Below are 42,387 nucleotides of genomic sequence, written 5' to 3' on the forward strand. Positions count from 1 at the left end.
ACCGATCCGCTCGAGCACCTTCTCCAGACCCACGGCCCAGTCCTCGACCTCGGCCACGGTCACATCTTCGACCATCCCGAGACAGTCGTGACCTCGAAGCCCTCAACCCAGTAGACACACCGCAGCCGACAAGACAGGTGCGGCTGTAGTACTAGTTGCCCCGGGCTGGGAGGATCGGACACGAGAACGCACGGGGTGGGGCCGCCGACCGGCGGCCCTGCCCCCGCTCGCGAGACGACGGAAGGCTCCGAAGCCCAGTGGCTCAGTACATCTACACGATGGTCCGTGCGCGCAAGGCACACGGCGACAAGGTGATCCTGGACGACGTCACCCTGTCGTTCCTGCCCGGCGCCAAGATCGGCGTGGTCGGTCCCAACGGCGCCGGCAAGTCGACCGTGCTGCAGATCATGGCCGGCATGCAGCAGCCCTCCAACGGAGACGCGGCCCTGGCGCCCGAGGCGACGGTCGGCATCCTGCTCCAGGAGCCGCCGCTGAACGAGGCGCTCGACGTGCGGGGCAACGTCGAGGAGGCGGTCAAGCCCCTCCGGGACGCGCTGCGCCGCTTCGAGGAGGTCAGCGCGGCGATGGGGGAGCCCGACGCCGACTTCGACGCCCTCCTCGCCGAGCAGGGCGAGCTCATGGAGACGATCGAGAACCACGACGGCTGGGAGCTCGACGCCCGCATCGAGCAGGCCATGGACGCGCTGCGCTGCCCGCCCGGCGACGCCGACGTCACCGTGCTCTCCGGTGGTGAGCGCCGCCGCGTCGCGCTGTGCAAGCTGCTGCTCGAGGCGCCGGACCTGCTGCTCCTCGACGAGCCCACCAACCACCTCGACGCCGAGAGCGTGGCGTGGCTGGAGCAGCACCTGGAGAAGTACGCCGGCACCGTCGTCGCCGTCACCCACGACCGGTACTTCCTCGACAACGTCGCCCAGTGGATCCTCGAGCTCGACCGGGGCCGGGCCTACCCCTACGAGGGCAACTACTCCACCTACCTGGAGACCAAGGCGGCCCGGCTCAAGGTCGAGGGCGCCAAGGACGCCAAGCGCGCCAAGCGGCTCAAGGACGAGCTCGAGTGGGTGCGCTCGGGCGCGAAGGCCCGCCAGGCCAAGAGCAAGGCCCGGCTGGCCCGGTACGAGGAGATGGCCGCGGAGGCCGACAAGTTCCGCAAGCTCGACTTCGAGGAGATCCAGATCCCGCCCGGGCCGCGACTGGGCAGCGTCGTGGTCGAGACCAAGAACCTCACCAAGGGCTTCGGCGACCGCGTGCTGATCGACGACCTGTCCTTCACGCTGCCGCGCAACGGCATCGTCGGCGTCGTCGGCCCCAACGGTGCCGGCAAGACCACGCTGTTCAAGATGCTGGTCGGCGAGGAGAAGCCGGACGACGGCGAGATCAAGGTCGGCGAGACGGTCAAGCTCTCCTACGTCGAGCAGAACCGCAGCGGCATCGACCCCAAGAAGACGCTGTGGGACGTCGTCTCCGACGGTCTGGACCACATCAAGGTCGGCAACGTCGAGATGCCCTCGCGCGCCTACGTCGCGGCGTTCGGGTTCAAGGGCCCCGACCAGCAGAAGCCGGCTGGCGTGCTGTCCGGTGGCGAGCGGAACCGCCTCAACCTCGCCTTGACGCTCAAGCAGGGTGGCAACCTGCTGCTGCTCGACGAGCCCACCAACGACCTGGACGTCGAGACGCTCACCAGCCTGGAGAGCGCGCTGCTGGAGTTCCCCGGCTGCGCCGTCGTCGTCAGCCACGACCGCTGGTTCCTGGACCGGGTGGCGACGCACATCCTCGCCTACGAGGGCGAGTCCAAGTGGTTCTGGTTCGAGGGCAACTTCGCCGACTACGAGAAGAACAAGGTCGAGCGGCTCGGCCAGGAGGCCACCCGCCCGCACCGCGCCACGTACCGGAAGCTCACCCGCGACTGACCCGTCGGGTTGCCGGGGGGCGTGCGCGCCCCCCGGCAGCCGTGCGGCAGGGTGTCGCCCGTGAGACACACGGTGCACGTCCCCATGCGCTGGTCGGACATGGACGCCTACCAGCACATCAACAACGTGGCCTTCCTCGACTACTTCGAGATGGCCCGCGTCAACCTCTTCTTCGAGCACCCCACGCACGACGAGCAGACCGGCATGCGCCGCGGCCTCGTCGTCCACTCGCACGAGATCGCCTACAAGCGTTCGGTCCTCTACGACGCCGAGCCCCTGGAGATCCAGATCTGGGTGTCCGGCATCCGGGCCGCGTCCTTCACGTGCCACTACGAGCTCTTCGACCACGGCCGGCTCGCCGTCACCGGCAGCACGGTCCTCGTCCCGTTCGACTTCGCCCTCGAGCGCCCGCGGCGCATCACGCCGGAGGAGAAGGAGTTCCTCGCCCGCTACACCGACGAAGCGGCGGCCTGACGCGGCCATGCCACGAGCGCACCGGCCAGCGCGTCGTCCGCCCGGACCCCGGAACGAGAGTCCCCTGGCCACCCCCGGACGGAGTGGAGGGCAGGACATGCCCCCCGTCCGGGAGATCGCGTCGGCGCCGGACCCCGTGGCGGCGGTCCTGAACGCGCACGAGCACGGCGAGCTCATCTCACTGCCGACGTCCGGGACGACGAGCCGACCACGGTCGGTCGTCCGCACCACCGCGTCCTGGGTCGACTCCTTCGCTCACGTCTCGCGCCTGACCGAGATCGACGGGTGCTCACGGGTATGGGTGCCCGGGCCGCTGGCGGCGACGATGAACCTCTTCGCCGCCGTCCACGCCCGCATGGTCGGCGCGATCCTGGTGGATACACCGGAGGAGGCCACACATGCACACCTCACCCCGGCGACTCTGCTGACCGCCCTTGGCGGCGGCGCCGACCTGCGGGGTGTCCACGTCGTCGTCGCCGGCGATCGGCTCTCGCGCGACACGGCCGCGCGCGCCCGCGCGAGCGGTGCTCGCACCAGCCACTACTACGGGGCAGCGGAGCTGTCCTTCGTCGCCTGGGGAACCCACGAGGAGGACCTGCAGCCTTTCCCCGGCGTCGAGATCGAGATCCGCACCGACACCATCTGGGTGCGCTCGCCCTATCTCTCCCTGGGATACGACCGTTCCCTGGAATACGACCATGGCGCTGACGGCCCGTTCGCCGTGGACGACGCCGGGTTCGCCACCGTGGGCGACCGCGGCAGTCTCGAGCAGGGGCTCCTCACCGTCGCCGGCCGCGGAACCGCGATGGTCCTGACCGGCGGGGTCACCGTGCTGGTGGCGGACGTGGAGCAGGCGCTGCGGCGCGCCACCGGGAGCGATGTCGTCATCGTCGGCGTACCGCATCGCCGTCTCGGCCAGGTGGTCGGCGCAGTCGTGACCGAACCGGCGGCTGCGGCGCGGATCCGGTCGGTGGCGCGGGCCGAACTGGCGTCGGCGCAGCAGCCCCGGCTGTGGTTCGCCGTGCCATCGTTTCCCGTGACCCCGAGCGGCAAAGTCGACCGCATCGCCCTGTCGGCCATGGCGGCGAACGGGCAGCTGACAGCTGTCACCTCGTCGAGCCGGAGCAAGTCGTGAGCCGCTTCGACGACATGCCCGTACTGATAGCGGCCCGGCGGACACCCATCGGGACGGCGGGCCGCTCCCTGGCGGCGCTCACCGCCGCCGACCTCGCCGCACCGGTCATCAGGGCTCTCGCCGATGAACTCCAGCCCGCTGCGCGGGCCAACCTCCGCGACGTCGTGCTCGGGAACTGCATGGGACCCGGCGGCGACGTCGCGCGGGTCGCGGCGCTGCAGGCCGGGCTCCCGGTCGGCGTCCCAGGCCTCACGGTCGACCGGCAGTGCGGCAGCGGTCTGGCCGCCGTCGTGCTCGCCATCTCGATGCTGCGAGCGGAGCCGGGAGTCGTGCTGGCCGGGGGAGTGGAGTCCGCCTCCACCGCGCCGTGGCGCTCCTGGCCGCCGGTCGACGGCGGTCCGCCGACCCGCTTCCAGCGCGCCCCGTTCGCGCCGGCCGGCTGGGCCGATCCGGACATGGGACCGGCCGCCGACCTGCTCGCCCGCGAGCACGGCGTCCACCGCCGCGCCCAGGACGAGTACGCCGCGCGCTCGCACGCCCGCGCCGTCGCCACCCAGCAGGCCGGCGGGTTCGACGCAGAGATCGTGCCTCTCGGCGCCGTCAGCACCGACGACCGGCCCCGCTCGGGCCTGTCGGCGGAGCGGCTCGCCCGCCTGCGCCCGGCCTTCCTGCCCGACGGCACCGTCACCGCCGGCAACTCCTGCGGTGTGAACGACGGCGCCGCCGTGGTCACCGCTGTCGACGCCGCCACGCATCGCCGCCTGGGAGTGCCCGGCCTGCGGGTGCTCGCCACCGCGACCGCCGGTGTCGCCCCCGATCGACCCGGCCTGGGCATCGTCCCGGCCACTCGGCTCGCTCTGGACCGAGCCGGCCTGACGCTCGACGACATCGACGTGATCGAGTTCAACGAGGCCTTCGCCGGGCAGGTGCTGGCCTGCTGCGCCGCGCTCGGCCTCGACCCCGCACGCGTGTGTCCCGAGGGCGGAGCCCTGGCGCTCGGTCATCCGTGGGGTGCCTCCGGCGCGGTCCTCGCTGTCCGGCTCTTCGCGCAACTGGCCGGCCGTCCCGGCGGCTACGGCCTCGCCGCGATCGCCGTCGGCGGAGGCCAGGGCGTCGCGATGGTGGTGCAGCGCTGCGGTTGAGCGTTCGTTCGGAGCCGCGGTGCGGTCAGACCCGCCGGGGAACGGGGGCGTCGGCTCCGACCGGCGCCCCGCGCCGGGCCGCCTCGCCGTCGGAGAGCGGCCGGATGACGGCCCCCTCGGCGATCTCCGCGCCGGCGAACACGGCTGCGTTGATCCCGCCGCGATGCAGCATCGCTTTCACCAGCCGCGCGCCGATCAGCCGTTCGAGGTGAGTGCACGGCGGACAGCGCTTCATCCCGAACAGCAGCGCATCCCCGACGGCGAACCACCGTCCCACCAGCGCGGGCAGGTCCACACCCACGGTCACGAGGTTGCGCCGGGTGTCGCCGGGCAGCAGATCCACCCCCACGTCCGCGGCGACGGCGGCCACGTCGTCCCGGTCGATCAGCGTCAGCTGCTTCTCCAGGTCCGGGTACTGGGCCCAGGTGCCCCCGCCGAGCGCGTAACGGTCGCCGTCCAGTCCCGCGCCGGCCACCAACTGCCCGGTGGGCACGCGGCGCATCGGCGCGGCCGCGGTCCCGGTCAGCCAGATCTCCGTGAGGACGCCCCCGGTCACGTCGTCCGCACGCTGTCGACCGCCGCGCGCCGACCGGGTCGGCGGGCGGTGACGTCGCCCGCTCCCCGGGCGTCGAGCGCCTCGCCGACCGTGGTCGCCATCCGCAGCACCTGCACGAGCAGCGGCACGACCATGGCCGGCCGCACCCGGTCGGCGCCCCGTGCCGCCTGGGCCTCCCTGATGCGGGCCGCCCGGTCCGCGACCAGCGGGATGAACCGCAGTGTCATCGCGATGACCAGCCCGATCCGCCCGGGGCGCACCCCGAACACCCGCAGCGGCGACGTCAGCCACTCGATGACCGCCACCAGCGCCGTCACCCGCGTCGTCGCGGTCACCACGGCGGCGGCGATCACCAAGGTCAACAGTCGGAGCACGGCGACCGCGCCGACGAGCGGGCCGGTCACCAGCAGGTGGAAGCCGAACAGTGCGACCAGCCAGATCCACACCGGTCGCACCTGCGAGAGCAGTGCCCGGCGCGGCAGCCGCGCCCAGAGGAGCCCGGCAGCGAGCACGAGCACGAACGCGGCGGCCACCACCACGAGGCGCGCGGTCGCGAACAGCGCCAGCCCGAGCAACGCCAGCACGGCGAGCTTCACCCCCGCGGGCGCCCGGTGCACGTGGGTGGTCCCCGGCACGTACAGCGACTGCATCAGCTCATCCTCGCCGCGTACCAGGGCACCGTCTCGGCCGGCGGGCCGTCCGCGACCACGCGGCCGTCCTCGAACACCAGGACGCGGTCGAACCCGTCCAGCAGGTCGAGGTGGTGGGTGACCACGACGGCGTCCTGTTCCAGCGCGTCGATGACCCGGGACACCCGCCGGGTGTTGGCCAGGTCCAGCAGCGTCGTCGGCTCGTCGAACACGATCCGCTGGGGCTGCATGACCAGGACGCCGGCGATCGCCAGCAACTGCTTCTGCCCGCCGCTGAGCAGGTGCGCGGGGTGGTCCCGGTGCCCCGCCAGGCCGTAGCGAACGAGCATCTCGTCGACCCGCCGCGCGGTCTCCTCGGCAGGCAGGCCCTGGTTGTGCGGCCCGAACGCCAGGTCCTCCTCGACCGTCGGGTGCACGATCTGCGCGTCCGGGTCCTGGAAGACGAAGCCGACCCTGCGGCGCACCTCCCGGCCCTGCGTGCGGGTGTTCAGGCCGTCGACCAGCACGGTGCCCGTGGAGGGCACCACCAGCCCGTTGAGCAGACGGGCGAACGTGCTCTTGCCCGACCCGTTCCCACCGATGACGCCGATCCGGCGCTCGGTCAGGGTCAGCGAGACATCCGTGAGAACGGGGCGGTCGCCATAGAAGTGGGCGACGTCGCGCAGTTCGATCGCCGTCCGCGGGAGGGTGGCCGCCGAGGCCGCGGTCGCGGCCTCAGCACGCCGTCCCCACCGCACCGAGAACCTCAGGGTCGTCAGCCGGCCGTCGCGCGCCGGGTAGGCAGATCGATGACCGGATAGGCCTTGTGGACGGCCACGGCGACCAGGGACGCCGCCACCGCCTTGACCACGTCACCCGGGATGAAGGCGAACGCTCCGGTGAACGACGTCCAGAGTGGGATGTCCGCGTAGAGGCTGGTGAACGGGATGCCGATCGCGTAGATGACCAGCAGGCCGCCGATCAGATTGGCCACCAGGGCCCAGGCGAGGTTGTACCGCCGCCAGAACAGCTGGGTGAGCAGGCCGATGACGAAGGCCGCGATCGGCCAGCTGTACAGGTATCCGGCGGACGGCCCGACGAAGACGCCGAGCCCTCCACGGCCGCCGGAGAGAACCGGCAGCCCGACCGCGACCACCGCGAGGAACGCCAGCAGCGCCAATCCGCCCCGGCGCGCACCGAGCACCGAGCCGGCCAGCATCACGCCCAGGGTCTGCGCGGTGATCGGCACCGGGATCCCTGGCACGGGCACGGGCGGCAGCAGCCCCAGCACCGCCACGATCGCGGCGAAGAGTGCGATGTAGGCGAGGTCCTTGGTCTTCACGGCAGATCTCCTGGTGGCAGGCCCGCGTCAGCGTCCGGGCGTCGTCGTCGCCCGGAAACTACCGGAGCCCCCGGGATCGGATTCGGCGTGATCCCGTGATCGACCGTTTCAGGCCTGCAGCCACACCGCCGTGTCGTCCGGGAGGGTCCCGCCGCCGACGGCGGAGCTGGCCAGCAGCACCCGGCCCTCCGGCAGTGGCACCGCGGTTCCGGAGAGGTTGACCAGGCACACCAGCCCGCTGGGACGGCGGAACGCGAGGCAGCCCTCGGGCGCCGGCAGCCACTCCAGCTCCTCGCCCCCGAAGGCCGCGGACGACCGCCGCAACGCCAGGGCACTCCGGTACAGCGACTGTATCGACGAGGGATCCGCCGCCTGGGCCTCCGCGGTGAGCCCGCCCCAGCCCTCCGGCATCGGCAGCCAGGTGTCGGGTCGCGACGAGAACCCGTACGCGGGTTCGGTGCCCGACCACGGCAGCGGGATGCGGCAGGCGTCGCGGCCCCGTTCGGCGTGGCCCGACCGCTCCCACATCGGGTCCTGCAGCGCCTCGTCGGGCAGGTCGACGTCGGGCATCCCGAGCTCGTCCCCGTTGTAGAGGTAGGCGGCTCCGGGCAGGGCCAGCTGCAGCAGGGCGGCCGCCCGGGCGCGCCGCAGGCCGAGCTCACCACCGCCGTACCGGGTCACGTGCCGGGGCCGGTCGTGGTTGGAGAGCACCCAGCACGCCGGTGCCGGCGTCCCGGCCACCGTGGCCAGGGAGTGGCTGACCGCCTGGCGCAGCGCGTCGGCGGTCCAGTCCGCGGTGAGCAGCTTGAAGTTGAACGCGAGCTGGAGCTCGTCCTCGCGGAGGTACTGGGCGAGCCGGTCGTCGTCGGAGACCCAGACCTCGCCGACCGCCATGGTCCCCGGGTACTGGTCGAGCACCGCGCGGATGCGGCGGTGCACGACGTGCACGCCGTCCTGGTCGAAGCGCAGGTCACCGGGGCCGTGGTCGTCGAGCAGCCCGGTGTCCTCCATCGGCACCATGTCCGGCAGGCCGTCCGGCTTCGCCATGCCGTGGGCGACGTCGATGCGGAAGCCGTCGACGCCGCGGTCCAGCCAGAACCGCATCGTCTTCTCGAGGTCGGCGACCACCTCCGGGTCGGCGAAGTTCAGGTCGGGTTGCTCCGGAGCGAAGATGTGCAGGTACCACTGGCCGTCGGGCACCCGGGTCCACGCCGGGCCGCCGAAGACCGAGGGCCAGTTGTTCGGCGGCTCGCTGCCGTCGGGGCCCCGGCCCGCCCGGAACAGGTAGCGGGCGCGCTCCGGCGATCCCGGCGCCGCCGCCAGTGCCGCCCGGAACCACTCGTGGTCGTGCGAGCTGTGGTTGGGGACCAGGTCGATGGTCACTCGCAAGCCCAGCCCGTGGGCGTCGGCCAGCAGGGCGTCGAACTCGTCGAGGTCGCCGAACACCGGCTCGACGTCCCGCGGGTCGGCGACGTCGTAGCCGTGGTCGGCCATGGGCGACGGGTAGAACGGCGTCATCCAGAGGGCGTCGACGCCGAGGTCGGCGAGGTACGGCAGCCGGCTACGGATGCCGGCGAGGTCGCCGACGCCGTCACCGTTCCCGTCGGCGAAGCTGCGGACGTAGATCTGGTAGAAGACCGCGTCCCGCCACCAGTCGGCGGACTCTGGCAGGACGGCGTTCGGGCGCGCGTGCACCGGGCTCCTCAGCGTGTCGTGTGGTCATGCGCGGGCCCCCTGCAGGGTCCCGCCGCGAGCCTGCGAGCGGTGGGGGGCAGGGGGTGTTTTCTCAGGCGGGGGAGAGGTCGCCGCCGGCGTCGTCCGGAAAGCGGTTCTGCATGCTGCGAGCAGCCATCTCCAGGTAACCCCAGAGCGTCGCGTCTTGCTCGGCGGTGAGGCCGAGGGAGTCCACCGCCGCCCGCATGTGGGTCAGCCAGGCGTCGCGCTCGACCGGGCCGATCGCGAACGGCGCGTGCCGCATCCGCAGCCGCGGGTGGCCGCGCTGCTGGGAATAGGTGGTGGGCCCGCCCCAGTACTGCTCGAGGAAGGACCGCAGCCGGACCTCCGCGCCCTGCCAGTCGTCCTGCGGGTACAGCGGGCCGATCACCGGATCGGTGCGGACCGCGGCGTAGAAGTGCGCGATCAGCCGGGTGAAGGTCGGGGCGCCGCCGACCTCGTCGTAGAAGGTGCGCGCCGAGGGCAGGGATCGACTCGACTCGCTCATGACTCCGATGGTCCCTCACCGGGCGCGGCTGCCGCCACGGAACCCCGGGTCCGGTGGAAGGCGACCAGCATCGGGACGACCGCGACCAGCCCCAGGGCACCGGACAGGGCGACGGCGCCGCTGGGCGAGACGCCCTCGGCGGCGAGCCCGGCGCCGAGGGCCCCGAGGCCCTGGACGCCGTAGAGGCCGGTCACTGCCACCCCGAACGCGCGGCCACGGAAGGCGCTCGGCACCGCCTGCACGAACGAGACGTTCAGCGGGATGAGCCAGGCCGCGCCGATCCCGGACAGGAACAGCAAGCCCACGACGAGCCCGAACGGCAGGCTGCCCGGGCCGAGGACGAGCCCGACCGCCCCCGCGAGGAGGACCGGCACCAGCGAGAGCACGACGAGGGGGACCACGAGCGGCTCCCGCCGGGCCGGGGGAACCAACCGGGCGATCACCAGCCCGCCGAGCGTCACCCCGAGCGGGTTGGCCGCCAGCAGCACCCCGAGCGCCGTCGCACCCTTACCCAGCTCGTCCACCCACGGTGCGGCCACGCCTTCGGCCGCGTAGGTGAAGAGCGTGGCGGTCCAGAGGAGACCCACGATGGCCAGCAGCCGCGTCGACCGGCGGATGAGCCGCAACCCGTCGGCGGTGTCCTGCAACAGGGTCCGGCGTTCCTCGCCGGACTCGCTCGCCGGAGCCGGGCGAGGCTGGAGGCCCTTCCACAGCCACAGCGCCGACACCGCGAACGTCGCGGCGTCGATGAGCAGGGCGGCCGAGGGGTTCAGGGCGGCGACGAGCGCTCCGGCCAGGACGAAGCCCACCACCTGCGCCAGTTGCAGGGTGATGTTGGTCAGGGAGCTGGCGACGGCGTAGCGGTCGCCGTCCAGCACGTCGGCCATGAGCGCGGAGCGGGCGGACTCGAACGGCGGCGAGCCCAGCGAGACCAGGAACAGCAGCGCCAGCATCACCGGCAGCGGAATCCCGGGGATCGCCATGCCGGCCAGGAGCACCGCACGCCCGGCGTCGGTGGCGATGAGCACCCGATGGCGGGGGAGGCGGTCGGCGAGGGCCGCCAGCAGGGGGCCGCCCAGCAGCCACGGCAGGTAACCGATCGCGAAGGTCAGCGCCGACAGCAGGGGTGAGGAGGTGCGCTGGTAGACCAGCACCGTGAGGGCCACCCGGGCCAGCTCGTCGCCGGCGGTGGACAGCAGGAACGTCCCGAACAGCGGCCGGAACTCACGGACCGCGAAGACCTCGCGGAAGGTCGCCTGCCGCAGCGGGTCGCCGGGGGCCGGCGTCCCCTCCGGCGCGGACGCGGTCAGCGGATCCCCGCCGAGACGCCGGTGGTCCCGGCCAGCAGCGGCAGCGGCGTGCGGATGCCCTCGGCGACGAAGCGCTCCTTGAGCCGCATCCGGAGCTCGCGGCCGACCCGCCACTGATCGGCGTTCGTGGCGCGGACCACCAGCCGCAGGAAGACGCCCTCCGCGGTGATCTGCTCCACGCCGAGGGACTCCGGCTCGGCCAGCAGGACGGCGGCCCAGTCCTCCTCGCGGTACATCGCGTCCGCGACCTCCTGCATGATCGCGCGGGCCTTCTCCAGGTCGGTGTCGTGGGCCACCGGCATGTCGATGACGACCTGGGCGAATCCCTGGCTCTTGTTCCCCACCCGCAGCACCTCGCCGTTCCGGACGTACCAGACGACCCCGTTGACGTCCCGCAGTCGGGTGATCCGCAGGCCGACCGCCTCCACCGTGCCGCTGGCCTCACCGAGGTCCACGACGTCACCGACCCCGTACTGGTCCTCGAGGATGATGCCGATCCCGGCGACGAAGTCCTTGATGAGGTTCTGCGCGCCGAAGCCGAGGGCCACGCCGACCACGCCGGCACTGGCCACGATCGGCGCGAGGTTGATGCCCAGCTCGCCGAGTACCAGGACCACGGCGATGCCCAGCACCACGATGGAGGCGAAGCTGCGCAGGACCGAGCCGATGGCCTCCGCCCGCTGGGTGCGGCGTTCGGTGATCTGGTCGCCGGCGTCGCTCTGCGCCACCCGGTTGCGCAGCGGCCGCAGGATCGTGGGCACCGCTCCGGTGGAGGTGCGGTCGGTCAGCCGGCGGATGCCCCGGTGGGCCAGCGCCCGGACCACGACGGCCAGGACGACGACCAGCACGATGCGTGCGGGCGTGGCGACGAGCACCTGGGCGTTCTCCGCCAGCCAGTCCAGGCCGAACCAGTCGTAGAGCTGCTGGCAGAGCCAGTACTCCGCGCAGTCGGGCACGCCCGGGGACCCGTCGTCCGCGGCAAGCACTGTTAGTGATCGACTCATCACCGGAAATCCTTCCAGGTGAACGGTCCCCTGTCATGGATTCGAGGTCGCGTTCGACCGAAAGGCGTCCCGCCGAAGGGCTTCTCGCCGAAGAATCCCTACCGAACGGCGAGGCCCGTGTGCTCGGCCAGGAAGGCGAGCTGGTCGGCGGCGAGCCCGACCGTGCGACTGACCGCCCGCGCCCCGTGCCCCACGGACGTCTCCCGGCGCAGCACGATGGGCGCCTCCGACGTCGTGGCGTGCTGGAGGGCGGCAGTCAGCTTGCGGCCGTGCAGCGGGTGCACGCGGGTGTCGGACTCGAAGGTGGTGAACAGCACCGCCGGGTACGCCGTCCCCTCCCGGACCGCGTGGTACGGCGAGTAGCCCAGCAGCCAGCCCAGCTCGGTCGGGTCCTCGGCGCTGCCGTACTCGTCGTTCCAGGTGCGGCCCAGGCCGAACAGCTCGTAGCGGACCATGTCCAGCAGCGGCGCACTGCAGACCACCGCGGCGGCGAGGTCGGGGCGCTGGGTCAGCGTCGCGCCCACCAGCAGCCCGCCGTTGGAGCCGCCCATGACGCCCAGTTGCCCGTGCGTCGTCCAGCCCTCGGCCACCAGCTGCTCGGCAGCGGCGGCGAAGTCGTCGAACACGTTCTGCTTGCGCTCGCGCATCCCCGCCCGGTGCCACTCCTCGCCGTGCTCGGAGCCACCCCGCAGGTTCGCCACCGCCCACACCCCGCCGGCGGCCACCCAGGCGAGGGCCTGCGCGCTGTAGGCGGGGCTGACCGAGACGTTGAAGCCGCCGTAGCCGTACAGCACGGCCGGGCGGGGCGTGTCCGGGCTGCCCGAGCCCGACAGCACGAACAGGTGCACCGGTGTCCCGTCGGCGGAGGTCGCGTGCGTCTCGACGACCGTCAGCGCCGGCACGTCCCCGGCCACGGGCGCCTGCTCCCAGCTCGCCAGGGCGGTGGGGGAACCGGCGTCCCAGCGCAGGACCGACGGCGGCGTCGCGTAGTCGGTGTAGCCGACCCAGGCCGTGCTGCCCCCTTCGGGTGGTGAGCTGACGCCGGAGATGCTGCCCGCACCCAGACCCTCGACATCGGCCAGCCGGCCGGACCCGTCCCCGGCCCAGACCGAGAGGCGGTCGGTGGCGTCCACGGCATGGACCGCCAGCACCTGCAGCGAGCCGTCCGGGGCGTCGACGAGGGCGACGTCGGACAGCACGGCGTCCGGCAGCTCGGGGACCACGTCCCGCCAGGCCGAGGGCGCCCAGGTGGCCCGGTCCGCCGGATCGGCGACGGCCAGCCGCCAGCGCGGGGCGTCCCGGTCGGACATGAGCCACAGCCGGCCGTCGCGGGCGACCCAGGCGGCGGTCTGCGCGTCGACGCCCACCTGGAACTCGCCGAGTTCTCCGTCGCCGGCCAGGTCGGCGATCCACACGTCGTCCCGGGGCGCGGTGCCGGCCGCACCCGAGACGACCAGCCAGCGGCCGTCGGGGCTGGTGTGCACGCCGAAGTAGGTGGTGGGGTCGCTGCCCTCGCCGTGCACCAGCACGTCGGAGTCGGCGGGGGCCCCGACCCGGTGGCGCCAGACCCGCCGGTGGAACTGCTCCTCGCCCGCTGGGACGAGGTCCGGCGGGAGGCGGCGCACGTAGAACAGCTCCTCCCCGCCGGGCAGCCAGGCGATGGGGGAGTAGCGGCACCGGTCGATCGGACCGTCCACGACCTCGCCGGTGGTCACGTCGAGGACGTAGAGCCGGGACTCCTCGTCGCCGCCCGTGGAGAGCTGGTAGGCCAGCCGGTCGCCCTCCCACGAGGGGGACCAGGCGTCCAGCGTCGTCGTCCCCTCGGGGTCGAGGGCGGTCGGGTCGACCAGCACCCGGACGGTGCCGTCGGCCTCGCGCACCCGGAGCACCGCGTGCTCCTGGCCGGGGTCGCGGCGGGTCGAGAAGGCCCGCCCGCCGCGCCAGACCGGGACGCCGACGGCGCCGGCGTGCACCAGCTCCTCCAGGCGGGCGGCGAAGCCCAGGCGCATCGGGAGGGCGGTGAGCAGCTCTCCGGCGAGCGCGTCCTGCGCCTCGCTCCACTCCCTCGTGCGCGGGTCGGCGTCGTCCTCGAGCCAGCGGTAGGGGTCGGCGACGTGGTGTCCGTGCAGGTCCTCGACGAGGTCGAGCCGGGGGGCATCGGGGTAGCGCATCGCACCCACGGTAGTTCGCCCGGCGAAGCGGGGAGTTGCTTGACTGCGCCGATCGCCGTCGCGCGGGTCAGAATGGGGCAGCCCGCGGGTCTCGGAGCCACCGGCGGTCCGGGGCATCCGGAGGTGATCCGTGCCGCGTCCCGCGTCCGGGTCGTCGTCGGCGGGTCACCCAGGCCCGCGCCGCGACCCGCGCCATCCATCGTTCCTACCTGTGCCGTCGCCGGGTACGACGAGCGCCACGTTGCTGCTGAACGCCACGTACGAACCCTTGTGCGTGGTGTCCAGCCGGCGAGCGATCGTCCTCGTGCTGGCGCAGAAGGCAGAGCCGGTCGACTCCGCGGCGGACGTCGTGCACGCGGAGACGGTGAGTCTCCCGGTGCCGATCGTGGTCCGCCTGACCCGTTTCGTGCGCGTGCCCTATCCGGCGTCGGTGCCGCTGTCCCGGCGCGCCGTCTTCACCCGGGACGGGCAGACCTGCGTCTACTGCGGCGGGTCGGCGACGAGCATCGACCACGTCGTTCCGCGGAGCCGCGGGGGGACCCACACCTGGGACAACGTCGTCGCCGCCTGCCGACGGTGCAACCACGCCAAGGCCGACCGCTCGCTGGCCGAGATGGGCTGGGTGCTGCCCCACCCCCCGCGCACGCCCAGCGGCGCCGCGTGGCGCCTGCTGGGCACCAGGACGGTCGATCCGCGCTGGCGGGACTGGCTCGGCATGCCCGATAGCGTGAGCGCATGAAAGAGGACCCCTGGAAGGACCCCGTCCTCCTCACCGCTCGCTCGCTCGCGGTGAGCCTCTGGACGGGGCCGAACCGATGACTTCTGCGGGGACGGCCCGCCGTCTGTGGGCTCTTGCCGAACCGTTCCACGCGCTCACGTACTTCGCGCAGGAGAGCCGCGACGCCGCCGAGGGAACCGGGCTCCGCGGCTTTTGGAACGGCTACTTCGCGCTCCGCGCCGCGCCGCTGGGCGCCGTCGGGCCGGAGGTGGTGACGGCGGTCTTCTACAACTTCGCGCCGTCCTTCGTGGCCCGCCGGGTCCCGGGGGTGTGGGACCAGGTCACCCCTGCCGCGGCGCTCGAGGCCCGCCTCGCCGGGATCGATGCAGCGGTGCGGCGGGTGCTCGGGCCGGACTGGCCGGCATCGCCCGAGGTGGCCGAGGCGGCGGACCTGACCACGACGGCGGCGGCCGCGGTGGATGCACCCGGCCGGCCACTGGCGGCCGCGAACTCGGGCGTCGCAGTCCCCGACGAGCCGCACCTGCGCCTGTGGCAGTCGCTCACCACCCTGCGCGAGCACCGCGGAGACGGACACTCGGTCGCCCTCGTGCAGCGCGAGGTGGACGGCGTCACCGCCCACGTGCTCGCGGCCGCCGCCGGCCGCTCGGACCGGGAATGGCTCATGCGCGCCCGCGGCTGGGACGACGCCGCCTGGGACGACGCGGTCGCCCGGCTGGTCGAGCGGCGCTGGCTGGACGAGGGCGAGCTGACCGCCGAGGGCCTGGCGATGGTCGCCGCGATCGAGGCCGACACCGACCGCCTGGCGTTGGGGCCGTGGCAGGCACTCGGCGACGCCGCGTGCGACCGGCTGGCCGAGCTGCTGACGCCGGTCCGGCGGGCCGTCATCGCGGCGGGGGACTGGCCCGCGGGCAACCCGATCGGTGTCCCGGACCCGGACTGACACCGGGGCGGGTTAGCGTCCCGCCCGTGACCCGGTTGCACGACCTCACCGCCCTGGAGCAGGCCGCCGCCGTACGGGCGGGGGAGGTGAGCCCGACCGAACTGGTCGAGCACTCGCTGGCGCGCATCGACGCCCTCGATGCCCGGCTCGGCGCCTTCATCACCGTCACCCCCGACCGGGCCCTCGCCGCTGCCGCCCGGGCGGAGGCGCTGCTCCGGACCGGCGGCCGGTTGCCCCCCCTGCTCGGCGTCCCGACCGCCATCAAGGACCTCAACAACACCGCGGGAGTCCGGACGACGTTCGGATCGCGGGTGCTGGCCGACTTCGTCCCCGAGGTGGACGACGCCGTGGTCACCAGGCTCGCCGCCGCCGGCACCATCAGCCTCGGCAAGACCAACACCCCCGAGTTCGGCTATCCCTGCTACACCGACAACGACCTCGCCGGGCCGGCCCGTTGCCCGTGGGACCCCTCGCTGCTGGCCGGCGGCTCCAGCGGCGGGGCTGCCGTCGCCGTGGCGGCCGGGATGGTCCCGTTCGCCCAGGGCAGTGACGGGGGCGGGTCGATCCGCATCCCGGCGAGCATCAACGGGATCGTCGGCCTCAAGCCCAGCCGGGGCCGGATCAGCAACGCGCCCCTGGGTGCCGACATCACCGGCCTGGGCACCAACGGGCCGCTGGCGCGGACCGTCCGGGACGCCGCCGCCATGCTCGACGCCATGGCCGGGCCGGTCCTGGGCGACCACGCGTGGGCACCGCCGCTCCCGGCCGGGCAGAGCTTCCTCGGCGCGGTGGAGCGCCCTCCGGGGCGGCTGAGGGTCGGCCGGTGGCTGGCCACGCCGATTCCCGACGTCCAGCTGGAGCCCGAGGTCGCCGACGCCTTCGAGGACGCGTCGGCGCTGCTTGAGAGCCTCGGTCACCAGGTCGAGGACGTGCCCACCGGTCTGCTCGGGCCGGAGGTGCTCCCGTCCTTCGAGCGCGTGTGGGCGCTGTCGGGCGCCACGCTGCCGGTACCGCCCTCGAGGGCGGGGGAGCTGCGGCCCCTGACCCGGGAGCTGCGGGCACGCGGCCTGGCGATGTCGGCCCAGGTGGCCATGGAGTCGATGATGGCGCTGCGCCTGTTCACCCGACGGTTCCTGCAGGCCACCGCCGCCTACGACGTCCTGCTGGCCCCGGTCTGCACGATGACCCCGCGGCCGCTGGGCTGGTTCGACGCCGACGGGGACGGCGCCGAGGACTTCGAGCGGAACAAGCGGTACGCGGCGTTCACCGCGGTCTTCAACGTGACCGGCCAGCCGGCGGTGAGCCTGCCGCTGTACTGGACCCAGGCCATGCTGCCGATCGGCAGCATGCTCGTGGGCCGGCCGGCCGACGAGGCGACGCTGCTCGCCCTGTCCGCGCAGGTGGAGGAGGCACGCCCGTGGCGACACCGGCACCCCGAGCCGTGGGAGCGGACCGGCTGAACCAGAGGCCTGCCGGTAAGTTGTCGAGCGTGACCGTCGCCGAGACCATCCTCGTCTTCGTCGGCATCCCGCTGGCCGTCTACGTGCTGCTGGCGCTGCTGATCTTCCTGCCGGGTGGGCGCAAGCGCACCCGGTACAAGCCCGGTCAGCCGTGGGACCACGCGCCGATCTGGTACGAGCCGCATCCCGAGAACGTCGGCGCCGGCGGGCACGAACCCGCGCCCGGCGCGGCCGCGGTCCCCGGCAGCTCGTCGGCGGCTCTGGGCTCGTCGATGTATCCGGAGCAGCCCGAGGAGAGGAACACCGACACGTCCCGGGCCTCTGACGCGCACGGTGCCGGCGGTCACGGGGCGCACGTGGCCCCCCGGCCGGTGAACGCGGGACCGCTCGGCGGCGCCCGCGGGACCTGGTGACGGGAACCGGCGCAGCCATGACCCACTCCATGACCACCGCTCCGGGAGGACGGCGATGACCCGCGCGTTGGAAGCCGAGTCCCACGACACGGCCACGACCCACACCGCGCCCGCGCGGACCGACGAGATCGAGGGTTCGCCGCTCGACGAGATCTTCAGCTTCCAGGAGCTCGCGCGGCTGGACGAGGCGCTGACCATGTCCTCCCGGGAGACGGGTCTGCGCTTCACCCTCTACATCGGCGACCTCGGTGCGCGCACGCGTGCCCAGGCCGAGGAACTGCACGCCCGCTCCGGGGGCAACCCCACGGATTCGGTGCTGATCGCGGTCTCGCCCGGCCAGAAGGTGGTCGAGGTCGTCACCGGGGCCGGCGCCTCACGCCGGCTGCCCGACCGCGCCTGCGCGCTGGCGGTCCTGTCGATGACGACGTCATTCGCCGCGGGGGACCTGGTCGGCGGCATCGTCAACGGGCTCCGGCAGCTGTCGGACCAGGCCGGTCACCCGGCTGCGCTCCGCCATCCGCACTGAGCACCCGCTGAGCGCGGCACGCCCCGCGAGGCGGCCCGACGCGTGGGGGCCGGAGGTCTTCGCGCAGAGGAGCGGGTAGCGCTCAGCGTCGGCCGGCCCTGCTGCAGGGTCCCGCCGCGGGCTTGCGAGCGGTGGGGGGCAGCGGGGTCCTTGTACTGGCCGCGGTGTCGGCCGGAGGTCGACGGATCACATGGCGTCCCGTTCCCGGGCTCGCAGCGCCCGGGCGATCCCGTCGCGGCCTTCGGAGACCAGCCGGCGGAGCGGTGCCGGCTGCTCGGTGTCGGCCAGCCAGGCGTCGGCGGCCGCGATCGTCCGCGGCTCGACGATCTGCGGGAACAGGTACTGCACCGCGTTCTTGGCGATCTCCCCTGGCCGGCGATCCCACAGCGGGCGGATCTCGTCGAAGTACCGCTCGACGTAGCCGGACGTGAGCTCCTGCTGAGCCGGGTGCCAGAAGCCGAGCAAGGTCGCCTCGTGCACGGCGTTGGGGATCTCGTCGTCGTGGAAGACCTTCTGCCAGGTCTCCTCCTTCGACTCCTTCGTCGGGCGCAGGGCCCGGGCCGTGGCGGCCTTGCGGACGCCGGTCGCGGTCGCGTCGCGCTCGGCCTCGGCGTCGATCTCGGCGTCACCGGCGGCCCCGATGGCCACGAGTCCGGAGAGGAAGGCCCAGCGGGCGTCGGTGTCCACCTCCAGGCCCTCCACCGTCCGCGAGCCGTCGAGGAGACCACGCAGCACGGCCGCGTGCTCCTCGGTCCGGGCGGCGCTGGCCAGGGTCCGCGACCACTGCAGCTGCATGTCGCTGCCGGCCGGGGCCGCCTCCAGGGCGCTCATGGCGTGGTCGGCGAGAGCGGCCCACCCCGTCGGCGCCCACGACGGGTCGGCGTAGGACCGGAGCGCGGTCTGGACCCGGGCCAGCAGCGCCTGGACGACGCTGATCTCGCTCTCCGCGTCGACCCCGGCCAGCACCAGTTGCACCCACTCGCGGGCCGGCAGCTCGGCGTCCCGGGTCATGTCCCAGGCCGCCGACCAGCACAGCGCGCGGGCCAGCGGGTCCGGCATGGCTCCGATGCGAGTGCGCAGTGTGCCCAGTGACCGCTGGTCCAGCCGCAGCTTGGTGTAGGTGAGGTCGTCGTCGTTGACCAGCACCAGGTCGGCGACCGGGTGCCCGACGAGCTCGGTGACCTCGGTCTGGGCACCGGCGACGTCCAGCTCCACGCGGGCGGTGCGGGTCAGCCCGTCCGGGCCCTCGCTGTAGAGGCCGACGGCCAGCCGGTGGTTGCGCAGCACCGGGTGCTCCTCGACCGCCGTCTGCTCGATCGCGAAGCTCTTGTACCGGCCGTCGTTGGTCAGCTCGAAGACCGGGCGCAGGGTGTTCACCTGGCTGGTCTTCAGCCACTGTTCGACCCATTCACCGAGGTCGCGGCCCGAGCTCTCCTCGAGCGGCGCGAGCAGGTCGGCCAGGGTGGTGTTGCCGAACTCGTGCTTGCGGAAGTAGCGGCGCACCCCGGCGAGGAACTCGTCGCGGCCGACGTAGGCCACCAGCTGCTTGAGCACCGAGGCGCCCTTGGCGTAGGTGATGCCGTCGAAGTTGACCTCGACCGCGGCGACGTCGGGGATGTCCGCGGCGATCGGGTGGGTGGAGGGCAGCTGGTCCTGCGCGTAGGCCCAGGCCTTCTCGGTGTTGGCGAAGGTGGTCCACGCCGTCGTGTACTCGGTGGCCTCGGCCTGGCAGAGCGTGCTGATGTAGGTCGCGAAGGACTCGTTGAGCCAGAGGTCGTCCCACCACCGCATCGTCACCAGGTCGCCGAACCACATGTGGCCGAGCTCGTGGAGGATCGTCTCCGCGCGGCGCTCGTAGGTGGCGCGGCTGACCTTCGACCGGAAGACGTAGTCCTCCAGGAAGGTCACCGCGCCGGCGTTCTCCATGGCCCCCGCGTTGAACTCGGGCACGAAGAGCTGGTCGTACTTGTCGAACGGGTACGGGTAGTCGAAGACCCGGTGGTAGAAGTCGAAGCCTTGCTTGGTGACGCGGAAGAGCTCGTCGGCGTCGAGGTGCTGGGCCAGCGAGGCGCGGCAGTACAGCCCGAGCGGGATGCCCTCGTGGAGATCGGTGACCTTGGCGTACGGCCCGGCGATCAACGCCACCAGGTAGGTGGAGATGCGCTTCGTGGGCTCGAAGTGCGCCAGCTGCGAGCCGGCGGGCCCCGCCTCGATCGTGCGGCCACCGCTGTTGGAGATGACCTGCCAGTCGAACGGCGCTACGACGTGCAGCGTGAACGTGGCCTTGAGGTCGGGCTGGTCGAAGCAGGCGAACATGCGCTTGGCGTCGGCCGGCTCGAACTGCGTGTAGAGGTAGACCTGCCCGTCGACCGGGTCGGCGAAGCGGTGCAGCCCCTCCCCGGAGTTGGAGTACTGGCAGTCGGCCGTGACCACCAGGGTGTTCTGCTCGGCCAGCCCGGGCAGAGGCAGTCCGCCCTCCTCGGTGTAGCTGCTCACGTCCAGCTCGACGCCGTTGAGCGTGGCGGAGTGCACGGTCTCCGCGACCAGGTCGATGAACGTCTCGGCCCCGGCCTGCCGGGAGGCGAACTCGACGGTCGTGACCGAGCGGAAGGTGCGCTCGCCGGGGTGCCCGTCGCCGTCGGTGACGTCGAGCTGGAGGTCGTAGCTCTGCACGGCGAGGAGTTCGGCGCGGGCAGCGGCATCGGTGCGGGTCAGGTTGGGTACGGCCACACCTGGCAGCTTCCCATGTGCGGGCGACACCTTTTCTCCCGCTCTGCAGCGGATCGGTCCCACCCCCGGGAACAAGACGACAGCGATCCGGATTGGCAGTGGAGCAGCACGCCCGGCCGATCGGCCGGGCAACGGACCGTGAGGAGCCGGACGATGACCGACGCAGTGCAGAGCGCCCCCACGAAGGCCCGGGTCGACTTCTGGTTCGACCCGCTGTGCCCCTGGGCCTGGCTGACCAGCCGGTGGGTGCTCGAGGCCACCAAGGTGCGCGACATCGACCTGCACTGGCACGTCATGTCCCTCGCCGTGCTCAACCGGGGCCGCGACCTCCCGGAGGACTACCAGGACACGATGAAGAAGGCGATCGGCCCCGTCCGGGTCGCGATCGCCGCCGCCCAGCAGCACGGGGACGGCGTCCTGGGTGACCTCTACACCGCGATGGGGACGCTGCGGCACCACGAGGGGCTCGAGCTCGACGAGATCATCGCCCCCGCGCTCGAGCGGGTCGGGCTCCCGGCCGAGCTCGCTGCCGCCGCCGACTCCACCGAGTACGACGAGTCGCTGGAGAAGAGCCACCACGAGGGCATGGACCCGGTCGGCGACGACGTCGGCACGCCGGTCATGCACATCGACGGCGTCGCATTCTTCGGCCCGGTGATCAGCAAGGTCCCCACCGGCGAGGACGCCGGCAAGGCGTTCGACGGCGCCGTCCTCCTGGCCAACCTCCCCGACTTCTGGGAGCTCAAGCGCACCCGGCTCTCCGGCCCCGACATGGACTCCGTCCCCGCCGACGCCCTCGAGCTCACCCGCCGCTGAAGAAGGACCCCGCTGCCCCCCGCCATGGGAGGACCCCGTCCTCCTCACGCCGCGCAAGTTCGGCGCGAGCCTCGGGACGGGGCCGGCGGCGGGCCCCTGCAGGGCCCGTGACGGGGTTGGGCATGCTGTCGCGGTGCCGCACCCCACTCGCCAGCGCATCCTCATCACCGGTGCCAGCTCCGGACTCGGCGAGGGCATGGCCCGCCGCTTCGCCGCCATGGGTCGCGATCTGGCGCTCGTCGCCCGGCGCGCCGAGCTGCTCGATGCGCTGGAGAAGGACCTGCTGGCGGGCCACCCCGGCATCCGGGTGACGACGGCGGCGCTCGACGTCGACGACCCGGAGGCCGTGGCCCGGGTCGTTCCCGCGCTGGCCGACGAGCTCGGCGGCCTCGATCGCGTCGTCGTCAACGCCGGGATCGGCAAGGGCGCCTCGATCGGCACCGGCAAGGCGTGGGCGAACCGGGCGACGCTGCTCACCAACGTCCTGGGCTCGCACGCCCAGTGCGAGGCGGCGATGGAGCTGTTCCGCGCGCAGGGCGCCGGCCATCTGGTGCTGATCTCCTCGGTCGCTTCCATCCGCGGCATGCGCGGCACCCGCACGGCGTACGGGGCGAGCAAGGCGGCGCTGAATGCGCTGGCCGAGGGCATGCGGTCGGACGTGTACGGCTCGCAGATCAGGATCTCGACCATCCTGCCCGGCTACATCGAGACCGACATCAACGTCGGCCGCCGCGGCCCCTTCACGGTGGGCCTCGACAAGGGCGTGCAGGCGCTCACCGAGGTCATCGAGCGGGAGCCGGTGCGCGGTTACGTGCCGGAGTGGCCGTGGCGTGCCGTGGCCGGGCTGCTCCGCGTGCTTCCCCTCCCGGTCGTCCGCCGCCTCACCTGAAGGGCGTCGGGTGGGTCCACCGGCGCGGTCCGCATCAACTCCGCTCCGGCTCGTCCCCGTCCGCGCGGAGTTCGGCCAGGACGGCGGCGTGCTGGTCCTCCGCCGTCGCCACCAGTGCTGAGGCGCAGCCCCCCGAGCCCCGGACCGTCGCGGGACGGAAGGCGGCGTTGCCGAAGCAGTGGTCGTAGTGCGCGGAGGTGTTGACCACGGTCCACGGGTGCGGGGTGACCGGCCGGACCGCGGCGATCAGGTCGGCCGACTCGCCCAGCTGGGGTCGGGTGTCGACGACCAGGCAGGCGCCGTCGCCCGCGACCAGCCCGCAGTTGACATCCAGCTCGGGGTGGCGCCGCACGAGAACGCCCTGCGCCACCTCCTGCCAGACGGCGCTCACCAGCAGATCCGCATCGGACGTCCGCGGCGGTCGGTCGTGCCGTCCCCGACGCACTCGCCCCGCCCCTGCGCCAGCCGCTGGGCCGACCATGCCGCGGCGCAGGCATCCAGGGCGTCGATGAGGGGGATGCCCACCGGCGCCCGGGCCAAGGCCTCCTCGACGTCCATCACGGCGCGGAGGGCGCGCAGCCGCTGGACGGTCCCGCGCGCGCTGCCCTTCCGTTCCCTGACGCCCGCGTCCAGCGCTCGGAACGCCAGCTCCGGGTGCACCTCGACCACCCGGTCGGTCGGCGGCTCGCCCAGTGCGTCGTCGAGCTCCCGGATGGCCTTCACGAGCTGGAAGGCCTGTGCCGACGGGGCACGTGGGGGATCGGTCGCCGCCCGGGAGAGGGCCCGGGCCTCGGCGTAGTCGTCAGTACCGAGCACGGTCCGCACGGGCGCGGGGAAGACCGAGCCGGCGGCACCGAGCCCGCGGAGGCGTCGCGCCGCCGCCACGTCGCAGGCCCGGACGCCGGTCTCGGACAGCCCGATGGGCATGTCGATCGCGACGAGCTCGACGGCCGGCACCGCGAGGACGGCGGCCACGTCCGGCAGGTCCAGGAGGGTGACGGTCCCCTCGTCGAGCAGGGCCCCGGCCCACCGCCCGCGCCAGCCGTCGACCCCGAGCACCGCCATGCCGGGAGCCTGACAGACTCGCGGCCGTGCGCGTCTTCATCGGTACCGACCACGCAGGCCTCGAGTTCAAGGAGCACCTGAAGCAGGCGCTCGCCGACGCCGGCCACGAGCCGGTCGACTGCGGCGCGTTCGAGTACGACGCCCAGGACGACTACCCGCCCTTCTGCTTCGAGGTGGGGGAGCGCACGGTGACCGAGCCCGGCTCGCTCGGCGTCGTCATCGGGGGCTCGGGCAACGGCGAGCAGATGGCGGCCAACAAGGTGCCCGGCGTGCGTGCCGCGCTCGTCTGGAACGTCGCCACCGCGCAGCTGGCCCGCCAGCACAACGACGCGAACGTCGTCTCCATCGGCGCCCGGCAGCACAGCCCGGAGGAGGCGACGGAGCTCGTCCTCGAGTTCCTCCGGACGCCGTTCAGCGAGGACGAGCGGCACGTCCGCCGGATCGGCCTGATCAGCGACTACGAGCGCGACCGCCACCGCCCGTCCGGAGGGTTGCCCACGCGCCCCGAGCACCCGTGACGCCCGTGGGCGGCGGCGCCCTCCTGGCCCCGGTGGACCGCTCCGCGGAGGCCCGGTTCCCGGAGGGGTAGCGCGCGCCGACGGGAGAACCCGACGGGCGCGGAACGCCGACCGGCGGGCACTACTTCTCATTCGCGCGTCACCCGTCGGTCACCGGGAGCACGCGCTCCGGTCACCTCCCTGGACAGGATCGGTGGAGGGCCGGACGTCGGCCCGCCGACGTCCCAGAGGAGCGCCTCTTGTCCGGTCGCCACGACCACCCGCACGGCCATCACCACCACGACCACGGTCACGACGACCACGGGGGCGCCGACTACAGCGACCTGACGATCCCCGACACCGAACTGCGACCGGCCGACGTGTCCCGCCGCCGGTTCCTCCAGGCGGCCGGCGTCGTCGGCGCCGGCCTGGCCATCGGCGGTTTCGCCGGGCCCAGGCCCGCCACCGCGGCGCCCGGTGGCGGGCGGGGGCGGCTGGAGGGCCTCGTCTGGCTCAACGGTGATCACCACATCCACACCCAGTACAGCTCGGACGGGCTCTACACCGTGCGCACGCAGGTCGAGGAGGCCCGTCGCCACGGTGTGAACTGGCTGGTCATCACCGACCACGGCTCGAACGCCCACGCCCGCATCGGCGTGGACAAGGTCAACCCCGACATCGTCGCGGCCCGGTCGGAGCTCCGCGACATGCTCGTCTTCCAGGGCCTGGAGTGGAACATCCCCGCCGCCGAGCACGGCACGGTGTTCGTGGCGCCGAACAGCAACGAGCTCACGGTGCTCAAGGAGTTCGAGCAGCAGTTCGACGGAACCGTGAACGGGTGGGGTGCCGGTACGCCCGCCAACGAGCAGCACGCCGTCGATGCCATCCGGTGGCTGGGGCAGCAGATGCTCTCCGGGCGTACCCCCAGCGCGCTGTTCCTCGCCAACCACCCTGCCCGCCGCGGCATCGACTCCCCGCACGAGATCCGGCAGTGGCAGGAGGCCGATCCGCGCGTGGCCATCGGCATGGAGGGGGCCCCGGGGCACCAGGCCGCGTCCATCCCCACCCCGAACGGCCCCGGCTCGGGCCGCGGTTTCTACACCGGCTCGCCGAGCGCCGCCAGCTTCCCCGGCTACCCGCTGGAGTCCTATCGCACGTTCGGGGGCTTCGACTGGATGACGGCGAAGGTCGGGGGACTGTGGGACTCCCTGCTGGCCGAGGGCCGCCCCTGGTTCATCACCGCCAACTCCGACGCCCACTCCGTCTGGGCCGACGACCGCATCCGCCCGCCCGGGCAGGACAACTCCGCGTACTTCAACGCCAACGGCAGGTACGGCGACCCGGTGTCCACCGGCACACCCCGGTACGACCGGGGCGACTTCTGGCCCGGCTACTACTCCCGGACCTGGGTCGGGGCGGCCGACCGTTCCTACATGGGCGTGATGGACGCGCTCCGCGCCGGCCGGGTCTGGGTGGGGCACGGCGACCTCATCGACGGCCTCGTGGTGACCGTCCGCGGCAGCGGCGGGAGCAACCCGCCCGGGACCCTGGGCGAGAAGGTGACCGTGGGCAGGGGTGAGGACGTGCACCTGCAGGTGCGCATCACCCCACGCCGCACTCCGAACGCCCACGGCGACGTCCCCCGGCTGGCCAGGGTGGACCTCATCTCCGGCCCCGTCACCGGTCCCACGGGCGACCGCGACGCCATGAGCGCGCCCGCCACCGGGGTGACGAAGTCCTTCGAGGTCCGGGGCGGCGGCGAGATGGTGATCAACCACGTCTTCCGCGCGGTCGACCGGTCGTTCTACCTGCGTCTGCGGGGAACCGACGGGAACGTCAGTGCCCCGGGGAGCATCGAGCCCCGGCAGGACCCCGTCGGCAACAGCGACCCGTGGCAGGACCTCTGGTTCTACGCCAACCCCGTCTTCGTCGACGTGGTCTGAGCCCGCATGGACTGCTGGATCGCCATGTGCGTTCCCGGCGGTGCCTCACTGGCCGCACTCGCCGAGGTCGAGCACCGGGTGCTCGGCCTCGGCGAGGCGCTGGGCGGGGCCCCGTGGGTGGTCACGCACCAGGTTCGCGCGGCCGAGGGAGGTCACTACGCGGGTTCCCTCCAGACGCAGCGCGGGGAGCAGGCCGTCGTGCAGTTCGCCGAACTGGCCGATGCGTCGGGGGGTGGCTGGGGGCTGGTGGACGGGACCGGGCTGGTGCGTGGTGGCGGTGAGGAGACGCACATGGCGCACGCGCTGGCCTCGGCCATCGCTCACCGCGACCGCACCGAGGGCCGGGTCGTCCGGTTCCCGGGGCAGGCCGACCTGCCGGAGCAGCTGTCCCTGGAGGAGCTGGTCGAGCGAACCGTCGTGGAGGACGTGGTCCGGGTCGGGGTGGCCGAGGACGCGTCGCCGCTGCTCCGCACCAACGGGTACGTGCGCCTGGAGCTGGCCGACGGGCGGGTACGGCTCCCGGTGATCCCCTGGGACGACGGCGAAGTGTGCCCGTTCGAGCAGCGGGATCAGCATCCGTGCTGCGACGGCCATTGACGGCCGCGGAGACGGCTGGGCTCAGAACTCGTCCGGGCACCAGGGGGTGACCGGCCAGCCGAACGCCGTGGCCGCCAGCGTCACCGCACCCGGGCTCACCTCCGTCACGCGCCCGGCCCCCTGCAGAGCGGCCAGGGAGGTCCCGCCGAGGTAGGCGGCGGAGAGCTCCTCGACGCCGAGCACCAGGTCGGGATCGAGGTCGGTGCGCCCGCAGTAGCCACCGGCGGGATGTCCCGCCAGCCGCCAGCGGCCGGCGTTCCACGGACAGAACTCGTCCCTGACCTCGATGACCAGATCGATCGGCGCCGGGTAGCGGCGGGCCGCCAGGGCGCGGTCCACGTCGACCAGCCGCACCCACAGCGCGTCCAGCGGAACACCGGTCAGGGCCCGGCCGTCGGTGACCAGATGGCGGAGCGGGTCGTCGGGGGAGGCCCGGAGCACCCGCACGGTGCGGACCAGATCGATCGAGAGCAGGACCTGCCACAGCGAGGCGTACGCCGCGGTGCTGGTGGCGCGCACCTCCTCGACGGTCAGCGTGGCATCCGGTTCGCCGGTCTCGGCCCATCGCGGCGTCACCCGGTAGGAGGCGTAGCCGGTCACCGTCCCGTCGGTCTCGGTGTGCAGCAGGTACCGGCGCGCCGTCGCCCCGTGACGGTCCTCGGGTTCGTCGCGCATGAGGCGGTCCCACCAGCGGTCGTCGCGGGCCAGGTTGCCGGGCACGGACCGGCGCACCGACTCGTGCAGGGCGGCCGCCGCCGGGCGGTAGGCGTCCTCCTCGACGACATCGACCCGGCCGGAGCCGAGGTCGACGTCCGGCCGGAGGTGCAGCCGTTCCGTTCGCCCGGTCAGCTCGGCGCGTGCGGTCGCCGGCGCATAGCCGAACCGCCCGTAGATGGGGAACTCCGAGGCCCAGAGCGCCGCGACCGGCTCACGTTGCTGCTCGTGGAGTTCGGTGAGCTGGCGGCGCATGATCGACGTCAGGACGCCCCGGCGGCGGTGGGTGGGGGCGACGCTGACCCACGTGACGCCGGCACAGGGAACGACGCCTCCGGGAACGGTCAGCGAGCGGCTGTAGATGCCGGAGGTGGCCACGATGCGGTCGCCGTCCCAGAGGCCCAGCGATCGGTCCAGCTCGGCCACCGGCGGCGGCGTGTCCTGGTAGGGCCCCGTCGGGGTCATGCCCAGGGCCGCGGCCATGTGCTGCCGGAACGCGGGCCACTCCGCGGGAGTCGCCGGGCGCAGTCGGGAATCGAGATCGTCGGCCACGGGAGGTGTCTACCGGGCCGGTCCGACGCGGCGCCATCGAGTTCCCTGCCGAGGACGCTGCCAGGATGCCCGACATGGAGGCGCAGCGGCCGATCGGCTGGTGGGTGAGGCGTCTGGACGCCCTGCTGGAGCAGGCCGTCGACTCCGCTGTCGCCGGTGAGGAGCTGACCCGCCGGCACTGGCAGGTCCTGCACTCGCTGGCGGAGGGAGCGAGCGGCGACCTGCGGGCCACGCTCGCCGACTTCCCCGGGGACGTCGGCGCCGTGGTCACCGACCTCGTCGAGCGCGGCTGGGTGGAGCGCTCGACCGACGACGGCCTCACCCTCACTGCGGAGGGGCGGGCCGGTCACGACCGGGTCGCCGCGGCGGTCGGCCGGGTCCGGAAGCACGTCGCGGACGGACTGTCCGCCCAGGAGTACGAGCACGCGATCCTCGTGCTCGGCCGGATGGTCGAGAACGTGCAGCGCGCTCTCGAGCGCCCCGAGGACTGAGCGCGGCCCCCGACGCACGCTCGTGGGGTGGCAGCCGGCCGCCGGCCCAGGTTCGCTGCCGGGCCGGCGCCGGGCCTCACGTGCGATATCGGCCCGTAAGGTCTCGGCACGGCCGCGCCGTCATCGTCCAGCCCGTGCCACCGGCGTGCCGAGGAGGGGGAGGTACCCGTGCGCGTCCGCGTGCTCCTGATCGCCCTGGTTCTGGCGCTCTGCGCCGGCGGTTGCACCGCCTTCTCCGACGAGGCCGAACCCGAGCGTAGGGAGCCGCGTCGTGCGGTGTCGGCGTCCGCCCCGGACCACCGCCTCACCATGATCGCGGACGCCGATCCGGTGGCCGCGGCGGCGACCATGAGCCGGACGCTCTTCGACCGCTCGCCGGTCGTCGTGGTGGCCCGCGACGGCGACCGCGCCGGTCTGCTCCTGGCCGCCTCGGCGGCGGTCGGCCTGGGCGTGCCGTTGCTCCTCGAGCCGAAGGGCGACGGGGCGCACGACGTCCTGGCAGAGGAGATCGGCCGGCTGGGCAGCGGAACGGTGCTCGCCGTGGGAGAGGCCGACGGCCGGGCAGCCGACCGTGCCACCGGGGCGAGCGACGGGCGGGCCGGCCACGACGTCCTCGCCGTTCCGGCCGACGCCGGGGCGGTGGCGGCCGCGACCGGGCTCGACTTCCAGCCGGCGGAGCCGGTGACCTCCCGCAACGACCCGGCCAGTGTGGCCGCGCTGGATCCCGCCGCCCCCGTGGCCCTGCGGCTCCCGGAGGCGCCGGCCTCGTCCTCCGCAGATGCGGACGCCGCGAGGCTGCCCGGAGTGGACCGGGCCGAACCACTGACCGGGACGGTGGTCCTGGCCACCGGCGAGTCCGCATCGACGGCGGCTCTGGCCACCGCGCGCGCCGCCGGGGCGACCGTGTCGCTGACCAGCGGCGAGGCCGACCCGCGGAGGTCCGAGGACGCACTGGACGCCCTGGCGGAGGCGGCGCCCGAGGCCGTCGTGGCCATCGGCGCCGGCTTCGCCGCGGAGGACGGCCTGGACTGGAAGGTCGAGACGGCGGTGAAAGGCATGCAGCTCCCCGGTGGTGGCCAGGTGCTGTTCCCGGGGCGGCTGCTGGTCGCGCTGTACGGCCATCCCGGTACCGGAGCGCTGGGTGTGCTGGGTGAGCAGGACCTGGAGGGCAGCATCGAGCGGGCGCGCGCCCACGCCGCACCGTACGAAACTCTCGTGGAGGGCCCCGTCGTCCCGGCGTTCGAGATCATCGCGACGGTCGCGTCCACGGCGCCCGGCGCGGACGGCGACTACTCCACCGAGGCCGATGTGGAGCAGTTGCGGCCGTGGGTCGAGGCGGCGGGGGAGGCGGGCGTGTACGTCGTCCTGGACCTGCAGCCCGGCCGAACCGACTTCCTCACCCAGGCCCAGCGCTATCAAGCGCTGCTGGAGTTGCCACACGTCGGCCTGGCCCTGGACCCGGAGTGGCGGCTGAGCCCGAACGGGGTCCACCTGAGGGAGGTCGGCTCCGTGGGCGTGGACGAGGTCAACCGGCTGATCGGCTGGCTGGCCGACCTGACGCGGGAGCACGTGCTGCCGCAGAAACTGCTGGTCCTGCACCAGTTCCAGCTGCGGATGATCGACGGCCGCGAGCGACTGGACACCTCCCGCGACGAGCTGGCGGTCATGGTGCACGCCGACGGGCAGGGCTCCCAGGGCGACAAGCAGGCCACGTGGCGCGCGCTGCACGCGAACCCGCCGGCCGGGCTGTTCTGGGGCTGGAAGAACTTCTACGACGAGGACAAGCCGATGCTCACGCCCGAGCAGACGATGGCCGACGTGAGCCCCCGGCCGGACCTGATCAGCTACCAGTGAGCTCCCGCGCGCTGCGCCGTCGGTGTGTGACAGGTGAGGCGGGGCACCGGAACTTCGCGTGTACTTCATCCGGGGACACCGACGTCGTCGTTGCTGTCGGTTAGCTTCCAGCGACCGTGCAGCGACATGTCAGGAGGAACGCCCGGAGGAGAAGGCGTGGAACGTGGGCGGTGGGCGCGGTGGCGCTCGCCATGACCGTGGGGACGGCGGCACCGGCGTCGGCGGCGCCGAAGGGCGGCGACACCCTCCGGCTGACGATGCTGGCGACGACCGACCTCCATGGCCGGGCGCAGAACTGGGACTACTTCGCGAACCGCACCTACTCGGAGCGGTCCGGGGACACCACGGGACTGGCCAAGGTCGCCTCCGTGGTGGACTCGGTGCGCCAGGCGAGGGGCGAGGACAGCGTCTTCGTCGTCGACAACGGCGACTTCCTGCAGGGCACGCCGCTGGCCTACTACTACGCCCGGCAGGAGCCGATCACCGAGACCGGCGTCGAGCACCCGATGGCGGCCGCCTACGACGCCATCGGCTACGACGCCCAGGTCGTCGGCAACCACGAGTTCAACTACGGGCTGGACCTGCTGGACGCCTACACCGAGGACGTCGACCACCCGGTGCTCGGCGCCAACGTGGTCGACGAGGCCACCGGCCGGCCGTACCAGCAGCCCTACACGCTGCACCGGATGCAGGTCCCCGGGCACAAGCCGGTGACCGTCGGCATCCTGGGTCTGACGACTCCGGGCTCGGCCATCTGGGACAAGGGCAACGTCGAGGGCCGCGTGCGGTTCGAGGACATGGTCGAGTCGGCGGAGAAGTGGGTCCCGGTCGTCGACGCCCAGGCCGACGTCGTCGTCGTGCTGTCGCACGCCGGTGTGGGGTCGACGTCGTCCTACGGCCCGGACGTGCCGACCGAGAACCCGAGCGACGTCATCGCCCGCACGGTGCCCGGCATCGACGCCATGGTCGTGGGACACACCCACCGCGACGCGCCCTCGCAGGTCGTCCGCAACGAGGTGACCGGCCAGGACGTGCTGCTCACCCAGCCCTACCGCTGGGGCGCGACGGTCTCCCAGGTCGACTTCGACCTGCGGAAGGTCCGCGGGCAGTGGGACGTCGTCGGCACGGCGGCGACCGCGCTGCGCACCAAGGCGGCCCCCGAGTCGCCCGAGGTGCTGGCGGCCACCGCCGAGGCACACGCGCGCACGGTGGAGTACGTCAACCAGGTCGTGGCCACGTCGGCGCAGGAGCTCTCGGCGCGCACCAGCCGGTACGAGGACACGGCGATCCTCGACTTCATCCAGGACGTGCAGACCGACACGGTGGATGCCGCCCTGGCGGGCACCGACCGCGCCGACCTGCCGGTGCTCTCGATCGCCGCTCCGTTCAGCCGGGACGCCGTCTTCCCGAGGGGCGACGTCACGGTGCGGGACATCGCGGGGCTCTACATCTACGACAACACGCTCGAGGCCGTCGAGCTCACCGGCGCCCAGGTCAGGACCTACCTCGAGCACTCGGCCCGGTACTTCGAGCAGGTGCCGGCCACCGGGGACGTCGACCCCGAGACCATCACCAACGCCGTGGTGCCCGAGGCTCCCAACGGGATCCCGGACTACAACTACGACGTCCTCTCCGGCGTCGACTACGACGTCGACGTCTCGCAGCCGATCGGCCAGCGGATCGTCGGGCTGTCGCACGCCGGCGCGCCCGTGGCCGACGACGACCGGTTCGTCGTGGCCGTGAACAACTACCGGCGCAGCGGCGGTGGTGGCTTCCCGGGCATCTCCACCGCGCCGGTCGTCTACAACGAGCAGCAGGAGATCCGCCAGCTGCTCATCGACCGCGCGCAGGCCGACGGCGTCATCGACCCGGCGGACTTCTTCCGCGCCAACTGGCGGCTGGTCCGGAACGGCGTGCCGCTCATCGGCTGACCTCCCTCATCGCACACACCGCCCCCGCGGGACCTCCGTCCGGCCGGGGCGGTGGTGCGTGGAGGAGCGAGGCACCCGCGATGTCGGTCCCCTGTGCTGTGCTGACGCGCACATCGATCCGGAGGGGTGGTCTCCAGTGACCAGCGTGGCACTCGGTCCTACCGACCAGCTCGACCCCCGGCTGCTCGAGCACCGGCGCGAGCTGACCGGCTACTGCTACCGCATGCTCGGCTCCGCCTTCGACGCCGACGACGCGGTGCAGGAGACCCTCGTGCGGGCCTGGCGAGGGCTCGCCGACTTCGAGGGCCGCTCCGCGCTGCGGTCCTGGCTGTACCGGATCGCCACCAACGTCTGCCTGGACCAGCTGTCCGGCCGGCAGCGTCGGGCCCTTCCGATGGATCTGTCGGGGTCGCCGTGGCAGCCGGTCGAGGCGTCGCTCGCCGCCCGCCGACCCGGGACGGCATGGGTCGAGCCCGTGCTCGACCGTCAGGTGCTCCCGGAGGATGCCGACCCGGCGGAACGGGCGGTCATCAGGGAGTCGATCCGGCTGGCCTTCATCGCCGCGCTGCAGCACCTGCCGCCACGTCAGCGCGCCGTCCTCATCCTCCGCGAGGTGCTGCGGTGGAAGGCCGACGAGGTGGCCCAGCTGCTCGACAGCACGGTGGCCTCGGTGAACAGCGCGCTGCAGCGGGCCCGCGCCACGCTGGCCGCCGCCGGGGGTGTCCTGGACCCCCGTCCCCTGGACCCCGACGACCAGGACCTGCTGGACCGGTACGTCGAAGCCTTCGAGCGGTACGACATCGACGCGTTCGTCCGGCTGCTGCACGAGGACGCGACCCAGCACATGCCGCCGTTCGAGATGTGGCTGCGGGGCGCCTCCGACATCGGCGCGTGGATGGTCGGGCCCGGCAGCGCCTGCCGCGATTCGGTGCTGATCCGCGTCGACGCCAACGGATCGCCGGCCTTCGCCCAGTACAAGCCCAGCCAGGACGGCGGCCGCCTGCCGTGGGCGCTGCACGAGCTCGAGGTGTCGGGCGGGCGGATCGCGCACATCACCAGCTTCCTGGACCTCGACAACGGCCTGTTCCGTCAGCTCGGCCTGCCGGCCCGCGTGGACTGACCCCGCGACCTCGACGCCGATGAGTTGGTCGCCGCCGGCCGGTCCAACCTCCAGGCCCGAACGAAAGGGGACGACCGTGCTCACCGACAGCCCGGCCTTCAGCGGTTTCTCCGTGGACGATCTGGAGAAGGCTCGCCGCTTCTACGAGGAGACGCTCGGACTCCGGGTGTCCGACGTGCCGGAGATGGGCGGGCTGCTGCGCCTGCACCTCGGGAGCGGCGCCGACGTGCTCGTCTACGCCAAGTCAGGGCACACGCCGGCCACCTTCACCGTGCTCAACTTTCCGGTGCCCGACGTCGAGAAGGCCGTCGACGAACTGGTCGCGCGCGGCGTCGCCTTCGAGCACTACGACGACCCGCCCACCGACGAGGGGGGCATCATGCGGGCCGGCGGCCCGCTGATCGCATGGTTCACCGATCCGGCCGGCAACGTCCTCTCGGTGCTGCAGCAGGACTGAGGGGGCCTGCGGGCCGTCGTCTCCGAGGACGCCTCTTCCCGGCTGATCGCAGCCAGCACGGGTACCGGCGGTCACGACTCCGTGGCAGGGGCTGCGGTCGATCCCGGCGGCGGTGGGGGAGCGGCCGACGGAGACGATCGCGTGCCCCTGCTCCGGTGGTAGGTCGTGGCGGCGGCCACGATCGCGCCGACCACGGGAACGGCCAGGAACAGCCCCGCGATGCCGAAGGCGAGCCCCGCTGTGGTGGTCAGCAGCAGCGTCACCAGGGGCGGGAAGTCGACCGCCCGGGACATCAGCAGGGGGGACAACACGTTGCCCTCGAGCTGTTGGACGGCGAGGACGATGACCAGCGCCCAGATCGCGGTCCCCCATCCTCCGGCGACGAAGGCGACGCCCACCGCGGCGACGCCCGCGAGCGTGGCACCGACCAGCGGGATGTAACCCAGGACGAAGGTCAGGGCTGCGATCGGAACGGCCAGGGGCACCCCCAGTACGAGCAGTCCGGCCCCGATGAGGACGCCGTCGATCAAGCCGGTGAGCGTGGAGGCGTAGAACCACCCGCCGGTCGTGGTCATGACGGCTCGAAAGGAATCGGTGGCCGGCTTCCGGGTGTCCTCGGGGAGCAGCCCGCAGAACTGCCGCCACAGCTTGTCCCCGCCGGTGAGCGCGAAGATGGCGAAGAAGATGGCCACGCCGAGCACCGTGGCGAAATCGCCGAGAGCGCCCAGGCCGGCGAAGAGACCCGAACCCAGCCCGCTGAGGACAGCGCCGACCGTGGCCTCCAGCTGGGCGAGGGCCTCCCGGGCCAGCGGAGAGTCATCGGTCAGCGGCAGGTCCGCCGCCCAGGTGGTGAACGAGTCCACCAGTGAAGCGCCGGCGTCCACGAGCGCGGGGATGTTGGCGACTATCTGGGAGACCACGAAGTAGCAGAGGACGGCGAAGGCGCCGAGCAGGAGCAGCACACAGACGATGGCGGCCAGCACGGGCGGTACCCGGAGGTTGCGCAGCCACCGAACCATCGGCCACAGCATCGAGACCACCGCGAACCCCAGCACCGCAGCGGTGACGACGAGCGTGACCTGGAGTGCCATCCACACCACCGCGCCGACCGCGATGAGGATCACCAGGAAGCGGACCGCGACGCCCGCACCGAATTCCAGCCAGCGCGGATAGGGACGGCGGTCGCGTGCCGGCGTCGTCACCCGGTCAACCTAGGACCGTCGCGCACCAGGTGCCCCGGCAAGGACGACTGTCGTGGCAACTCCGACATCGACGGGATCACGACCGGTGCGGAGTCCTTGATCCATGCGCCGGCCTCGTGGCGGTTCTGGAGTCAGGTCTCACCTGTCGTCGTCGGTGTCGGGACCGTCGAGCCAGGTCCGGGCGTCCCGTACCGCCTCGCGCAGCGAGGATCCGAGCACGTTCGTGCCCGGCACGAGGACGACCTCGTCACCGAGCGCGAACCGGTCGGCTCGGCGCATCGTGTCGGCGAGGTCGTCGGTCATGCCGCACAGGTACAGCCGTCCGCCGCGTTTCCCCAGCTCCTGCGCGTAGTCGTTCATCTCCTCGATGAACGTGGCACCGATCTGGCTGTTGCCACGGATGCGGAGCACGACAGCGGACCGGTCGGCCGACCCCGCGGCCGGCAGGCGCTCGCGCAGGGTGCGGGAGGCCGCGAAGTACAGCGGCCCGTAGACGTCGAGCACGGTGACGTCACGCGGCGGGAGCGTCTCAGGCGCGTCACCGATGTGGATCTCCCCGTCGTCGGTCAGGGTGAGCTGGTGGACCTCGACCGTCTGCCCCGCCCGGTAGATGAACAGCAGCATGGTCATGACCACGCCGACGGCGATGGCGGCGGGGATCGACAGCAGCAGCGTGGCGAAGAAGGTGACGCCCAGCGCCCAGCGCGCCGTGCCGCCGACGGACCAGGTGGAACGTATGGCGGAGTACCGGATCGCGGAGAACCCGGCGACGATCGCGATCGCGGCGAGCACGGGCATCGGTACCTGGCCGACCAGTTGGGCCGCCACCAGGATGACGAGCAGCATGGCCAGGCCGTGGAAGACCATCGCGAACCGGCTCCGGGCGCCCGCCTGGTGGTTGAGCGCGGTCTGGCTCACCGAGGCGCCGGTGGGTATGCCGGAGAAGAAGCTGGCCGCGGTGTTGCCCGCCCCCTCGGCGAGCATGTCCCGGGAGACGTCGGCGCGGGAACCGTCCGGGTTGCGCGCGCTCTGGCTGACCCCGGCGCCCTGCACCGCGATGACCACGGCCACGGCGAAGGCGGAGAGCACCAGGTCGACGCTGAGCAGGCTCAGGTCGGGCAGGGCGAAGGGAGGCAGTCCCGACGGGATTGCGCTCACGTCGTCGACGATCCGCACGTTCGCCGGCTGCCAGAGGTAGACGACGACGCTGGGCACCACGAGGGCCACCAGGGAGGAGATGTTCGACAGCTTCGTCCTGCCCAGCGCGATCATGATCGCCAGGGCGATGCTGCCGACCAGGACCGATCGCCAGCTCCACTCGCCGACGTGCAGCAGCAGCTGCACGAAGGAGCCCAGGCTCGTGCTGCGGTCGGTCTGGTAACCCGCGAACTGGGCGGCCTGGTCCATGACGAGCACCGCGGCGACGCCGGAGAGGAACGCGGTCGTCACCGGATAGGAGATGTACCGCACCAGCCTGCCTGCGCGCAGGAGGCCGAACGCCAGCAGCAAGACCCCCGCGATGAGCACGAGCAGGAACAGCGCCGGGCCGCGCTCCTCGGCCGGGTACGCGGAGATGGCCTGCCCCGCCGCCAGCGCCGAGGCACTCGTGGTGGCGATCTGCATCAGCTGGGAACTGGCGAACAGGCCGCCTACCGGAGGTGAGACCACGGTGGCGTAGAGGCCGTACACCGGGTTGACACCCGCGATGGTCGCCGTCGCCATGGCCGAGGGAACGCTCATGACCGCGTTGACCACCCCGGCGAGGGCATCGCGCGGTAGGTCCTTGAGCCGCCGGCGGATTGTGTCCTTCCGCGCCGTCCCCGTCTTCTCCTCGCCCATCCCCGCGCTCCTAGCCCAGCTCGGCAGCCCGCGTCCTCAGCTCGGACCCACGTCGTCCACGTCTCTCATGCACGCCGGCCCGGCTGGACGTCGGAGCGCCGCGCGGTGTGGCACCACCCCGGCGAGTACCCGGCGCCGAGGCCCCACGCCGAGGACGTACCGGGCACCTCGCCACGAGCCGGTGTGGTCGGTGCCAGCCATCGACCACCGTAGTTCCGCGTCAGGAAGCCCGTTCGTCCGCCTGGGGCGCCGGCTGCCCGCCGCGGAATTGCCGACCTGCGGACCCCTCCTTAGGTTGAGGGCACCCCTGAGACAGAGGGTCAGCGAGTGGAGCGGGGTGCCGCTTGTTCGAGACCTTCCAGACCGTCGGCTCGTGGGGCGTCACCGTCTTCGTCGTCAGCTCGATGCTGAACATGGGCCTGACGCAGAACCCGTCGCGGCTCCTGGAGCACCTGGACAACCGCGCGTTCCTGCTCCGCATGCTGGTGATCAACCTGGTGGTCGTCCCCGCGCTGATGATCGCGGCCACCGACGTCGTCTCGCTGGAGCCGGTCTACGCCGCGGGCCTCCTGCTGTTCTCCCTGACCGCCGGGGCGCCGTTCCTGATCAAGCTGGCGAACGTCTCGGACGCCGACATGGCCTTGGCGGCGACCGTGCTGCTGGTGCTCATGGTGGCCACGGTGGTGGTGCTGCCGGTCGCGCTGCCGCTGGTCGTCGAGGGTCTGACGGTGGACACCGGGACGGTGGTCGGCAGCCTCCTGCAGCAGATGATCCTGCCGCTGGTCATCGGCATGATCGCCCGGCAGTTCGCCGAGGACCTCGTGGCCGCCGTCCAGCCCTGGGTCGCCATGATCTCCAACGTCGCCCTGTACGTGCTGATCATCGCGATCACCGTCGGCTACCTGCCCAGCATGACCGACCCCGAGCTGTGGAAGGCCATCGCCGTGGGCACGGTGGTGCTGGCGCTCGCGCTGTTCCTGGGCTGGATGATGGGCGACGGCCACGACCACCTGCAGGACGTCGTCGGACTGGCCACGGCCCAGCGGGGCACCGCCGCCGCCCTGATCGTCGCCAAGAGCAACTTCGACGACCCGCGCGTCCTGGTGGTCATCACGCTGGTCAATACGCTCGGTGTCGTGCTGCTCATCGCCGCCGCCAAGGTCATGAACGACGAGAACGACTTCTCCGTCCTGATCCCCGCCGCCGTCGCCGACCCACCCCACCGCCGATCCGAGAGGCAGAGCGCATGACCGAGGACACTGCGAGAGCCGGCCAGCGACGCCCCAACATCCTGGTGCTCTGCATGGACCAGTGGGACGTGCACATGGATCTGCCCCCCGGTGTGGACCTGCCGGCCATCCAGCGACTCGTGGGGGCGGGGGTGAGCCTCGGCAACCAGTACTGCACGGTGCCGCAGTGCACCCCGTCCCGCGCCACGATGTGGACCGGCCAGCACGCCAAGAAGGTGGGTCTCTGGGACAACACCAACTTCGCGTGGATCGACGTGCTCGACGAGGCGATCCCCACGGTCGGCACGATGCTGCGGGAGCAGGGGTACTACACCGCATTCAAGGGGAAGTGGCACCTGTCCCACCCCGAGCGCTCGTCGGAGGCGCTGGAGGGCTACGGCTTCTCCGACTACCAGGCCTGGGGCGACAACTGGGGCGCGCCGTTGCACGGCGCGCAACTCGACGGCACCGTCGCCTTCGAGACCGTCGACTGGTTGCGCCACAAGCGCCCGAAGGACCGGCCCTGGTTCCTCGTCTCGTCGATGGTCAACCCCCACGACGTCATGTTCCTGCGGGCCGGCGAGGACGAACGCGCCCACCCCAACGGCACGATGGCCCCGCTGACCCATCCGCCGCAGGACCTCGGGTTCTTCCGGGACTTCGACGTCGAACTGCCCGACAACTTCTCCGACGACCTGGAGGGGCAGCCCTACGGGGTGCACTCCTACAAGCGCAACACCGAGTGGAACTACGGCCGCATCCCCGACGGCCGCGAGGACCTGTGGAAGGTCCGGCGGAACTACCTGATCAACTGCCTCCGGCTGGTCGACCAGGCGTTCAAGGAGATCCTCGACGAGCTCGACGCCCAGGACCTGTGGCGCGACACCGTCGTGGTCTTCACCTCCGACCACGGCGAGATGAACGGCGCCCACCGCATGACCCAGAAGGGAGCCATCCCCTTCCAGGAGGCCTCGGTCGTCAACATGACGGTGGTCACCCCGGACGGGCCCAGTGGTGTGCAGTCCGACGCCGTGGGCTCGCACCTGGATCTCGCCACGACCTTCCTGTCCTGGGCCGGGCTCGACGAGGCCGCGATCCGCGAGCGCTACCCGGCGCTGAAGGGGCGGGACCTGCGACCCGTCTTCGAAGCCCCCGAGCGGGTGGTCCCGCCGCGCGGTTCCACCTCCGATCCGGGTGACGGCGCGCTGGTGAGCTGGGACGGCATCAACTCCCTCGACCCCGAGTGGGCCATCCAGGGCGCCCTGGGTGAGCTGGCCCAGCTCGGTCACGGTCCGGACAGGACGCTCGAGGACTGCCGGAGGGTCGGGGAGACGTACGGCGCGCCGGACATGGACAAGCGCACCTTCTTCCGCGCGGTGTCCGACGGGCGGTACAAGCTCGTCCGCTGGTTCTCGCCCACCCAGTACGACACCCCGCGGACGGTCGAGGAGCTGCACGCCACCTCCGACGTGGCTCTCTACGACCTGGTCGACGACCCCGGCGAGATGCGCAACATCGGGGACCCGTCCCACCCCGACTACGACGAGAAGCTGGTCGCGTCGATGCTCGAGAAACTCGTCGCCCTCATCGACACCGAGCTGGGGGAGGACGAGCCCCCCTTCGACCTGGACCTCTTCGGCACCCGGAACGTGCGCTACCGGCAGGAGGACGTCGCAGCCGACGACTCGGCCGGCGGGCAGCAGGCCGAGCCCGGCCCCCCGACCGCGGAGAATTCGGAGGACTCGGCCCCCGGCACCACGGAGCGTCCGGAGGACGAGTTCTGAGCCGGGCGGCACCCGGGACGGAGATCCCAGCCGGGATGATCCTGGTCCCGGGCGGGACCTTCACCATGGGCTCGGACGACTTCTACCCGGAGGAGCGGCCTGCCCACCGGGTGCGGGTGTCGGCGTTCCTGCTGGACCGCGCGCCGGTGACCGTGGCGGCCTTCGCGCGCTTCGTCGAGGCCACCGGCTACGTCACGGTGGCCGAGCGCACGCCCGACCCGCGCGACTACCCGGGCGTGGATCCGCGGGCACTCGTGCCGGGTGGGCTCGTGTTCACCGGCTCCGCCGGTCCGGTCCCGCTGCGGGACCCGTCGCGGTGGTGGTCCTGGGTGCCGGGGGCCTCGTGGCGATCTCCCGAGGGGCCCGGCGGACAGGTGCTCGACGACCGCTCCGACCACCCGGTCACCCAGGTGTCGTGGGAGGACGCGCAGGCCTACGCGGACTGGGCTGGACGGCGGTTGCCGACGGAGGCCGAGCACGAGTTCGCGTCCCGTGGGGGCGTGGGGGAGACGGTCTACGCCTGGGGCGACGAGCGGTGCCCGGAGGGCCGCCACCTGGCGAACACGTGGCAGGGGCCGTTCCCCTACTGGAACACCGGAGACGACGGGTGGCCGACCACCTCTCCAGTGGGCGCCTATCCGCCCAATCCCTACGGTGCGGTGGACCTGATCGGCAACGTCTGGGAGTGGACGGCCGATCGGTGGACCTCCTCCCACCCCGAGGCGGCCGGCTCTGCGTGCTGCGTTCCCGTCGACCCTCGGAGCCTCCACACGGGCCCCGAGCACCCGCGCGATGCCTTCGTGGTCAAGGGCGGATCCCACCTCTGCGCTCCCGAGTACTGCCTGCGCTACCGACCCGCCGCACGGCAACCCCAGGATCGTGACTCCGCGACGAGCCACATCGGCTTCCGGTGCGCGCTGGACGTCGGGTAGGACGGCTCCGGGACGATCTCGACGATTTCCTCGGGGCCGACGTCTGACGTTGGCCGAGGGCGTGACGTCCACATGTGCTGCTCGGTGCGTGGGCGGTGACCGGGAGCGAATCGGCATCCAGCTTGGAAAACGGGACGTTGTCGACGTGTCTGTGCTGGTCAGCGGCTCGTTGTGGCGTCCGACAGGGCTCGCGTGACCGCCGACCACCCACCGCCCGCCGACGCGCCGGACCGAGCGCTCGACGCGCAGCCGGCCGCCGGGCAGGACGTCGGACCGGCGCAGCGCAGTGGCTTCACCGAACCGGAGTCTGAGCACGTCGGCCGACTGCCAGCGACCGGCGAGCGCGGCGAGACACTGGTCGGTGAGCAGCTGGCACTGAAGCCCGACGGCCTCGCGCTGGGTCGGGGACCGTTGGTCTGCTCGCGCCTGGCCAGGATGATCACGTCCCTCGACTCGGGTGGCCGACCTTCTCCGGGTGGTCGGCGGGCAATACCGTCGGGCCATGGAGACGCTGCGTACGCCCGACGAGCGGTTCGCCGATCTGCCCGACTTTCCGTACGCGCCGCGGTACGTCGAGGTCGACGACCTCGATGGCGGCCGGCTGCGCGTCGCCTATGTCGAGGAGGGGCCCGACGATGGCGAGACGGTGCTGTTGCTGCACGGCGAGCCGTCCTGGTCCTTCCTCTACCGGCGGATGATCCCGGTGCTGGTCGCCGCGGGCCTGCGCGTCGTCGTCCCGGACCTGGTCGGTTTCGGCCGGTCGGACAAGCCGGCGCAGCAGGGGGATCACAGCTACGCCCGCCACGTCGAGTGGCTGCGGCAAGCTCTGTTCGACCGCCTGGACCTGCGCGAGGTCACCCTCGTGTGCCAGGACTGGGGCGGCCTCCTGGGCCTGCGCCTGGTGGGCGAGCACCCCGACCGGTTCGTCCGCGTGGTAGCAGCCAACACCGGCCTGCCGACCGGCGACCACCCCATGAGCGAGGCGTTTCTGGCCTGGCAGCGCTTTGCCGCGACCGCCGAGCGGTTCGACGTCGGCCGGGTGGTCCAGAACGGCACGGTCACCGAGCTGCCCGTCGACGTCGTCGCTGCCTACGACGCGCCGTTTCCCGACGACTCTTACAAGGCGGCCGCCCGGGTCTTCCCCAGCCTGGTGCCCACGCGGCCGGACGACCCGGCCTCGGCGGCCAACCGCGCTGCCTGGGAGGAGCTGACCCGCTTCGGCAAGCCGTTCCTCACCGCGTTCTCCGATGGCGACCCGATCACCGGCGGCGGCGACCGGGTGTTCCAGAAGCTGGTTCCGGGCGCGCACGGGATGCCGCACACCACGCTCGCCGGGGGAGGGCACTTCCTGCAGGAGGACGTCGGCCCGGAGCTCGCCCGGGTTGTCGTCGACCTGATCGCCGCAACCCCCTCGAAGCCTGTCGCATGAGCGCTGTTCTGTCTTGCGGCTCGCACTCTGGGCCTGACTCCGGCCGGAGGTGCCCACTACCAGGACATCGGGCACGACCGACTGACCGTCGTCGTCACCCCTGGCCGTCCCTGGGCATGGTCGGGTCGCCCCGTGACCGCTCGTCATCTGGCAGTGCCGCGCTGGTCACAGGTCCCCGATCCGGCACCCGGCGCGCGCTCGACACGGCCCTGCGGAAGGTGCTCGGTCCGGGGACGCCGGCGAGCGTCACGTCACGATGGGTCATGGCCCACGTGACCTCGGACCTGTTCAGCGCGCTGCTGGATTCGCGGGCGGGTGGGACGGCG

Annotated in this window: 38 protein-coding genes; 23 read left to right on the top strand and 15 right to left on the bottom strand. The window is 72.6% G+C overall.

Features of this window, described 5'->3' with window-relative positions; genetic code table 11:
• Window positions 1-257: 257 nt before the first annotated feature.
• The 4 genes from ettA to CHB94_RS21595 all read left to right on the top strand — a co-directional run bounded on the left by ettA (window position 258) and on the right by CHB94_RS21595 (window position 4,679).
• Window positions 258-1,928 (top strand): energy-dependent translational throttle protein EttA, encoded by a 1,671-nt coding sequence (ettA, locus tag CHB94_RS21580; protein ID WP_089338616.1) that lies wholly within the window; start codon window positions 258-260, stop codon window positions 1,926-1,928.
• A 60-nt stretch (window positions 1,929-1,988) separates the two neighbouring features.
• Window positions 1,989-2,402: an acyl-CoA thioesterase gene (locus CHB94_RS21585; RefSeq protein WP_089338617.1), complete on the top strand. Its 414-nt coding sequence runs from the start codon at window positions 1,989-1,991 to the stop codon at window positions 2,400-2,402.
• A gap of 97 nt (window positions 2,403-2,499) precedes the next feature.
• Window positions 2,500-3,537: an AMP-binding protein gene (locus CHB94_RS21590; protein ID WP_089338618.1), complete on the top strand. Its 1,038-nt coding sequence runs from the start codon at window positions 2,500-2,502 to the stop codon at window positions 3,535-3,537.
• On the top strand, window positions 3,534-4,679 hold the full coding sequence (locus CHB94_RS21595; RefSeq protein ID WP_254920835.1) for a thiolase family protein: 1,146 nt from the start codon (window positions 3,534-3,536) through the stop codon (window positions 4,677-4,679). The genes CHB94_RS21590 and CHB94_RS21595 overlap by 4 nt, the downstream gene beginning before the upstream one ends.
• A gap of 25 nt (window positions 4,680-4,704) precedes the next feature.
• On the opposite strand, the gene CHB94_RS21600 is transcribed toward CHB94_RS21595, so the two are convergent.
• The 9 genes from CHB94_RS21600 to CHB94_RS21640 form a co-directional block, all read right to left on the bottom strand.
• Window positions 4,705-5,235, bottom strand: a complete 531-nt coding sequence (locus CHB94_RS21600; protein WP_089338619.1) for an MOSC domain-containing protein — start codon at window positions 5,233-5,235, stop codon at window positions 4,705-4,707.
• Window positions 5,232-5,885, bottom strand: a complete 654-nt coding sequence (locus CHB94_RS21605; protein ID WP_089338620.1) for an energy-coupling factor transporter transmembrane component T family protein — start codon at window positions 5,883-5,885, stop codon at window positions 5,232-5,234. Before CHB94_RS21605 ends, CHB94_RS21600 begins: the two co-directional genes overlap by 4 nt.
• Window positions 5,885-6,622 carry an energy-coupling factor ABC transporter ATP-binding protein gene (locus CHB94_RS21610; RefSeq protein ID WP_089338621.1) on the bottom strand — a complete coding sequence of 246 codons (738 nt, stop codon included), beginning with the start codon at window positions 6,620-6,622 and terminating at the stop codon, window positions 5,885-5,887. The genes CHB94_RS21605 and CHB94_RS21610 overlap by 1 nt, the downstream gene beginning before the upstream one ends.
• Window positions 6,623-6,639: 17 nt before the next feature.
• Complete coding sequence (locus CHB94_RS21615) at window positions 6,640-7,206, bottom strand: biotin transporter BioY (RefSeq protein WP_089338622.1); 567 nt, start codon at window positions 7,204-7,206, stop codon at window positions 6,640-6,642.
• A 108-nt stretch (window positions 7,207-7,314) separates the two neighbouring features.
• The gene (locus CHB94_RS21620) at window positions 7,315-8,901 is read right to left on the bottom strand and encodes a glycoside hydrolase family 13 protein (RefSeq protein ID WP_217899428.1); all 1,587 of its coding nucleotides are present in this window, start codon (window positions 8,899-8,901) and stop codon (window positions 7,315-7,317) included.
• A 91-nt stretch (window positions 8,902-8,992) separates the two neighbouring features.
• Window positions 8,993-9,427, bottom strand: coding sequence for a globin (locus CHB94_RS21625; RefSeq protein ID WP_089338623.1), 435 nt, complete (start codon window positions 9,425-9,427; stop codon window positions 8,993-8,995).
• Window positions 9,424-10,851 carry an MFS transporter gene (locus CHB94_RS21630; protein ID WP_254920836.1) on the bottom strand — a complete coding sequence of 476 codons (1,428 nt, stop codon included), beginning with the start codon at window positions 10,849-10,851 and terminating at the stop codon, window positions 9,424-9,426. Before CHB94_RS21630 ends, CHB94_RS21625 begins: the two co-directional genes overlap by 4 nt.
• Entirely contained in the window at window positions 10,734-11,741 is a 1,008-nt protein-coding gene (locus CHB94_RS21635) for a mechanosensitive ion channel family protein (RefSeq protein ID WP_089338650.1), read from the bottom strand. Before CHB94_RS21635 ends, CHB94_RS21630 begins: the two co-directional genes overlap by 118 nt.
• 98 nt (window positions 11,742-11,839) lie before the next feature.
• Window positions 11,840-13,912: a prolyl oligopeptidase family serine peptidase gene (locus tag CHB94_RS21640; protein ID WP_089338624.1), complete on the bottom strand. Its 2,073-nt coding sequence runs from the start codon at window positions 13,910-13,912 to the stop codon at window positions 11,840-11,842.
• Between the two features lie 211 nt (window positions 13,913-14,123).
• On the opposite strand from CHB94_RS21640, the gene CHB94_RS21645 reads away from it, so the two are divergent.
• From CHB94_RS21645 to CHB94_RS21665, 5 genes are all read left to right on the top strand, one after another.
• Window positions 14,124-14,651 carry an HNH endonuclease gene (locus CHB94_RS21645; RefSeq protein ID WP_089338625.1) on the top strand — a complete coding sequence of 176 codons (528 nt, stop codon included), beginning with the start codon at window positions 14,124-14,126 and terminating at the stop codon, window positions 14,649-14,651.
• Window positions 14,652-14,727: 76 nt separating this feature from the next.
• Window positions 14,728-15,591, top strand: a complete 864-nt coding sequence (locus tag CHB94_RS21650; RefSeq protein WP_089338626.1) for an SCO6745 family protein — start codon at window positions 14,728-14,730, stop codon at window positions 15,589-15,591.
• Between the two features lie 26 nt (window positions 15,592-15,617).
• On the top strand, window positions 15,618-17,051 hold the full coding sequence (locus CHB94_RS21655) for an amidase (RefSeq protein WP_089338627.1): 1,434 nt from the start codon (window positions 15,618-15,620) through the stop codon (window positions 17,049-17,051).
• A gap of 29 nt (window positions 17,052-17,080) precedes the next feature.
• Window positions 17,081-17,464: an aa3-type cytochrome oxidase subunit CtaJ gene (gene ctaJ, locus CHB94_RS21660; protein WP_089338651.1), complete on the top strand. Its 384-nt coding sequence runs from the start codon at window positions 17,081-17,083 to the stop codon at window positions 17,462-17,464.
• A 55-nt stretch (window positions 17,465-17,519) separates the two neighbouring features.
• Window positions 17,520-17,990 (top strand): DUF5130 family protein, encoded by a 471-nt coding sequence (locus CHB94_RS21665; protein ID WP_089338628.1) that lies wholly within the window; start codon window positions 17,520-17,522, stop codon window positions 17,988-17,990.
• A 186-nt stretch (window positions 17,991-18,176) separates the two neighbouring features.
• Here the strand turns inward: CHB94_RS21665 and pepN are convergent, their stop codons facing one another.
• Window positions 18,177-20,720 carry an aminopeptidase N gene (gene pepN / locus CHB94_RS21670; protein WP_089338629.1) on the bottom strand — a complete coding sequence of 848 codons (2,544 nt, stop codon included), beginning with the start codon at window positions 20,718-20,720 and terminating at the stop codon, window positions 18,177-18,179.
• 153 nt (window positions 20,721-20,873) lie between these two features.
• Here pepN and CHB94_RS21675 point away from each other — a divergent pair, with 153 nt between their 5' ends.
• Entirely contained in the window at window positions 20,874-21,536 is a 663-nt protein-coding gene (locus CHB94_RS21675) for a mycothiol-dependent nitroreductase Rv2466c family protein (protein WP_089338630.1), read from the top strand.
• A 133-nt stretch (window positions 21,537-21,669) separates the two neighbouring features.
• On the top strand, window positions 21,670-22,425 hold the full coding sequence (locus CHB94_RS21680) for an SDR family oxidoreductase (protein ID WP_089338631.1): 756 nt from the start codon (window positions 21,670-21,672) through the stop codon (window positions 22,423-22,425).
• A gap of 34 nt (window positions 22,426-22,459) precedes the next feature.
• Here the strand turns inward: CHB94_RS21680 and CHB94_RS21685 are convergent, their stop codons facing one another.
• Window positions 22,460-22,816, bottom strand: coding sequence for an MBL fold metallo-hydrolase (locus CHB94_RS21685; protein WP_089338632.1), 357 nt, complete (start codon window positions 22,814-22,816; stop codon window positions 22,460-22,462).
• Window positions 22,813-23,490: a DUF429 domain-containing protein gene (locus CHB94_RS21690; protein ID WP_089338633.1), complete on the bottom strand. Its 678-nt coding sequence runs from the start codon at window positions 23,488-23,490 to the stop codon at window positions 22,813-22,815. Before CHB94_RS21690 ends, CHB94_RS21685 begins: the two co-directional genes overlap by 4 nt.
• A 26-nt stretch (window positions 23,491-23,516) precedes the next feature.
• Between CHB94_RS21690 and CHB94_RS21695 the strand changes: the two genes are divergently transcribed.
• The 3 genes from CHB94_RS21695 (at window position 23,517) to CHB94_RS21705 (ending at window position 26,527) form a co-directional block, all read left to right on the top strand.
• Window positions 23,517-24,008 (top strand): ribose-5-phosphate isomerase, encoded by a 492-nt coding sequence (locus CHB94_RS21695; protein WP_089338634.1) that lies wholly within the window; start codon window positions 23,517-23,519, stop codon window positions 24,006-24,008.
• A gap of 239 nt (window positions 24,009-24,247) precedes the next feature.
• Complete coding sequence (locus CHB94_RS21700; RefSeq protein ID WP_089338635.1) at window positions 24,248-25,930, top strand: PHP domain-containing protein; 1,683 nt, start codon at window positions 24,248-24,250, stop codon at window positions 25,928-25,930.
• 6 nt (window positions 25,931-25,936) lie between these two features.
• Window positions 25,937-26,527, top strand: a complete 591-nt coding sequence (locus CHB94_RS21705) for a hypothetical protein (protein ID WP_089338636.1) — start codon at window positions 25,937-25,939, stop codon at window positions 26,525-26,527.
• Window positions 26,528-26,548: 21 nt separating this feature from the next.
• On the opposite strand, the gene CHB94_RS21710 is transcribed toward CHB94_RS21705, so the two are convergent.
• Entirely contained in the window at window positions 26,549-27,793 is a 1,245-nt protein-coding gene (locus CHB94_RS21710) for a GNAT family N-acetyltransferase (protein WP_089338637.1), read from the bottom strand.
• 65 nt (window positions 27,794-27,858) lie between these two features.
• Here CHB94_RS21710 and CHB94_RS21715 point away from each other — a divergent pair, with 65 nt between their 5' ends.
• The 5 genes from CHB94_RS21715 to CHB94_RS21735 all read left to right on the top strand — a co-directional run bounded on the left by CHB94_RS21715 (window position 27,859) and on the right by CHB94_RS21735 (window position 33,646).
• Window positions 27,859-28,284, top strand: a complete 426-nt coding sequence (locus CHB94_RS21715; protein ID WP_089338638.1) for a MarR family winged helix-turn-helix transcriptional regulator — start codon at window positions 27,859-27,861, stop codon at window positions 28,282-28,284.
• 168 nt (window positions 28,285-28,452) lie between these two features.
• Window positions 28,453-30,138: a hypothetical protein gene (locus CHB94_RS21720; RefSeq protein ID WP_089338639.1), complete on the top strand. Its 1,686-nt coding sequence runs from the start codon at window positions 28,453-28,455 to the stop codon at window positions 30,136-30,138.
• A gap of 179 nt (window positions 30,139-30,317) precedes the next feature.
• Window positions 30,318-32,069, top strand: coding sequence for a bifunctional metallophosphatase/5'-nucleotidase (locus CHB94_RS21725; protein ID WP_217899429.1), 1,752 nt, complete (start codon window positions 30,318-30,320; stop codon window positions 32,067-32,069).
• Window positions 32,070-32,214: 145 nt separating this feature from the next.
• Window positions 32,215-33,189 (top strand): sigma-70 family RNA polymerase sigma factor, encoded by a 975-nt coding sequence (locus tag CHB94_RS21730; RefSeq protein WP_254920838.1) that lies wholly within the window; start codon window positions 32,215-32,217, stop codon window positions 33,187-33,189.
• 76 nt (window positions 33,190-33,265) lie between these two features.
• The gene (locus CHB94_RS21735) at window positions 33,266-33,646 is read left to right on the top strand and encodes a VOC family protein (RefSeq protein ID WP_089338641.1); all 381 of its coding nucleotides are present in this window, start codon (window positions 33,266-33,268) and stop codon (window positions 33,644-33,646) included.
• Between the two features lie 71 nt (window positions 33,647-33,717).
• On the opposite strand, the gene CHB94_RS21740 is transcribed toward CHB94_RS21735, so the two are convergent.
• Window positions 33,718-34,848 (bottom strand): AI-2E family transporter, encoded by a 1,131-nt coding sequence (locus CHB94_RS21740; RefSeq protein ID WP_089338642.1) that lies wholly within the window; start codon window positions 34,846-34,848, stop codon window positions 33,718-33,720.
• Between the two features lie 138 nt (window positions 34,849-34,986).
• Window positions 34,987-36,687: a SulP family inorganic anion transporter gene (locus CHB94_RS21745; RefSeq protein WP_089338643.1), complete on the bottom strand. Its 1,701-nt coding sequence runs from the start codon at window positions 36,685-36,687 to the stop codon at window positions 34,987-34,989.
• 344 nt (window positions 36,688-37,031) lie between these two features.
• On the opposite strand from CHB94_RS21745, the gene CHB94_RS21750 reads away from it, so the two are divergent.
• The 4 genes from CHB94_RS21750 to CHB94_RS21765 all read left to right on the top strand — a co-directional run bounded on the left by CHB94_RS21750 (window position 37,032) and on the right by CHB94_RS21765 (window position 42,061).
• Window positions 37,032-37,937 carry a bile acid:sodium symporter family protein gene (locus tag CHB94_RS21750; protein WP_089338644.1) on the top strand — a complete coding sequence of 302 codons (906 nt, stop codon included), beginning with the start codon at window positions 37,032-37,034 and terminating at the stop codon, window positions 37,935-37,937.
• Window positions 37,934-39,700: a sulfatase-like hydrolase/transferase gene (locus CHB94_RS21755; RefSeq protein WP_089338645.1), complete on the top strand. Its 1,767-nt coding sequence runs from the start codon at window positions 37,934-37,936 to the stop codon at window positions 39,698-39,700. Before CHB94_RS21750 ends, CHB94_RS21755 begins: the two co-directional genes overlap by 4 nt.
• Window positions 39,701-39,735: 35 nt before the next feature.
• Window positions 39,736-40,632: a formylglycine-generating enzyme family protein gene (locus CHB94_RS21760; RefSeq protein ID WP_089338646.1), complete on the top strand. Its 897-nt coding sequence runs from the start codon at window positions 39,736-39,738 to the stop codon at window positions 40,630-40,632.
• A gap of 502 nt (window positions 40,633-41,134) precedes the next feature.
• On the top strand, window positions 41,135-42,061 hold the full coding sequence (locus tag CHB94_RS21765; RefSeq protein WP_089338653.1) for a haloalkane dehalogenase: 927 nt from the start codon (window positions 41,135-41,137) through the stop codon (window positions 42,059-42,061).
• The last annotated feature ends 326 nt before the right edge of the window (window positions 42,062-42,387 follow it).

The sequence above is a fragment of the Blastococcus mobilis genome, from assembly GCF_900188025.1.
Taxonomy (GTDB): Bacteria; Actinomycetota; Actinomycetes; order Mycobacteriales; family Geodermatophilaceae; genus Blastococcus_B; species Blastococcus_B mobilis.

What these genes read in the sequence shown, in the direction of transcription:
- CHB94_RS21590 (WP_089338618.1), top strand. Translation starts at nt 2,500, where the DNA reads ATGCCCCCCGTCCGGGAGATCGCGTCGGCGCCGGACCCCGTGGCGGCG.
- CHB94_RS21605 (WP_089338620.1), bottom strand. Translation starts at nt 5,885, where the DNA reads ATGCAGTCGCTGTACGTGCCGGGGACCACCCACGTGCACCGGGCGCCC.
- CHB94_RS21625 (WP_089338623.1), bottom strand. Translation starts at nt 9,427, where the DNA reads ATGAGCGAGTCGAGTCGATCCCTGCCCTCGGCGCGCACCTTCTACGAC.
- CHB94_RS21635 (WP_089338650.1), bottom strand. Translation starts at nt 11,741, where the DNA reads ATGAGTCGATCACTAACAGTGCTTGCCGCGGACGACGGGTCCCCGGGC.
- CHB94_RS21640 (WP_089338624.1), bottom strand. Translation starts at nt 13,912, where the DNA reads ATGCGCTACCCCGATGCCCCCCGGCTCGACCTCGTCGAGGACCTGCAC.
- CHB94_RS21650 (WP_089338626.1), top strand. Translation starts at nt 14,728, where the DNA reads ATGACTTCTGCGGGGACGGCCCGCCGTCTGTGGGCTCTTGCCGAACCG.
- CHB94_RS21665 (WP_089338628.1), top strand. Translation starts at nt 17,520, where the DNA reads ATGACCCGCGCGTTGGAAGCCGAGTCCCACGACACGGCCACGACCCAC.
- CHB94_RS21675 (WP_089338630.1), top strand. Translation starts at nt 20,874, where the DNA reads ATGACCGACGCAGTGCAGAGCGCCCCCACGAAGGCCCGGGTCGACTTC.
- CHB94_RS21690 (WP_089338633.1), bottom strand. Translation starts at nt 23,490, where the DNA reads ATGGCGGTGCTCGGGGTCGACGGCTGGCGCGGGCGGTGGGCCGGGGCC.
- CHB94_RS21705 (WP_089338636.1), top strand. Translation starts at nt 25,937, where the DNA reads ATGGACTGCTGGATCGCCATGTGCGTTCCCGGCGGTGCCTCACTGGCC.
- CHB94_RS21715 (WP_089338638.1), top strand. Translation starts at nt 27,859, where the DNA reads ATGCCCGACATGGAGGCGCAGCGGCCGATCGGCTGGTGGGTGAGGCGT.
- CHB94_RS21745 (WP_089338643.1), bottom strand. Translation starts at nt 36,687, where the DNA reads ATGGGCGAGGAGAAGACGGGGACGGCGCGGAAGGACACAATCCGCCGG.
- CHB94_RS21755 (WP_089338645.1), top strand. Translation starts at nt 37,934, where the DNA reads ATGACCGAGGACACTGCGAGAGCCGGCCAGCGACGCCCCAACATCCTG.
- CHB94_RS21760 (WP_089338646.1), top strand. Translation starts at nt 39,736, where the DNA reads ATGATCCTGGTCCCGGGCGGGACCTTCACCATGGGCTCGGACGACTTC.
- CHB94_RS21765 (WP_089338653.1), top strand. Translation starts at nt 41,135, where the DNA reads ATGGAGACGCTGCGTACGCCCGACGAGCGGTTCGCCGATCTGCCCGAC.